At 60.4% G+C, this 57,671-nt stretch carries 46 protein-coding genes, 2 pseudogenes and 1 riboswitch (1 of these 49 running past the window's edge); of the genes and pseudogenes, 24 read left to right on the forward strand and 24 right to left on the reverse strand.

Annotated features, from left to right (window positions below):
• Window positions 1-595 precede the first annotated feature (595 nt).
• Complete coding sequence (locus AC07OJ_RS15045) at window positions 596-919, reverse strand: antibiotic biosynthesis monooxygenase family protein (RefSeq protein WP_120449611.1); 324 nt, start codon at window positions 917-919, stop codon at window positions 596-598.
• Window positions 916-1,623, reverse strand: coding sequence for a CTP synthase C-terminal region-related (seleno)protein (locus tag AC07OJ_RS15050; protein WP_201145753.1), 708 nt, complete (start codon window positions 1,621-1,623; stop codon window positions 916-918). Before AC07OJ_RS15050 ends, AC07OJ_RS15045 begins: the two co-directional genes overlap by 4 nt.
• A gap of 80 nt (window positions 1,624-1,703) precedes the next feature.
• On the opposite strand from AC07OJ_RS15050, the gene AC07OJ_RS15055 reads away from it, so the two are divergent.
• Window positions 1,704-2,597, forward strand: a complete 894-nt coding sequence (locus AC07OJ_RS15055; RefSeq protein ID WP_315415147.1) for a LysR substrate-binding domain-containing protein — start codon at window positions 1,704-1,706, stop codon at window positions 2,595-2,597.
• A 6-nt stretch (window positions 2,598-2,603) separates the two neighbouring features.
• On the opposite strand, the gene AC07OJ_RS15060 is transcribed toward AC07OJ_RS15055, so the two are convergent.
• The 5 genes and pseudogenes from AC07OJ_RS15060 to AC07OJ_RS15080 all read right to left on the reverse strand — a co-directional run bounded on the left by AC07OJ_RS15060 (window position 2,604) and on the right by AC07OJ_RS15080 (window position 6,659).
• Window positions 2,604-3,125 (reverse strand): DUF1003 domain-containing protein, encoded by a 522-nt coding sequence (locus AC07OJ_RS15060; protein WP_065909162.1) that lies wholly within the window; start codon window positions 3,123-3,125, stop codon window positions 2,604-2,606.
• A 76-nt stretch (window positions 3,126-3,201) separates the two neighbouring features.
• Window positions 3,202-3,681 carry a methyl-accepting chemotaxis protein gene (locus AC07OJ_RS15065; protein ID WP_495006971.1) on the reverse strand — a complete coding sequence of 160 codons (480 nt, stop codon included), beginning with the start codon at window positions 3,679-3,681 and terminating at the stop codon, window positions 3,202-3,204.
• A gap of 69 nt (window positions 3,682-3,750) precedes the next feature.
• Window positions 3,751-4,521 (reverse strand): annotated as a pseudogene (locus AC07OJ_RS15070) (PAS domain-containing protein); the annotation flags it as partial.
• Window positions 4,522-4,785: 264 nt separating this feature from the next.
• Window positions 4,786-5,844, reverse strand: coding sequence for a diguanylate cyclase (locus tag AC07OJ_RS15075; protein WP_106802822.1), 1,059 nt, complete (start codon window positions 5,842-5,844; stop codon window positions 4,786-4,788).
• Between the two features lie 188 nt (window positions 5,845-6,032).
• Entirely contained in the window at window positions 6,033-6,659 is a 627-nt protein-coding gene (locus AC07OJ_RS15080) for a TetR/AcrR family transcriptional regulator (protein ID WP_106802823.1), read from the reverse strand.
• Window positions 6,660-6,783: 124 nt separating this feature from the next.
• Here AC07OJ_RS15080 and AC07OJ_RS15085 point away from each other — a divergent pair, with 124 nt between their 5' ends.
• The 3 genes from AC07OJ_RS15085 to AC07OJ_RS15095 all read left to right on the forward strand — a co-directional run bounded on the left by AC07OJ_RS15085 (window position 6,784) and on the right by AC07OJ_RS15095 (window position 10,320).
• Window positions 6,784-7,842, forward strand: a complete 1,059-nt coding sequence (locus tag AC07OJ_RS15085) for an MBL fold metallo-hydrolase (RefSeq protein ID WP_495094740.1) — start codon at window positions 6,784-6,786, stop codon at window positions 7,840-7,842.
• Between the two features lie 156 nt (window positions 7,843-7,998).
• Window positions 7,999-8,691, forward strand: a complete 693-nt coding sequence (locus AC07OJ_RS15090; RefSeq protein ID WP_495094741.1) for a hypothetical protein — start codon at window positions 7,999-8,001, stop codon at window positions 8,689-8,691.
• Window positions 8,692-8,817: 126 nt separating this feature from the next.
• Entirely contained in the window at window positions 8,818-10,320 is a 1,503-nt protein-coding gene (locus AC07OJ_RS15095; protein ID WP_495094742.1) for an amidase family protein, read from the forward strand.
• A 48-nt stretch (window positions 10,321-10,368) separates the two neighbouring features.
• Here AC07OJ_RS15095 and AC07OJ_RS15100 read toward each other — a convergent pair whose 3' ends face one another.
• The 7 genes from AC07OJ_RS15100 to argH all read right to left on the reverse strand — a co-directional run bounded on the left by AC07OJ_RS15100 (window position 10,369) and on the right by argH (window position 17,236).
• Entirely contained in the window at window positions 10,369-10,749 is a 381-nt protein-coding gene (locus AC07OJ_RS15100) for a helix-turn-helix domain-containing protein (RefSeq protein ID WP_495094743.1), read from the reverse strand.
• Between the two features lie 105 nt (window positions 10,750-10,854).
• The gene (locus AC07OJ_RS15105; RefSeq protein WP_106802828.1) at window positions 10,855-11,802 is read right to left on the reverse strand and encodes a hypothetical protein; all 948 of its coding nucleotides are present in this window, start codon (window positions 11,800-11,802) and stop codon (window positions 10,855-10,857) included.
• A 54-nt stretch (window positions 11,803-11,856) separates the two neighbouring features.
• The gene (locus tag AC07OJ_RS15110) at window positions 11,857-13,026 is read right to left on the reverse strand and encodes an MFS transporter (RefSeq protein WP_201145746.1); all 1,170 of its coding nucleotides are present in this window, start codon (window positions 13,024-13,026) and stop codon (window positions 11,857-11,859) included.
• Between the two features lie 161 nt (window positions 13,027-13,187).
• Window positions 13,188-14,009, reverse strand: coding sequence for an ABC transporter substrate-binding protein (locus AC07OJ_RS15115; protein WP_495006964.1), 822 nt, complete (start codon window positions 14,007-14,009; stop codon window positions 13,188-13,190).
• A gap of 25 nt (window positions 14,010-14,034) precedes the next feature.
• On the reverse strand, window positions 14,035-14,799 hold the full coding sequence (locus AC07OJ_RS15120) for an amino acid ABC transporter ATP-binding protein (RefSeq protein WP_016974699.1): 765 nt from the start codon (window positions 14,797-14,799) through the stop codon (window positions 14,035-14,037).
• A gap of 24 nt (window positions 14,800-14,823) precedes the next feature.
• Entirely contained in the window at window positions 14,824-15,702 is an 879-nt protein-coding gene (locus AC07OJ_RS15125; RefSeq protein ID WP_017134649.1) for an amino acid ABC transporter permease, read from the reverse strand.
• Window positions 15,703-15,808: 106 nt separating this feature from the next.
• Complete coding sequence (gene argH / locus AC07OJ_RS15130) at window positions 15,809-17,236, reverse strand: argininosuccinate lyase (protein WP_106802830.1); 1,428 nt, start codon at window positions 17,234-17,236, stop codon at window positions 15,809-15,811.
• 193 nt (window positions 17,237-17,429) lie between these two features.
• On the opposite strand from argH, the gene AC07OJ_RS15135 reads away from it, so the two are divergent.
• Window positions 17,430-18,389 (forward strand): LysR family transcriptional regulator, encoded by a 960-nt coding sequence (locus AC07OJ_RS15135; protein WP_213554507.1) that lies wholly within the window; start codon window positions 17,430-17,432, stop codon window positions 18,387-18,389.
• A gap of 114 nt (window positions 18,390-18,503) precedes the next feature.
• Here the strand turns inward: AC07OJ_RS15135 and AC07OJ_RS15140 are convergent, their stop codons facing one another.
• The 3 genes and pseudogenes from AC07OJ_RS15140 to AC07OJ_RS15150 form a co-directional block, all read right to left on the reverse strand.
• Window positions 18,504-19,148 carry an HAD-IB family hydrolase gene (locus tag AC07OJ_RS15140; protein WP_065909191.1) on the reverse strand — a complete coding sequence of 215 codons (645 nt, stop codon included), beginning with the start codon at window positions 19,146-19,148 and terminating at the stop codon, window positions 18,504-18,506.
• Between the two features lie 72 nt (window positions 19,149-19,220).
• Window positions 19,221-19,934, reverse strand: coding sequence for an HNH endonuclease (locus AC07OJ_RS15145; RefSeq protein WP_495094744.1), 714 nt, complete (start codon window positions 19,932-19,934; stop codon window positions 19,221-19,223).
• 99 nt (window positions 19,935-20,033) lie between these two features.
• Window positions 20,034-20,483 (reverse strand): annotated as a pseudogene (locus AC07OJ_RS15150) (BRO-N domain-containing protein).
• A 595-nt stretch (window positions 20,484-21,078) separates the two neighbouring features.
• On the opposite strand from AC07OJ_RS15150, the gene AC07OJ_RS15155 reads away from it, so the two are divergent.
• Entirely contained in the window at window positions 21,079-22,575 is a 1,497-nt protein-coding gene (locus AC07OJ_RS15155) for a reverse transcriptase domain-containing protein (protein ID WP_495094745.1), read from the forward strand.
• Between the two features lie 50 nt (window positions 22,576-22,625).
• On the opposite strand, the gene AC07OJ_RS15160 is transcribed toward AC07OJ_RS15155, so the two are convergent.
• From AC07OJ_RS15160 to AC07OJ_RS15180, 5 genes are all read right to left on the reverse strand, one after another.
• A complete protein-coding gene (locus AC07OJ_RS15160; RefSeq protein ID WP_032879817.1) occupies window positions 22,626-23,876 on the reverse strand; it encodes a ribonucleotide-diphosphate reductase subunit beta in 1,251 nt (416 codons plus the stop codon).
• A gap of 604 nt (window positions 23,877-24,480) precedes the next feature.
• Window positions 24,481-25,764 carry an ABC transporter substrate-binding protein gene (locus AC07OJ_RS15165; RefSeq protein ID WP_065909193.1) on the reverse strand — a complete coding sequence of 428 codons (1,284 nt, stop codon included), beginning with the start codon at window positions 25,762-25,764 and terminating at the stop codon, window positions 24,481-24,483.
• 37 nt (window positions 25,765-25,801) lie between these two features.
• Window positions 25,802-27,070, reverse strand: a complete 1,269-nt coding sequence (locus tag AC07OJ_RS15170; RefSeq protein ID WP_495094746.1) for a DUF1479 domain-containing protein — start codon at window positions 27,068-27,070, stop codon at window positions 25,802-25,804.
• A gap of 131 nt (window positions 27,071-27,201) precedes the next feature.
• Entirely contained in the window at window positions 27,202-28,065 is an 864-nt protein-coding gene (locus AC07OJ_RS15175; RefSeq protein WP_065909199.1) for a helix-turn-helix domain-containing protein, read from the reverse strand.
• A 136-nt stretch (window positions 28,066-28,201) separates the two neighbouring features.
• Window positions 28,202-28,471, reverse strand: a complete 270-nt coding sequence (locus AC07OJ_RS15180; protein WP_027607759.1) for a DUF2790 domain-containing protein — start codon at window positions 28,469-28,471, stop codon at window positions 28,202-28,204.
• Window positions 28,472-28,869: 398 nt separating this feature from the next.
• Between AC07OJ_RS15180 and acs the strand changes: the two genes are divergently transcribed.
• From acs to argR, 7 genes are all read left to right on the forward strand, one after another.
• Entirely contained in the window at window positions 28,870-30,825 is a 1,956-nt protein-coding gene (gene acs, locus AC07OJ_RS15185; protein ID WP_120449584.1) for an acetate--CoA ligase, read from the forward strand.
• 773 nt (window positions 30,826-31,598) lie between these two features.
• Window positions 31,599-32,384 carry an ABC transporter substrate-binding protein gene (locus AC07OJ_RS15190; protein WP_065909201.1) on the forward strand — a complete coding sequence of 262 codons (786 nt, stop codon included), beginning with the start codon at window positions 31,599-31,601 and terminating at the stop codon, window positions 32,382-32,384.
• 91 nt (window positions 32,385-32,475) lie between these two features.
• Window positions 32,476-33,165 (forward strand): ABC transporter permease, encoded by a 690-nt coding sequence (locus AC07OJ_RS15195; protein ID WP_032886746.1) that lies wholly within the window; start codon window positions 32,476-32,478, stop codon window positions 33,163-33,165.
• Complete coding sequence (locus AC07OJ_RS15200) at window positions 33,162-33,860, forward strand: ABC transporter permease (RefSeq protein ID WP_065909203.1); 699 nt, start codon at window positions 33,162-33,164, stop codon at window positions 33,858-33,860. The genes AC07OJ_RS15195 and AC07OJ_RS15200 overlap by 4 nt, the downstream gene beginning before the upstream one ends.
• 1 nt (window position 33,861) lies before the next feature.
• Complete coding sequence (locus AC07OJ_RS15205) at window positions 33,862-34,974, forward strand: succinylglutamate desuccinylase/aspartoacylase family protein (protein ID WP_120449580.1); 1,113 nt, start codon at window positions 33,862-33,864, stop codon at window positions 34,972-34,974.
• 27 nt (window positions 34,975-35,001) lie between these two features.
• Window positions 35,002-35,766: an ABC transporter ATP-binding protein gene (locus AC07OJ_RS15210; RefSeq protein ID WP_010208310.1), complete on the forward strand. Its 765-nt coding sequence runs from the start codon at window positions 35,002-35,004 to the stop codon at window positions 35,764-35,766.
• Window positions 35,767-36,013: 247 nt separating this feature from the next.
• On the forward strand, window positions 36,014-36,994 hold the full coding sequence (gene argR, locus AC07OJ_RS15215) for a transcriptional regulator ArgR (protein WP_065909207.1): 981 nt from the start codon (window positions 36,014-36,016) through the stop codon (window positions 36,992-36,994).
• A 3-nt stretch (window positions 36,995-36,997) separates the two neighbouring features.
• Here argR and AC07OJ_RS15220 read toward each other — a convergent pair whose 3' ends face one another.
• On the reverse strand, window positions 36,998-42,931 hold the full coding sequence (locus AC07OJ_RS15220; RefSeq protein ID WP_495094747.1) for a dermonecrotic toxin domain-containing protein: 5,934 nt from the start codon (window positions 42,929-42,931) through the stop codon (window positions 36,998-37,000).
• 303 nt (window positions 42,932-43,234) lie between these two features.
• Between AC07OJ_RS15220 and AC07OJ_RS15225 the strand changes: the two genes are divergently transcribed.
• The 7 genes from AC07OJ_RS15225 (at window position 43,235) to astE (ending at window position 51,065) form a co-directional block, all read left to right on the forward strand.
• A complete protein-coding gene (locus AC07OJ_RS15225) occupies window positions 43,235-44,455 on the forward strand; it encodes an aspartate aminotransferase family protein (RefSeq protein WP_106802838.1) in 1,221 nt (406 codons plus the stop codon).
• A 181-nt stretch (window positions 44,456-44,636) separates the two neighbouring features.
• Entirely contained in the window at window positions 44,637-45,656 is a 1,020-nt protein-coding gene (gene aruF, locus AC07OJ_RS15230; protein WP_003175655.1) for an arginine/ornithine succinyltransferase subunit alpha, read from the forward strand.
• Between the two features lie 49 nt (window positions 45,657-45,705).
• Window positions 45,706-46,731 carry an arginine N-succinyltransferase gene (gene astA / locus AC07OJ_RS15235; protein ID WP_065909213.1) on the forward strand — a complete coding sequence of 342 codons (1,026 nt, stop codon included), beginning with the start codon at window positions 45,706-45,708 and terminating at the stop codon, window positions 46,729-46,731.
• On the forward strand, window positions 46,731-48,197 hold the full coding sequence (gene astD, locus AC07OJ_RS15240; protein ID WP_065909214.1) for a succinylglutamate-semialdehyde dehydrogenase: 1,467 nt from the start codon (window positions 46,731-46,733) through the stop codon (window positions 48,195-48,197). The genes astA and astD overlap by 1 nt, the downstream gene beginning before the upstream one ends.
• 176 nt (window positions 48,198-48,373) lie before the next feature.
• Window positions 48,374-49,720: an N-succinylarginine dihydrolase gene (gene astB, locus AC07OJ_RS15245; protein WP_495094748.1), complete on the forward strand. Its 1,347-nt coding sequence runs from the start codon at window positions 48,374-48,376 to the stop codon at window positions 49,718-49,720.
• Between the two features lie 38 nt (window positions 49,721-49,758).
• The gene (locus AC07OJ_RS15250) at window positions 49,759-50,049 is read left to right on the forward strand and encodes a hypothetical protein (RefSeq protein WP_003214319.1); all 291 of its coding nucleotides are present in this window, start codon (window positions 49,759-49,761) and stop codon (window positions 50,047-50,049) included.
• An 11-nt stretch (window positions 50,050-50,060) separates the two neighbouring features.
• The gene (astE, locus tag AC07OJ_RS15255) at window positions 50,061-51,065 is read left to right on the forward strand and encodes a succinylglutamate desuccinylase (protein WP_282396686.1); all 1,005 of its coding nucleotides are present in this window, start codon (window positions 50,061-50,063) and stop codon (window positions 51,063-51,065) included.
• A gap of 162 nt (window positions 51,066-51,227) precedes the next feature.
• On the opposite strand, the gene AC07OJ_RS15260 is transcribed toward astE, so the two are convergent.
• Window positions 51,228-51,737, reverse strand: coding sequence for a 6,7-dimethyl-8-ribityllumazine synthase (locus AC07OJ_RS15260; RefSeq protein WP_003233516.1), 510 nt, complete (start codon window positions 51,735-51,737; stop codon window positions 51,228-51,230).
• A 113-nt stretch (window positions 51,738-51,850) separates the two neighbouring features.
• Window positions 51,851-52,020: riboswitch (FMN riboswitch) on the reverse strand.
• Window positions 52,021-52,211: 191 nt separating this feature from the next.
• Between AC07OJ_RS15260 and ltaE the strand changes: the two genes are divergently transcribed.
• The 4 genes from ltaE to csrA all read left to right on the forward strand — a co-directional run.
• A complete protein-coding gene (gene ltaE, locus AC07OJ_RS15265) occupies window positions 52,212-53,216 on the forward strand; it encodes a low-specificity L-threonine aldolase (RefSeq protein ID WP_106802841.1) in 1,005 nt (334 codons plus the stop codon).
• A 146-nt stretch (window positions 53,217-53,362) separates the two neighbouring features.
• Window positions 53,363-55,981: an alanine--tRNA ligase gene (gene alaS, locus AC07OJ_RS15270; protein ID WP_495094749.1), complete on the forward strand. Its 2,619-nt coding sequence runs from the start codon at window positions 53,363-53,365 to the stop codon at window positions 55,979-55,981.
• 95 nt (window positions 55,982-56,076) lie between these two features.
• Window positions 56,077-57,318, forward strand: a complete 1,242-nt coding sequence (locus AC07OJ_RS15275; RefSeq protein WP_065909223.1) for an aspartate kinase — start codon at window positions 56,077-56,079, stop codon at window positions 57,316-57,318.
• 174 nt (window positions 57,319-57,492) lie between these two features.
• On the forward strand, window positions 57,493-57,671 hold the 5' portion of the coding sequence (csrA, locus tag AC07OJ_RS15280) for a carbon storage regulator CsrA (RefSeq protein ID WP_003175645.1). The gene runs 10 nt beyond the window's last position; the window shows 179 of its 189 coding nt (coding positions 1-179); the start codon lies at window positions 57,493-57,495; its stop codon lies off the right edge, out of view.

Raw genomic sequence — 57,671 nt, forward strand, 5'->3', positions numbered from 1 at the left:
TGATAAATGTGGGAGCTGGCTTGCCTGCGAAGGCGGTGGGTCAGCTGGCTTAGCTTTTACTGATACACCGCTTTCGCGGGCAAGCCCGCTCCCACATTGGAGCGGTGTCGGGCTCGGGATTCAGGGTTGGCACAAACAAGATTGGGAGCTGTGTTGGGCACAGGATTCAGGCCAGGCACAAATAAGATTGGGAGCTGTGTCGGGCTCGGGATTCAGGCCTGGCACCAATAAGATTGGGAGCTGTGCCTGGCACAGGATCAAGGCCTACCACATGATAAATGTGGGAGCTGGCTTGCCTGCGAAGGCGGTGGGTCAGCTGGCTTAGCTTTTACTGATACACCGCTTTCGCGAGCAAGCCCGCTCCCACATTGGAGCTGTGTTGGGCTCGGGATTCAGGCCAGGCACAAATAAGATTGGGAGCTGTGTCGGGCTCGGGATTCAGGGCTGGCCCAAACAAGATTGGGAGCTGTGCCTGGCACAGGATCAAGGCCTACCACTGATAAATGTGGGAGCTGGCTTGCCTGCGAAGGCGGTGGTTCAGCCACTGCATGAATTGGCTGAAAAAATGCCATCGCAGGCAAGCCAGCCCCCACCGTCACACCGCTCCAAAGGCGTAGGCCCGCTCCACCTTGCACACCCGCGTCTGAAACGCCGAGTACCAGGTGGAGCGCCCTTGCTCACGTACCGAGCGATGTTCTGCCTGCTGCTTCCACGCCAGGATCGCCGCCTCGCTGCTCCAGTACGAGACGGTAATCCCCAGGCCATTTTCACGCGCCGATTCCACGCCGAGAAACCCTGGCTGTTCGCGTGCCAGTTCCAGCATGCGGTTGGCGGCCTCGCCGTAGCCGTGATCACCTTCGGTGCGCAGTGAGCTGAAAATCACTGCGTAATACGGCGGGGTCGGTGTGGTGGCGATCATGCCACTGTCTCCTGGCATGCCTTGAGCAGGGCGATCGCCAACGGTGGCGTGATCCCCCTGAGGGCGGCGCGTTCTGGCTGAAACAACGTAGCGACAAAGAACGGATGGTCGAGCAACTCCACGGCGCGCAGGTCGCCCGCCGAGTCGTGCCCGCTGGGAATCAACTCGCGTTCCAGCAACGCCTGGGCAAATTCGGGGTTCATGCCGTAGCGGCAGCGATAGCCTTCCTCGATGTCGAGGGTGCCATAAGAGTCGGCGATGCGCGTGTAGGGGGTCAAACGCACGGTGTCAGTGGCCTCTACCAGCGAGCAGCTCAGCGGTGCGATCACCGCGCGTTGGGCCTGTGGCGCCAGTTCACCATGTTCCGCGTCGGCCCAGCCCAGCACGTTGCGGGCATATTCCAGCACCGCATGTTGAAAGCCGCCGCAGGTGCCGAGGAAAGGTCGCCGTTGTTCGCGGGCAAACCGGATGGCGCGCAAGGCGCCGTCAGTGTCGCGGTAAGGGCTGGCAGGCACGCACCAGAAACCGTCGAAACCGTGCAATGGGGTGGCGGGCGTGAGCGTGTCGGTGTCGATCCATTGCAGGTGAACCTTCAGCCCAAGGCTGTCGGCGGCCAGCTGCAACGCGACGGGAATGGCCTGGTGCGCGGGGACATCGGGGTTGTAGTCGCCGATCAGGGCGAGGTGCAGAGCAGTAGCTTTCATCGTGTGCGTCCCATGGCTTGTGGTGTCCTGGTGCGCACTATAGATTGGCGTTCACGCAATCAATATTGGCGTTTATCCACATGCTCATTGCAGCCACGCACTATCAAATTGACTACGCCGACTTGTCATTGATCCTCGCCCTGGTGCGCGGCGGCAGTCTGGCCCGGGCGGCGGCGTTGTTGCGGGTGGATGTGTCCACAGTATTTCGCGCGGTGCGCCGGCTGGAGGCCGCGTTAGGCCAGACGCTGTTTGAAAAGAGCCGCGCCGGTTACCTGCCCACCAGCTTGGCGAGCAACCTGGCGCAACAGGCCGAGCGCGCCGAGCAAGCGCTGGAGGCAGCGCGGGTTGGCGTGGAGCAGGGCGGTGAAGTGATCAGTGGCACGGTGCGCCTCACCTGCACCGACTCGGTGCTGCAAGGCCTGTTGCTGCCGGCGCTGGCGCAGTTCATGCCGCAGTTCCCGGCGCTGACCCTGGAGCTGAGCACCTCGAATGACTTTGCCAACCTCAGTCGCCGCGATGCCGACATCGCCCTGCGCCTGACAAGGACGCCACCTGAGCATCTGGTCGGTCGATGCCTGGGCACCGTGGCTTATCAGGTGTGCGCCAGCGCAGCCTACGCGCGCCAGCATCAAGGCCGGGCGCTGGCCGACCTGGCATGGATCGCCCCGGATGATTTCCTGCCCGACCATCCCACCGTGGTCTGGCGTCGCGAACATTTGCCGGGTGTACGCCCCAGTTATCGCTGCAACAGCATGTTGGCGGTCACCGAGCTGGTACGGGCGGGGCTGGGTGTGGCGGCGTTGCCGGATTTCCTCCTGGATGATGCCCTGCACCCGCTGGGCCCGGCATTGGCAGGGCACGACACGGCGCTATGGCTGCTGACACGTCCCGATTGCCGCGCCTTGCGCTCAGTGGTGACGCTGTTTGATGAGTTGGGACGACATGTGCAGGTCAAGCCGTCCCACACTGCATAGGCGCGGTTACTTGGGTTTTCGCACAAACTGCTCATGCATTTCGCACGTGAGTGTTTCGATTCGCTCAGTCAGCTGTTTGGTCATTTCTGTCAGCCGGGTGTTCTGCTCAAGTAGTTCCAGCAACTGCTTGGTGGTCTGCGCGGCCTGGGCCTGGCGTTCGGTATTGGCCACGGCCAGCGCTTCACGGTGCTGCGCATCGGCGTCCGACTGGGCTTTGTCGCGGGCGGCCTGGCGTGTCTGGGCCAGCAGGATCAACGGCGCGGCGTAGGCAGACTGCAAGCTGAAAGCCAGGTTGAGCAGGATGAACGGGTACACGTCAAAGTGGGTGATGCCGGTGATGTTCAGCACCACCCACAGGATCACGATCGCGGTTTGTGCGCCGAGAAAGGTCGGCGTACCGAAGAAGCGCGCAAACGCCTCGGCCTTGAGCGCGAAGGTGTCGTTGCCGAAGGTCGGCGCCAGGTGGGCGTGGACACGGTGGAAACGGAGGTGGTCGACGGGGGCGGTTGCAGGCTTGTCTGGGGTCATGGCGGGCTCGAATCTTCTGCTTGGAGACAATCAAGCACTATAGACCGAGCCCTCGGCCGCACACATGAAGATCGGGTCAGCCGTTGCCACGCTCATTGGCAAACGCACTGACAGCCTGCACCGCCTCGCTGGTGCCTTCACGAATCTGCAGGATCACCGTGCCGGCCTGGTTGGCCAATTCCACGCCCTGCGCGGCGCGGTCGCGGGTGGCGTCCATGCTGTCGATGGCCAGGCGGGTTTCTGCCTGAATCATCGCGATCATGCTGGATATTTCCGTGGTCGAGCCGCTGGTGCGCGCCGCCAACTGGCGCACTTCATCGGCCACCACGGCAAACCCCCGGCCCTGTTCGCCGGCGCGCGCGGCTTCGATGGCGGCGTTGAGGGCGAGCAGGTTGGTCTGGTCGGCGATGCCACGGATGGTGTTGACGATGGTGGTGATCTGCTGCGAGCGCTCGCCGAGCTTGGCGATCAGTTGCGACGAATCGTCGATATCTGCAGAAATATCACGCATGCCAGCGGCAGTTTTCTGAATCACTTCAGCGCCTTTTTCTGCCATGTCCTGGGTATGCAGGGACAGGTGATAGGCCTGGGCTGCACTCTGTGCATCGGCAGCATGTTGCTGCACGCGTGCGGTGACATCCGAAGCGAACTTCACCACTTTGCACAGGCGCCCGCTGGCGTCGTACACCGGGTTGTAGTTGGCTTCAAGCCAGACGGGCTGGCCATTTTTATCCACGCGCTCGAACTGGCCGCTGAACATTTCACCCTGGTTCAGGCGTCGCCAGAAATCACTGTATTGCGAGCTGGCTGCGGTCTGGGGCGTGCAAAACAGGCGGTGATGCTTGCCCTGGATCTGCGCCAGGCTGTAGCCCATGCGCTGCAGGAAATTGGTATTGGCGGTGAGGATGGTGCCGTCGAGGTTGAACTCGATCACGGCCATCGCCCGGCCGATGGCGTCCAGCTTGGCATTGGCTTCACTTTCGGCCTGCAGGCGCGGCGTGACGTCCATGGCGTACTTGACCACGCGAACCACTTGGCCGGCGTCATCGCGCACGGGGTTGTAGCTGGCCTCCAGCCACACCGACTGACCGTTGCCGGCTACTCGTTCGAAGGTGCCGGACTGGAATTGACCACTGCGCAGGTTCGACCACCACTGGCCATACTCGGCGCTGCGGGCGAAGTCGGGGGTGCAGAACATGCGGTGGGGCTGGCCCTCGACCTGCTCGGCGCGGTAGCCCATGGTCTTGAGGAAATTGTCATTGGCACGCAGCACGTTGCCGTGCAGGTCGAATTCGATCACGGCCATGGAGCGCTCGATGGCGTCCAGCAGGCTGGCCTGGTGGGTGACGGTGTGCTGCAGGGCACTGATGGTTTTCTTGTGGGCGTTGAATAGCATGTTCGGGGGCTCGGGCAAGCAAGCTGCAGGGAGTATCCATGTATATGCGCCTGCCCCCGTAAGGCCTATGCCGTACGGTTGACGTGCTCATTGTCAGCCTCCTTGTGCTGACAGCGGGGGTGGAACAACGGGTTAAGAGTGACCAGCCTGACAAGAAGTTCGCCCGATGGGCAGGACCTTTCTTGGGTAGTCGACGAGTGGTGGCATTATGATTTCATTTGCGCTGTTACGCGGAAGATTCAGACGAGGTGTCGTAGGACAACTTCAGGCGGAATGGGCGATCTTTTCCTCGCTGATGTTGACCCGATTGCGCCCGGTGTCCTTGGCGGCGTACAGCGCGCGGTCCGCGGCATTCAGCCACATGGCTGCATCGGTGAAGTACGGCTGGAAATCCGCCAGGCCGATACTCAGGCTCACCCGCAGTTCGGGGATTTGCGGGTTGCGGTAATTACTGAAGGTTTCGCGCATGCGTTCCATCAGTTGCGCGGCTTGTTCCAAGGGCATTTGCGGAAGAATCACACAGAACTCATCGCCCCCGTAACGTCCGGCCAGGTCGTTTTCCCGCAGGTTACGCCGCAGCTCGACGCTCAGTTGGCGCAATACTGCATCGCCGATGATATGGCCGTGGCTGTCGTTGATCTGCTTGAAGTGGTCGATATCGATCAAGGCGATGGTGGCGTGGCTTTGTTGTTGCTGGCACTTGTGAAACTTGAGGTGGAGCAGGTCTTTCCAGGAACCGTGATTGAGCAGGCCGGTGAGACTGTCGGTGCGGCTCAGGGCACTGAGGGCGCGTTTGTGTTCCGACAGCTTGATTGCCAACTGGTAGCAGACCATGCCGATGGCCATCGGGTAGAGGGTCAGCATCGGCAGGCAGGTATAGACCTGCAGCAGGCTGACGTCAGGATTGAACTGGAAGCCGAACAGCGTGCCTGCCACGCCGATCCCGAGGGCTTGTGCGAGCAGGCCGCGCAGGAACAGGCGCTTGCCGCCGGCGGCGACGTTGTTCATGGTCATCATCGACAGGATGGTCACGGCCGTCAGCGGGGTGAACTGCGTGGCGGCGGCCCAGAAACCGCCGAACAACGAGTCGTACAGCAGGTTGCGCTGCTCGGCCTTGTAGGGATACTGCGAGCGAGTCGACAGCTGATACGCCACGTGCGCCCAGGCGAACCCATTGAACAACAGCAAGGCCCAGACCCAGCCGGGCATCGCGAGCGGGTAGAGCGCACCGATGACACTGATGCAGCCAATGCCCAGGCCGATGATCCTTGGCTTGTAGATACGTTTGGCAAATGAAAGCCCTTTGCCTTGTCTGTTTTCCATAAATTCCCGGATCAACTCTGTTGCAGATACGACGACACACGTTCGCAGGATTAACCGTTGATCGGATAATGCCTGTGAATATTGTCAGTTATTCCCGTGGGAATAATCAGTGTCCTTCCAGGCCATTTGCGCAAAACAGAGGGCTAATACGTCAAAAACGACCTGGAATGTCGCACACGCAACAGGTTTTACGGCTGGCGGGGCGCAGTGACTTCATAGCCGGCCAGGAACAGATCAATGGCGGACTCGATGACGCTGGCCTGGTTGGCCGCATCCAGGGTGGGTTGGCCAAGGGTGATCTGTGGCCAGAAGGCGAAGGCCTTGAGCAGGCTCTGGATCTGGTGGGCGGCAAAGGCCGGGTCACTGCAATTGAGCCGTCCGTCTTCCTGCGCGGCGCGTACCCACTGGGTGAAGCCTTCTTCACGCTTGCTCAGACGGTTGACCATGTCTTGCGCGCGTTCCGGCGAATGAATGGTGGCGGCGATCGCCACGCGGGCCAGGTCGAGGAAGTTGGCGTCCGACATCATTTTCATCTTCGCCTCCAGCAACCCACGCAATTGTTCGCGCAATGGGCGGTCACTGGTATAGCTGACGTCGAGTTGGGCGACGCTGCTGGCCCAGAGTTGGTGGAGAATTTCGGCGAACAGCTCTTCCTTGCTGGGGAAGTGGTTGTACACCGTGCGCTTGGATACGCCGGCGGTGGCGGCGATCTTGTCCATGCTGGTGACCTCGAAACCGTTGGCGCGAAACTCGGCAATAGCCGCAGCCACGATGGCTTCGCGTTTACGGTCAGTGAGGCGTAGAGGGGCAGTCATGGGCGGCGCTCGGCTCGTCAGGGTAAATTACACTCAGTAGTTTACTTGCTCGGGGTTTTGTTGCAATCTAGAAACTACACTGTGCAGTGTAATTTTATGCGCGATCGGTAGGAGTCACTCAGTTATGGCCACGATTTCAAGCCGTCTCAAGCCTTCGCCTGCGGCGCCCAAGCCTGCCGAGCAGGACCAGGGGCATTTCAGCAACGACGCCCCGGTGCAGCACGGCGGCTTTGGCAAAACCTTGCGTATCTTTTGGAACATGCTGTTCAACAAACCGCGCAGCACGCGGCCGGTGGGGCAGATCCCGGTACAGCCGTTGACCCGCGAGCAGTTGCTGGCGGCTCCGGATCACAGTGTGTACCGCCTGGGGCATTCCACGGTGCTGCTGAAAATGCGCGGCAAATTCTGGCTGACCGACCCGGTGTTCGCCGAGCGTGCCTCGCCGTTCAGTTGGGCCGGCCCCAAGCGTTTTCATCAGCCGCCCATCAGCCTTGAAGAGTTGCCGCCGCTTGAGGCAGTGATTCTTTCCCACAACCACTACGACCACCTTGACCACAAGGCTGTCATCCAATTGGCCGACAAGACCCGGCACTTTCTTGCGCCGCTGGGCGTGGGCGATCTGCTGACCAAGTGGGGCGTGGATGCCAGCAAGGTGCGGCAACTGGATTGGTGGCAAGGCACAGAGGTGGATGGCCTGCGTTTTGTCGCCACGCCGGCGCAGCACTTTTCCGGACGCGGCCTGTTCGATGCCAACCAGACCTTGTGGTGTTCCTGGGTGATGATCGACGGCGCACGGCGGATCTTTTTCAGCGGTGACACCGGCTACTTCGATGGCTTCAAGCGCATCGGCGAACAGTACGGTCCGTTTGACCTGACGTTGATGGAAACCGGCGCTTACAACGTCGACTGGCCGCACGTGCATATGCAGCCGGAGCAAACCCTGCAAGCGCATATCGATCTCAAGGGCCGTTGGTTGCTGCCGATCCACAACGGCACTTTCGACCTGGCATTCCATGCTTGGCACGAACCGTTTGATCGCATCATGGCCCTGGCCTGGGAACGCAATGTCTCGATTACAACGCCGGCGATGGGGCAGGCGTTCAGTTTGAACCAGCCGGAACGTGGCAACGCGTGGTGGCTGGACGTGGAAACCCAAGGTGCCCAGGAGCGCCTGTTGAGCTGAGCTGTGGGAAAAGGAGTTTTCAAGCTGTTTCAGGGCTGCGACAGACGCCAGCCAAGGGTGCGATGATCCCCGGAAGTCGGTTTTTCGGGGGTACTTCTTATGGAAGGCAAAGGTAGGACATCTTGGCATGGGGGCACGTGCCCGACCGGGCACGCGGTGTCAGCGCTACTCGAGTCGGCAGTCTCGGCGCCCCTCCTCAAACAGTTGCTTAACGAACCGGCGAGTGCGCACGGTATCGCTTTTGGCAGCGACCCGCAGTCTCATGCCCACCCTGAAGGTCGCATTCCGATCCCTGGCTACACCTCTCCGGCTCTTCCGCTGAAACCGGTGCGTGATCCGTCGTTATCGTTGATTGCCTTGAGCGGCGTTGACCCTTCGGGGCCGGTCATGGTGGAGGTGCCCCTGGTGCAGAACAACAACGTCTTGGCGGTCAGCCAGGCATTGGCGGGCAGGCGCATCGGCTTCGCCGAGCGGTTTGTGCAGGGCGAGCCGCTGGAGCACACCGCCGCCTTCCTGAACGCGCTGGACGTGCTTCGCCGGGCCGGGGCGCAACTGGTGCCAGTGCTTGCACAGCGTAGCGATGACAGCCTGCTGTTCGACCTGCAGACCCGCAACGAAATCGACGCGCATGTGAGTGAAAATCGACTGGATGCGTTGGTGTCGGACAGCCGCAGCGCGGCGTTTCATGCGGCCTGCTGGACCGGCTACCCGGTGCATGGCGAGCCGCTCGAAGAGGGCGCGACGGTGTGGTTCTACGGTGCGCGTTGGTCGAAGGATGCGCTGCAGGCGCTGGTTCAGGAATACCGCAGCGCGCAAGGCCTGATGCCGGCACCGGTGCAATTACAGTGACCGGTTGTGTTGACTAATCCTACGCCGTGAACGCCTTGGGTCGGGCTGCCTGGGGCGCGAGGCCTTCTTAGACTGGTGATGGATCAACGTCGATCCCTCGTCATTTCTTAATCCTGAAGAGGTCTTATGATTGGTCTTGCATACGGTGTAGGGGCTGTCGTTCGGCAAGTCGCGCAGTCCTGGGTTGCCGACCCTGTGCCCGCAGTTTCAAAATCCGTAGCCCCAGGTACCGAGTACCTCAGTGTCAGCGAGCTCGGCGCGCACATGGCCAGGCCCGGCGGACTCACATCGGTGAGCCTGGTCAACTACCTGCAACAGCGCATTCTCAAGCTCGACCCGCAATTGAACGCCGTGATTGAGCTCAATCCGGATGCGCTGCGCACTGCTCGCGAGTTGGATCAGGAGCGCGCCAGTGGCAAGGTGCGCGGGCCGCTGCATGGTATTCCCATCCTGCTCAAGGACACCCTCGAAACCACCGCCATGCAAACCAGTGCGGGAGCATTCGGCTTGGTGGGTGCGGCCGTCGGCAAGAACGCCACGCTGGTCGATAACCTGATCAAGCAGGGCGCGGTGATCCTGGGGAAAACCAATATGACAGAGCTGGCCGGCTTTCGTGGCGCGCCCGATGGCTGGAGCAGCCGGGGCGGGCAAACACTTAACCCGCATCAGGCAGATGCTGACGTGGGGGGCTCCAGTTCCGGTTCGGCGGCCGCGGTCGCCGCCGGGCTGGCCCCCTTGGCCGTCGGGGCGGAGACGAATGGTTCGATCATCGTACCGGCGGCACTCAACGGCGTGGTCGGGCTCAAGCCCAGTGTCGGTTTGCTGGACCGTAACGGCATCATTCCGGCCAGCCGGCGACAGGACACGCCGGGCCCGATGGCACGCTCGGTGTATGACGTGGCGCTGATGCTCAATGCCATGTCAGGCCGCGACCCTGATGACCCGCATAGCGTGGGCGCTCCCGAAGGCGTGGACTACACGCGGTTGCTGGTACCCGGCGCGTTGACGGGCAAGCGTATTGGTTATCCGACGACGTTCAGTGCAAACGGCGAAATCCTGCCTGTGGTCAACAGTGCGTCATTCACGCGGACACTTGAGGTGCTGCGTGATCAAGGCGCGGTCCTTGTGCCCGTCGACATGCGCCTGGCCGACGCATCACGCTATGAGGAGTTGCTGCTCTCGGATGTGAAGGAGGAAATGAATGCTTACCTGGCCAAACGCCGCGGATTGCCAGTCAAGTCGTTGACGGAGCTGATCAAGTTCAATGAAGACCGCGACGGCACCGAGACCGATCACCAGCCGATGCTCAAGGAAATCGCTGCCTCCACTTTGACGCCGGATCAACGAGAGCCGCTGTGGAATGAGCTGATCGAGGATTTTCGCAGCACCGTGGATGATCCGATCAAGGCAGAAAACCTTGATGCCATGGTGACCGACTTCGAGACCAACGCTTATTTCGGCGTGGCCGCGGCGGGCTACCCGGGGATCACGGTGCCTTCCGGAACGAACGAGGACGGCCTGCCCACCAGTGCTTACTTTTTCGGCACCCGCTGGGCTGAACCGACCTTGCTGGCGGTGGCCCATGGGTATGAGCAGGCGGCCCAGGCGATGGTCAACCCCAGGCTCTGAAGCTACACACCACCGCGCGCGGCCGGGTTGTGGTGGTCCGGCTGGACCCTACGCGCCATTCGGTTGGGGCGTGGCTGAGTCAATGGATGTCGCAGTTGAGCCCATCAGCCGCGAAAGGATGGTGGGTGCTGCGGGCTCGGTCGGGTGGGTATCGAACCTGCGCACGCTCATGCCCCACCCCGGCGCAAACCCCGGGAAAAACACCAACCCTTCGGCCTCCAGGCGGAACGCCACGGCCAGGCGGGTTTCATCACCCACGTCGCCCAGGCTTTCGAATTGTTGGATGGCCTCCACCGTCACATCGGCCTGGCGCGCCAGGTCTTCGCGGCTCCAGCCCAGCATCGCGCGGGCCTGTACGCTGTGTTTGGCGGTGAATTGATGCAGGACGATCTGCTGATCGACGAAAGAGCGCATTGCCAGAGAGGACATGGAATTTCTCCAGGGTTCGACGGGGAGGACAAACTATACTGTGTTTTTGTACAGTTGTTTTGACCGCTCATCAACTGGATTTTTTTGATGGCTTTCAGCCCCCGGTTATTCCAGCCCCGGCGCCTCGCGAATAAGCAGGTGATCGAGGTTTTCGATATTCGCGCTGAACACCCCGAAGGTCTGCTCGGGGTTTTTCTTGCTCGGTACCTGTTTCAGCTCCGGCGTCACGCCGTAGAAGAAGCAGTACAACGCCCGGTCACTGTCTGCCGCCGCCCTGATCTGCTCCAGGAATACTGAGCGTTTGCGGTAGTTCTCGATGAGCTTTTTGCTCAGGTAGACGTTGACTGAATAGGGCTTCTTGTCGAGCCACACCTTCTTGTCGAAGTCGATGCGAAAGCTGCTGGTGTAGTCCTTGATCGCCTTGATCTTGCCCCAGTAGATCAGGCCCTTGTTGTCCTGCAGGTATTCGATCTTCTTGAAGAACGTCGAGTAGGTCGCGGTGTGGTCGCCGATCTTCAGCGGCATGCTTTTGAGCTTGTCCTTGTCGTCGATATTCGACACGAAGCATTCCACCGGGTGGGCAAACACGCTGGTTTTGTCCGGGGTGGTGTCGTGGGAACTGCCGGACGGGCTGGTGCGGCTTGACGGCGTTTTCTCAGGACCCTGTGGGAGTTGTCCTTGAGGGCTGGTAACCGGGGTTTTAGCCGCGTACGTACGCCGTGTCAGGACAAATTCCGATGGGAAGTTTTCCTCGCGCTCGTCGTCATTTTCGCCGGTCGCGGTCTTGTGGGTACTGGCGTAACGGCAGCCGTCGATATGCCGGGTGCTCGGGGTGTTCTTGAAGTGCGGGGTGCGCAGGTAGTTGACGTTCTTTGCGTTGAACGTGCTCAACACATTGCCTGCCTCGAAGGCTGCACGGCAGTCATCGTTGGGGCAGAGGAAACTGTCCTGGTCGGAATCGAAGGCGACGGTTTCGTCGAAATTCAGGTCACGTACGTCGTAGATCGACAGCTTGTCATCGAGACTCAGGCTGTAGGCCGTGTCGAATTTCATGGGGCTCGGGTCCGTGAGAAGTTTCTCTATTAATAGCCGGATCCCGCGTAAATATCAGCAAGAAACTGCGACCCGCCGCCCGCTCAAGAAGCACAGCGTGCCGCCGATGGCCGTCAGTGCACCCAGCGCATAAAACATGCTGGTCGGCGCGGCATTGATCAGCAGGTAGCCGCAAATCACCGGGCTCATCGCGCCGCCAAATGCCGCCAGGTTCTGCGCGCCGTAGTAACTGCCGCGCAGTGCATCCGGGGCGATGGTGTCGATGAACAGGAACTCCGACGGGTAGATGATCATCTCGCCCAGGGTGAACACAAACATCGCCAGGCACCAGGTGAGCAGGCTGTTGGCCAGGCTGAAACCGATCAACCCGAGGATGAACAGCAAGGTGCCGAGCACGATCCAGTAGCGCAATTGTTCACGCTTGAGAAAACGCCCGATCTGGTACTGCATCAAAATCACGGTAATGGCGTTGCAGGCCAGCACCGCCGACAAAATCTTCAGCGCCTCGGCAGGTTTGTAGGCAACCAGCAGAAATTGCGACAGATAAAGCGTATAGCGCCCGTGGACAATGGTGCTCAGCAGGCTGCCGCTGGTAAACAGGATCAACGTGCGATCACTGCGCAAGGTGCGCAGGGTGCTGAGGAAACTCAGGGGTTTGTTGCTGTCGTCGCGCTGGGTCGGCGGGATGCCGATCATCAGGAATACGCTGCCAAACGCGATGGCGCTGGCGATCAGGAACGGCGCCAGCTGCATGTGTCCGGCGATCACCACGCCGACCATCGGGCCGGTGGCGTAGCCGACGTTGGTCAGGGTGTAGCGCAGGGAAAACACCTTGGCGCGGTCGCCCACCGGCAGGTTCTCGCTGATGATCGCCTTGGAGCCGATCAGGAACAGCGCCGACGCGGCTTCGGTGATCACCAGGGTCAAGGTGGTGAGGTAGAGGTTGCTGGCAAAGGTCAGCAACAGAAAACCGATGGCGCTGGAGAGCATGGCCAGGATCAGCAGCTTGCGCTTTTCCAGGCGGTCGATGATGTAGCCGCCATACAGGCCCAGCAGGGTCGCGATGAAGACGGCAATCCCCATCAGCAGGCCGATGTCCTGTTGGTTGAGGCCCAGGCGGGTGCTCAGCAACAGGGCCAGCAAAGGGCTGGTCATGGCGCGGCTGACCACGATGGTCACCGAGCAGATCATCAGGCGGCGGATTACCAGGGAGTAGGTGGCCACGGTGGGGCGGATGTCCTTATTCTTGAGGCAGGTTACGATCTTTCATACACAACAGATCCCTTGTGGGAGCGGGCTTGCTCGCGAATGCGGCGGGTCAGTCGGTACATTCGTCGCTGACACACTGCATTCGCGAGCAAGCCCGCTCCCACATTTGGATCGAGTTACTGGCCGGAATTGATGGTGATCTTCTCGACCGCACCTTGCTCCAGATCCCACTTCTTGAGGATCTTGCCGTAGGTCCCATCTTCGACCATGCCCTGCAACGCCTCACTGATCGCGCTGACCAGCTCGGTATTGCTCTTCTCGATCCCCAACCCGGTGAACTGCTTGGAAATCGCCAGGCCTACCGGCTTGTACTTGCCCTTGTCCAACGACATCAAATAAGGAATCGTCTCGCTGCCCTGCATCGCCGCATCCAAACGGTTTTGCTGCAACTGGGCACGCGCGTCCGCCGAGCCTTCAGTGCCGATCACCACGATCGCTGGCTTACCTGCTGCTTCGCAGTTTTCCTTGCTCCACGCGGCAATTTCCGACGGCCAGGTCGTACGGCGGCTGGTGCCGACTTTTTTACCGCACAGGTCAGTCAATTCCTTGAGGTCTTCGCGCTTGGCCAGGGTGTACAGCTGTGGGCCACTGGTGAAGTAGTCGATAAACGTCACGGCTTTCTGGCGCTCGGCGGTGTCGCTCATGCCGGACAGCACGATGTCGACGCGCTTGGTGGTCAGCCCGCTGAGCATCTGCTCGAAGCCGGTTTCCTGCCATTTGATCTTCACGCCCAGGCGCTCGGCGAGGGCGTTGCCCAGGTCGAAGTCCAGGCCCGTGAGCTTGTTGGTGGCGGTGTCCTTGAAGTCCATCGGCGGGTAGTTCGGCACGATGGCCGCGCTGATCTCACCCTTGTCCTTGATTGCCGCCGGCAATGCCGCGAATACACACGAGGAGGCCATCAGGCCTGCGAGCAACGTTGGGATAAACAATGTTTTCATGGGGGCGTTCTCGTTAGTTTTCTAGTTAAGTGCGAACGGCAGAAATAAAGCTTTGGGTACGCGGGTTTTGTGGGCTTATTAGAATTTCTTCCGGGCTGCCGGCTTCCACAATCTGGCCGGCGTCCATAAACACCATGCGGTTGGAGACCTCGCGGGCGAAGCCCAACTCATGGGTGACCACGATCATGGTCATGCCGGTGGTGGCCAAATCGCGCATCACCGACAGCACTTCTCCTACCAGCTCCGGGTCGAGGGCTGACGTGGGTTCGTCAAACAACATCAGCTTGGGGCGCATCGCCAGCGCGCGGGCAATTGCCACACGCTGTTGCTGGCCACCGGACAATTCCACCGGGTAGGCATTGCGCTTGTCCGCCAGGCCGACGCGGGCCAGCAATTCCAGCGCGTCCTCGGTGGCTTCCTTGGGCGAACGCTTGAGCACCTGGCACGGGCCTTCGATGATGTTCTGCAGCACGGTCATGTGCGGGAACAAATTGAAGCGCTGGAACACCATGCCGGTGGCCAGGCGCTGGCGCGCGATCTGCGATTCATTCATTTCGTGCAACTTGTTGCCGACGACGCGGTAACCCACCAGTTCGCCGTCGACCCAGAGGCCACCCTTGTCGATTTTTTCCAGCTGGTTGACGCAGCGCAGCAGCGTGCTTTTACCCGAGCCGGACGGACCGATGATGCACATGACTTCGCCTTGCTCGACCTCGATATTGATGTCGCGCAGCGCGTGATACTGGTCGTAATACTTGTTCAGGTTGACGGCCTTGACGATGCTTCTCATGGGGCAAATCTCCTCAACCCAGACTTACGAACGCTTGCCGGCGCCGCGGGCAAAACGACGCTCGAGGCGGCTTTGACCAAATGAAAGAACAGTCACCACCGCCAGGTACCAGATGCCGGCAACAATCAGCAGCTCCATGACCCGCGCGTTGGCGTAGTAGATGTTTTGCGCGTTGTGCAGCAGCTCCGAGTACTGGATCACGCTGGCCAGGCTGGTCATTTTCACCATGCTGATGAACTCGTTGCCTACAGGCGGAATGATCACTCGCATCGCCTGCGGCAGAATTACCCTACGCAGCGCTTGCAGGCTCGGCATGCCGATGGACTTGGCGGCTTCGTACTGGCCGGTGTCCACCGACAGCAGGCCGGCGCGCACCACTTCAGCGGTGTAGGCGCCCTGGTTGATACTCAGGCCGAGCAGGGCAGCCACGAATGGCGTCATCAGGTCGACGGTGTCGATGCTGAACAGGCCGGGGATCGCGATCACCGGGAAAATCAGCGCCAGGTTGAACCACAGCAGCAGCTGCAAAATCAGCGGCGTGCCGCGAAACAGCCAGGTATAGGTGATGGCCACGTAACGCAGGATCGGGTTGGCCGACATGCGCATGATCGCCGTGATGACCCCGATCACCACCCCCAGCGCCATTGCCAGGATCGACATGACGATGGTGTTGACCAGGCCCCAGAGGATGGCCTCAGACGTGAGGAACTGACCGATGTATGACCATTCGATCTGGCCATTGGCGAAGGCGCGCAACAGCGCGGCCAGTGCGATCACGATCAACGTGGCAAAAAACATCCGTCCGTAATAACGACGCGGCACGTGCTCGTACTGCGTGATATCGAACTGGTTCTCGGACAACTTGCGCTCGGCTTCCAAGCGCTCCGCCGGGGTTTGGTTCATGGTGCTACTCCACTGCTGTACTCGATCCAACGGTTAAAACACGGTCCAAATGTGGGAGCTGGCTTGCCTGCGAAAGCGCCAGCAAACTCACCACAAAGGCCCAGGTTTAAATCCGAAACCCCTGATAACTTTCAGCCCACTGCTGCTGAGCCGCCAACGCCACCTTCAACCGCCCAATCTGCTCCCGAACCCGCTCCGGCGCCGTCCCGCCCCAGCCACTGCGCGCCGCAATCGCCGCCTCCAGGGTCAAGCAGTCGCGCACTTCCGGCAGCAACCGAGCATCCACCTCTGCCAACATCGCCGGCGAGGCTTCCCACAATTCAATCTCATGCTTCTCACAGGCCTGCACCAAGGCGCCGGTAATCTCATGCGCCTCCTTGAACGGCACACCGCGCGTTGCCAACCAATCCGCCACCTCAGTCGCCAGGGTGAAACCCATCGGCGCCTGACGCCGCAGCTCTTGCACCTGCACTTTCATGGTCGCAACCATCCCGGCCATCGCCGGCAGCACCAGCAGCAAAGTGTCCACGCTGTCCAGCACGCTGTGCTTGTCTTCACTCAAATCGCGGTTGTACGACAGCGGCAGCGACTTGAGCGTCGACATCAACCCGGTCAAGTTGCCGATCAAGCGCCCAGCCTTGCCCCGGGCCAATTCGGCAATGTCCGGGTTCTTCTTCTGCGGCATGATCGAGCTGCCGGTAGCGTAGGCATCGTCCAGTACCACCCAGCGAAATTGGCGCGAAGACCACAGGCAAAACTCTTCCGACAGGCGCGAAATATTCACCCCAAGCATGCCGGCCACGAACAGGAATTCCGCCACATGGTCACGGCTGGCGACCGCATCAATGGAGTTTTCGCACGGTCCGGTGTAGCCCATTTCCTTGGCCGAATGCTCCGGCTGGCGCGCAATCGCCGACCCGGCCATGGCGGCCGCGCCCAACGGCGACAACGCCGTACGCGCATCCCAATCGACCAGACGCTGCACATCGCGCAGCATCGACTGCGCATGCGCCAACAGGTGATGGGCAAACACAATCGGTTGCGCCTGCTGCAAGTGGGTAAAGCCCGGGCAGATGCTCTCCACATGCTGCTCAGCCTGCTCCACCAACGCCTGCTGCAACGCGAGTACCTCGGTGGTGATGGTGCGTGCGTGGTCGCGTAGGAAAAGGCGCAGGTCGTTGGCCGTCTGGTCATTACGCGAACGCCCGGCGCGCAACTTGCCGCCCAGGGCGCCCAGGCGCTCGGTCAATACGCGTTCGATGAAGGTGTGCACATCCTCATCATCCAGCGTCGGATGCAGGCGGCCGGCGGCGAAGTCCTCGCCGATCCGGTCCAGGGCCTCCAGGGTGCGCAGGGTCTCCGACTCATCCAGCAAACCGGCGCGCTGCAACTCACGGGCATGGGCACGGGAGCCGGCCAGGTCGTAGGGCGTCAGGCGGAAATAGCGCTCAGGGCAACGGGACAACGCGGCCAATGCTGCAGACGGACCGGTCTTGAAACGAGCGCCCCAAAGGCGGTCGGTGGGCTGGGACATGGGTATTCCTCACGCTTGTTTTTAGAAGAGTCGGAGGCAGTAAAAATAAGTTTTCAACTAGACTGAATCAGCGTCTGACGCGCCGTATTCAAGGTTGCCAAGGGCGGATGTTTATGTTCATTATCGCCGCCTGGCTGTGTTCAAGGATTGGGTCAAAGCCTGTTGAATATGGCACTTGAGGTCAACGCGTATTATGGAAACTCCACTTTCCACTTCTGGAAACCTGCCACCCAAACCCGGCACAAGACCGCCCCTGCAATTGAGCGGACTGGACTTCAAATTGCTCCGGGTATTTATGGCTGTGGTCGAGGCTGGCGGCTTCAGCGCTGCACAAAACGAGCTGAACGTGGGCCTGGCAGCGATCAGCAAGCAGATCTCCGACCTGGAAATCCGCATCGGTATGCGCCTGTGTACGCGGGGCCGGGAGGGCTTTGGGCTGACCGAAGAAGGCAAGTTGGTGTATCAGGCGTCCATCGAGTTATTTACCTCGGTCGACAGTTTTCGCGACAAGCTTAGTTCGGCGCAAAATGAACTGATCGGCGACCTTAGTGTGGGCGTTATTGATACTACCGTCTCCGATATCAACTCGCCGCTTATTGACGCGTTGAGGAAATTGCACAGCGAATCGCCAAAAATAAGATTGCGCCTACAGGCCTCGCAACTTGACGAAGTTGAGCGTGGCGTCGTGGAAGGGCGGCTGATTGTCGGCATCGTGCCGGTGTACCAGCGCCGTGAGGAATTCGACTATTTCCCGCTGTATGAAGAAAAAGCCCACGCTTACTGCGCCGTAGGACATCCACTGTTCAATGCGAGCGACATCACTCCTGAAGTGTTGCGCCAATACGAAGTGGTCAACCACCGGTACGCGATCCACCGCGACAAGGCCAACTTCGTCACCTACGACAGCCAGTCCGCCTCGGCCTCACAAGTGGAAGCCGTCGCCATCCTGATCCTGACCGGCCGCTTCCTGGGCTTCCTGCCAGAACACTACGCTGCGCCGCTGGTAAGGGAAGGGCGCCTACGCGCACTGTGCCCGGACCACGTGCACCTGAGCACCGCCGTCAACCTGATCCTGCGCCACAACGCCCCGCGCAGCCCCATGGTAAAAGCCTTCGCCACCGCCCTGGGCGTAGACCTCAAGGCCGCAACATAACGCTAACGCCAAGCGCCGATCCCGACACGACATCAATCAACTGTGGGAGTTGTCGAGCCCCAGCGAGGCTACGAAGGGATCACCTCGGTCACCCGCCGACCCCACCCACCCGCATCACCGCTGCAACTTGCCCTGCTTCTTCTTCGAATGAAAATGCCGGAAATGCGCATCCTGCGCCGCCGCCAGCAACTCCCGATCCCCGCGCGTATCGCCCCAGGCCCGCAGCCGATACTCCCCCAGGTCCCCATACACCGCTTCAAGGCGCAGCACCTTATTCTCACAGCGGCAGTTATTCCCGGTGAGCTTGCCGGTCAACACCCCATCCACCACTTCAAGCTCAGTCCCAATCAATTTGATCCCGAGCCGGTCAGCAAACGGCTGCAACACCAACGCCGGCGACGCCGAACACAACGTCACCACCGCCCCCGAGCCCAACTCCTGCTCCACTGACAGCACGCCCGCCGGGCGCATCAACCGCGCCCAATTGCGCTGGCAATACTCCTCGGCCTTCTGCTGCACCCACGACTTCTCGACCCCGGTCATAAAGGTGCGAATCAACTGCGCCTTCAACTCATCCCGGCTGATCAGCCGCAGCAAAAAGCGCAGCCCAGGCACCGCCAGCTTGACCATCCGGCCATAGAACTCGCCAGGGCCAAAGGCAAACTTGAGGAACGGCACAAAACTGTCGTGATGGGTCAGGGTGCCGTCGAAGTCAAAGACGGAAAGTACTTTGGCATCCACAGGGCCGGCTTCGAGCATGTCTGGGTTCACGGGTTGGCCTCGGTCCTATCTAGTGTTTTTTGAGTGTGCATCAGGTGTGACAGCAGGAGTTTACTCCCGTGCCAATCTTCCAACTTTGCTGTAAAGCGCTGCAGTGAAAGCGTTCCGATCACTCGACCGGTGACAACGCTGATGGCAATTGGGGCACAAGGCTACAGCATTGGTGATGCGATCCGAACCCTTCTGGGCGAGGTGCTTGACGTGATGTACTTCAAGAAATGGCAAACCATCGACCTCGAACGGTGCGTTTGAATCGCAGCCTTCGCAGATGCCCTTGGCTTCTTTTAGTACCCAGGCGCGGACCTTTGGGTCGCGAACGAAGGCGGTACTGACGGTAGAAACTTTCTGCGGTTTCGCAATGCCGTCCGGTAGTTTTGGGAAAGGCTGCTGCTGCAGTTTGGACGCGCGGCGAATAAGCGTTTGCTCATCTGCTGTTTGGGCAGCGTCTTCGGATTCGAATACACCCTGTGCGGCGAGGGCTTGGCGGATGCGTTGTTCTACGCCTGTGCCCACGTTCTTCGCAGGCTTATAGCCTTCGATGCGGTCCCAACCCATACGGACGAGCACGGTGGAGATGTTTTGCATGCGGAATTCGATGGAGCCCTTTGCGCGGCCTGCCACCGGGCCTTCGCGCAGGAGGCGGTTTTCGAGGGCCTTGTTGAACGTTTGGCCGTTCTTTTCCCAGGCCAACATCTTCAGGTACGCCTCGACCGCAGCTGCCAGCTCCGCGTCGCTCCAGTCCGTTTTGTCTTTCGTAATATCCATACAGCCGCCGAGGGTAGAAAACCCTCGGACGATACTGAGTAGCCATTATGGCGTCTACGAAATTTCCTACGACTTGATAGGATTTGGCGGTCGTCTTCGTTAGTAAATTCGCTGCTTCATTCGGAAAGGTTGAGTGACCTTGCGCCACCACGGATTCCTTGCTGACTCTTTCCAATAGGTTCGATTGACCAACAGATACGGCATATCCCGAAGTCGTCCCCAGCCTTCATCTTGCTAATGCAACAGGTTTAACGAAATCTCTGGCCATCGCAACGTGCTCAACTGCGGGCGATCTACTGTCTTTGGCTGACGCGCGTCCCGAAGCGTTGGACTCACGGATCATCAGCATTTCTTGCGGCTGACCGTGAAACAGCAGATTTATGGTTTTTCGTTGGTGTTCATCGAGCTTGGTGTCGTTCGCTCATCCAAATACCAGCCCATCAAATGCCCAAGATTGCGAGCGCAGAACTACGGTTGGTTTTCCAGAAGAAGGGCGTGCAACAGGAGGTATTGACGTGTAGAGACAGTAGAGGAAAAGGGGGCGCGCATGACGCATCACCTCTATCAGAGGTGCTTAAAGAGCAGTTCTTACGCAGTGGATAGCCTTTCGCGAGGACAGTGAAAATTCTAGGCATTTCAATTACCTTTGTATGATGTCAGCTTTCTAAGGGCTAGGCGCCGGGAGTTAAGAAGCCCCACACAGAGGGCTGGACATATTCCACTTTCGGGCCTTGTATTAGCCCACTCCCGGCATAACAGAGATTTTCTAAGCTCACGTGGAAACCGCAGGAACAAAAAAGCCGCTACTGTCGGGTGCGATCAGTTCGCTGCGTGAGGTGTTTCTTAGGCACCGCTGTGAAGATTTAAGGGAGCTTGCTAAACGCGTCAATACACGCCTGAAGGCAAATGGATGTTTCTTTTCTTTAAAATCTCCTATCGGAGGATCGACGCCAATATTTTTCGGTGATATCGTTCGGCCACTCTCCTCGGGAGGGAACGGAACTGCCAGATAGGGCTTAGCCCTTATGGCCGCAGAGTTTATCCACGGCTCTGTGGAAGAGGTTGGATAATTATTTTTACTAGGTCGGCTCCGTGGAAAACCCAGGCGAAAGCTTGGGTTTTTTGTTATAGGAAGGGGGATAAAATGGATTTAGAGTTTCGTATAAAAGAGGCTATCGAGGCGGAAGCCAAAAAACTCATCGATCGCTATCAGCAATATCAAAATACTCTTCATTTAGAATACTCTCGGAAAAAAAGTCGTTTAAAAAATGTTGCCCCTAAAGTCGTTAAAACACCAGAAGCCTGGGGGCAAGGTCGGTTGCATAATCCATTTTATGTTCACCGAAAATCCGCAAGTATCGCCAAATCGATAGCAAAGAAAATTCGAGATAATTGTTATTGTCCCAATCCACCTTTTATGCATAATGTAGTAAAGCCAGGTGGAGGAGTACGTAGTATTTCTGTATATCAAGTCCCAGATGCTGCAATTTCTCGGCTATTTTACTCAGGGCTGTTACAGAAAAATAAGCATCGATTCAGTTCTTATTCATATGCTTATCGAGATGATCGGAATGTGCATTTTGCAATTCAAGATGTCGCTGTCGATTTGGATTCTTTGTCACGTGTCTTTGTTGCAGAATTTGATTTTTCCGATTTTTTTGGATCTATAAGTCACTCCTATCTGTTGGCTCAGCTTGAATTAAATGGGTTTATGGTGAGCAGTGATGATCTCCAAATTATTAAAGCGTTTTTGGTGTCTCATGGCCAGGTAGGAATTCCGCAAGGCACTTCCATTTCTTTGTTTCTAGCTAATCTGGTTTGTTGGGCTCTTGACAAAAAGCTAGAGCGCTGCGGCGTTAAATTTGCTAGATATGCTGATGATACAATTGTCTGGTCTCAAGATTATGCAAAAATTTGCGAAGCATTTGAATGCTTTGATGAATTCTCTCGAGTTGCGGATATTAAAATCAACACAGTTAAGTCGGCAGGAATAAATCTGTTGAAAAGAAAAGGATTGCCGGCTGAGATGTCATCAAAAGAAAAAATTGATTTTCTTGGCTATTCACTTTCGCTCGGAAGCGTGTCGATAAAAAACAACGCTGTATCTAAGATTAAAGATCAAATTGCTTATATATTATCAAAGCATCTTTTGCAGCCTTTAAATTCAACGCCGCTGCGTGCATTGATAATTCCTGCAAATGGTAAAGATAAAGCGCTTTTAAGTGCCATGGCTGAAATTCGTCGCTACCTTTATGGGGGGTTGACGGCACAGCAGATTTTAAATTATTTAAATGGAAGGACGAGGCGTATCTATTTTAAAGGTCTGATGAGCTATTATCCTTTAGTTTCTGATCTCGAACAATTGAAAATGCTCGATGGGTGGTTGGTTTCTGCAGTTCATCGCGCTGTTAGAGCTAGAAATAAGCTTTTGCTTCGTCATGGTTTTGCTCGCGGTCATTCTTTTCCCTTTAACGTTTCTCGGGGTACTCTGGTTCGTAGATACAGGGAGCAACACGTTTCCGGTAAAGTAACCTACGATGTTCCAAGTCTTTCACTACTTCATCGAGCCTTAACACAGGCTATGACGGAAGCAGGTATTGAAAAGGTAATGAATATAAGGTCGTTGTCCTATATGTATTGAAAGCTTATTTATAAAAAAATCCGCTAAAAGCGGATTTTTTTATTTTCCTATCAATCCCAGCTCAACGCACCGCCAGTCTGGTACTCGATCACACGGGTCTCGAAGAAGTTCTTCTCTTTCTTCAAGTCCATGATCTCGCTCATCCACGGGAACGGGTTAGTCGTGCCTGGATACTCTTCCTTCAAGCCAATCTGCGACAGGCGACGGTTAGCGATGAACTTCAGATAGTCCTCCATCATCGCCGCGTTCATGCCCAACACGCCGCGCGGCATGGTGTCACGCGCGTATTCGATTTCCAGCTGAGTCCCTTGCAGGATCATCTGGGTCGCTTCTTCCTTCATCTCGGCATCCCACAAGTGTGGGTTTTCGATTTTGATCTGGTTGATCACATCGATACCGAAGTTCAGGTGCATCGACTCGTCACGCAGGATGTACTGGAACTGCTCGGCGACGCCGGTCATTTTGTTGCGACGGCCCATCGACAGGATCTGGGTGAAGCCGCAGTAGAAGAAGATGCCTTCCAGGACGCAGTAGTAGGCGACCAGGTTGCGCAGCAGCTCTTTGTCGGTCTCGACGGTGCCGGTTTCGAACTTCGGATCGGAGATCGAACGGGTGTATTTCAGGCCCCAGGCGGCTTTTTTCGCGACCGATGGGATCTCGTGGTACATGTTGAAGATTTCGCCTTCATCCATGGCCAGCGATTCGATGCAGTACTGATAGGCGTGGGTGTGGATCGCTTCCTCGAAGGCCTGGCGCAGGATGTACTGGCGGCACTCCGGGTTGGTGATCAGGCGGTACACGGCCAGGACCAGGTTGTTGGCAACCAGCGAGTCGGCGGTGGAGAAGAAGCCGAGGTTGCGCATGACGATGCGACGTTCGTCGTCGGTCAGGCCTTCGGGGTTTTTCCACAGGGCGATGTCGGCGGTCATGTTGACCTCTTGCGGCATCCAGTGGTTGGCGCAGCCGTCGAGGTACTTCTGCCAGGCCCAGTCGTACTTGAAGGGCACGAGTTGGTTGAGGTCGGCGCGGCAGTTGATCATGCGCTTTTCGTCAACGGCGACGCGGGCGGCGGAGCCTTCCAGCTCGGCGAGGCCTTCGGCGACGTCGAGTTTGTCGAGGGCGGCCTTGGCGCGCACGATGGCGGCGGAGTCACTGGCGGTGACGGCGCGCGCTTCGATGGCGGCAGCGGCGCCGGCACCGTCGAGGCGGTCCATGTTGGCTTCGGTGGCGTGGCCGGCGTTGGCGCCTTTAGCGGCTACTTCGCCTTCTTCTTCTTTGTCGAATTCGTCCCAGCTCAGCATGACGTGTCGTCTCCTGCGTGAGGGCGCAAAGGGGCCCGTGTGAAACCGGATGGTTGGGTGTTCACACGGCCCTGAGGCCGCGGTGGATCTTAAGGAATCGTTTGTTGCAGCTAGCGCACGCATTAAACGGAATAGGCTAACGGGTGCTCTGCGTGAGGCTTGAGGGGCGGAGCGACAGGTACATGCTCCAGCGCAGGCTCAAGGTCTGGCTCTTCATCCCGGTGTAAAGGGATATTGCAGGCCCGATTTACCCGCGCATTATAGGGAAAAATTCGGCTTTGTGTTGCGGCGGATGGCCTCAGCGGTCGGCCAAAATGCGTGGGGTTACGGCCAGAGTGTTGGTTTGTAAGGGTTTGCTGCTTGAGGATTTTTTTAGCGGCGAGTGGTGGTGTCCAATCGTCGGGAAATCGCCTTGTGGCTTGTATGCGGCTGTTGTGGCGAGCGGGCTTGCCCCGGGTTGGGCAGCGAAGCGGCCCCAGTCAAGGCGCTGAGGTTTTCCTGAGAGAACTCAGCGCCTGATTTTGGGGCCGCTTCGCTGCCCGACGCGGCAAGCCCGCTCGCCACAGGGGAGTGTGGCGGCCTTGACGGTTGTTTAGATCGCGGATTACTGGGCCGCCGCTTTAATGCTGGCAAACATCTGCTTACCCGCCTTGGCCGGGTCCGCATCTTTATTGCTCATGAAGTTGCTCACCACATCAAACACCGCGCCCTGCACGGCTTGGGACGTTGACATGTTGAACGCCATGCTCGGCGCCAGCGTGCCGGCCTTTTCCGCCTCGGCGAAATCCTTGGCGGAAGCTTGGGCGCAGCTGTCGAATGGGCTCATGTCGAGGCCCTTGATGACCGGGATCGAGCCTTTGTTCTGGTTGAACACAGTTTGGAATTGCGGCTCCAGGGCGATCTTGGCCAGGTCGTCGCGGGCGGCGTTGTTACCGGGCGTGTCGTTTTTGCTCGACAGCTTGAACATCGCCAGTGAGTCGATGGTGTAGCTATAGATGCCTTGAGTGCCGGGGAAGGGCGCGCATTCATAGTCGACTCCGGCCTTTTTGCCGACGGCGCTCCATTCGCTCTTGGCCCAGTCGCCCATGAGTTGCATGCCAGCCTGGCCGTTGATGACCTTGGCGGTTTCCATGTTCCAGTCCTGGCCGGCGCCGTTGGGGTCCATGTAGGTCTTCAGTTTGCGCAGGGCGACGAACACTTCGGTCATTTTCGGACCGGTGAAGGTGGCTTCGTCGTTGTCGATAAAGGCCTTTTTGAAGCCATCGGCGCCGAGGATGCTCAGTACCAGGCCTTCGAATACGGTGGTGTCCTGCCATGGCTGGCCGCCGTGGGCGATCGCGATAAAACCGGCGGCCTTGAGCTTGTCGCCGGCGGCGTAGAGTTCTTCCAGAGTGGTCGGGGCATGGGCGACCCCGGCTTTGCGCAGCACGTCGGGGTTGGTCCAGAGCCAGTTGATGCGGTGGATATTCAGCGGCACGGCAACGTAGTGGCCGTCGAATTTCATCAGCTCGGCAATGCTCGGCGGCAGCAGGGTGTCCCAGTGGTTGGCCTGGGCGACGTTGTCGATGCTGGTCAGCAGGCCCAGCTTGCCCCATTCCTGGATGTCCGGCCCTTTGATTTGCGCGGCGGAGGGTGGGTTGCCGGACACTGCGCGAGTCTTGAGCACGGTCATGGCCGCCGCGCCACCGCCACCGGCGACGGCGCTGTTTTGCCAGGTGAAGCCGTCTTTTTCGATCAGTTGCTTGAGCACGTCGGCTGATTTGGCTTCGCCGCCCGACGTCCAGTAGTGGACGACTTCGACACTGCCTTTACTCTCAGCCGCCTGGGCGGTGAGCGTACAGAGGCTGGCGAAAGAGACTGCAAGGGCAAGGCGATTGACGAGGTTCATAGGGGATACCTTTTTTTGTTGTTATGGACAGCGGTGTTTATTCCAATCCCAGGCCTTTGCGGCCCAGGCTGTTGAGTTGTCGAGGGGTGAAGCGGTCTTGCCACTGTTGCTCGTAGTCTTCCCGGGGGAAGTCGTCCGGCGAGACACCTTGCTCGAATGCCCTGAACACGTCCTTGGCGTAACGCAGATTTTTCGGACACATGGGCGCGGCGGGGACGTACATCACATTGCCCCAGCCCTGCTGGTTTTCCACCGGGGCGACGCTGTGGATTACGTCGCAGTGCCACCACACCGAGTCGCCGGCGTGCACGTCCGGAATGGGTGTCATGCCCTGTACCAGCAACGGGTGCCATTTCTCTGAGATGGGCAGCACTTTGCCGGGCGCCACGCCGCACAATTCATCCTCGGGCACGTCATCCAGCAGCGGGCGCAGCAGCATATAAGCCATGGCCTTGGGGATCGGCAGCGTATGCAGCACACCCTGGTCGGCACGCATATCGCACAGTGCCGTCCAGCCCTGGAAGGTGCGGAAGGCCGAGCATTTCACCGTGTCCTTGTAGGCATATTCGTCGACCTCGGTGCGATGCGCGGCATCCCATGGGTCGTACGCCGGGAAGTCATTGCGGTAGATCTTGTCGAAGACCTTCAGGTAGGCCGGATGCAGCCAGCGTTCCAGCGCCCCGGAGTCGGTATGCGGGCCAAGGCCTTTGGATGTGGTGCCCGGTGGGCGCCGGCGGACGCGGTCCGGGTACAGCGCGTTGATGTCCGGGTCGAACCATTGCTGGCCTTGGGAATGGGTGGTCCACAACCGGTTGAGGAAGGATTGCGCAGCGCCCATGCGCGGGTGCTGACGCACTTGCATCTGGGCGTCTGACCAGTAGATCGGAAATATCTCCGGGCGGGAGGCGTCGAGGTTGCCGAAAAAGCTGTCAGCCGGGCCGCGATACACCGTGTCGAAATGGTTGTTGTCGAGGTAGTCCAGCAGGCTCTTGTCCCACCCCAGCACTTGCTCACGCGCGAAGTGATTGCGGATCACCAGGCAGCCCCTGCGCTTGATCAGGGCGCGTTGCGCGTCCGTCACCTGGCCGTTGGCGATCGTGTCGAAATCCAGTTCCGGCCAAGCCGAACCGCTCAGCGCCTGCTGGGCTTTGATCGAGGCGATTTCATCGGCAATGAACGCGCTGACCTCAGCAAACAAAGCGTTCACATCGCCGATCTGCGCGCGCAGGGTTTTCTTCATGTTGACGATGTTGCGCCGGTAGTCGTCCGGCAGCTCGGCACTTTCGAAGGCGTGATAATTACTCATGGGGTGACCTGTATTGTTGTTATGCATACAGGTATGGAATCACCGGGGCTGCCTGGGCAGCAGTCCGGTTAGACGCGTTGAGCAGTACGATTGTGGCGTTTGTTGCATCGAGAATGGAAGAATCGGCTTGGTTACTGGAAGTGATGCCCGTGCTGCGCGCGAAATTGCGAAGGCGTGAGGCCTTTTAGCGCTTTGAACTGGCGATTGAACAACGCCTGGGAGACATAGCCGACCTGCTCGGCGATGGCACTGACCGCCAGGTTGCCCTGCATCAGCAGTGCACAGGCATGTCCGATGCGCAGGCGCACGATGTAGTCCAACGCCGTGCAGCGTGTGTGTTTGCGAAACATGCGATGGAGGGCCGACACGCTGACGCATGCCATCTGCGCCAATTGCGGAATGCCCACGGGCTGGGCGTAGTGGGCATGCAGATAATCCAGCACGCGACGTATGCGCGGGTCTTCGATTACCTGAGGCGCGGCGTTTTCCACCGCAATACGCTGCGCGGCGACGTCTCGCGACAACAGGTTGAGCACGGTCAGCAAAGAGATCAGCCGCTGCGATGCATCCTGCTCGACCATGGCTTCGATCACTGGGCGCAGGACCCTTGAGGTGCTGTCACTGAAACTCAGCGCCTGCTGGGCTGCGGCCAGCAACGCGCGGGTCGGGGCCATTTCGGGAAACAGGCGCACCAGCGATTCCGCCCAGGCTTCGGAAAACCAGATGACCAGGGCGACGTGTGGTTGGGTCGGGTCAATGCGTTCGGCGGACGACCAGCTGTGTGGCACGTTCGGACCCACCAGAACCAGATCGCCGTCGTCGTAGAGCGCCACATCGTTGCTGATATAGCGATGCCCGCGGCTATTGAGGGTGAGGGTCAGTTCGTATTCGGGATGGTGATGCCACTCAAACGGGATCGCCTCCGGCAGCCTGCGGTTCAGCAGGGTCCAGGAGGTATTGGCCTCGGTGGGGATCTTCTCGAAACTGGCTCGCATGAATGCATCCTGCCGTACAGGGAAGGCGGCGACGCCACAATCGTAGCATTCGATTCAAGCGAGGGGAGGGGGCCTCGCCGCAAGAACGATTTCTTGCGGCAAATAAGATCACGCGCAGATAACACTAACTAAGTTGTTATCCGTTCGAACAGCCATTGCCCATTACATGGTAGTTAAGAATATGACGCTGACCTTGTGAGTCTTCATATTCCATCTTGACCGGCACAACTTCGCAAACTTCCGGGATTGTGCTCATGGACAATACTTTGGCCACATCCAGCTTGGTGCTATAGGTGTAGTCTTCGACAATCGGGGCGTTCTGGCCGGCCAGCTCGGTCGGGGCCTCATCGGCCAGGGCGGCGGTGGCGCACAAGCTGCTGAGGGCCATAACTACGAGAGCTTTCATTACTGTATTTACCTTCTTTAGGTCGAATGGGGTCACGGGGCCCTTGTGAGGCCACGTGTGTAACTTAAGAGTTGGGAAGTTCGGATTAACGTTGCCTTCGTGGGGGCTGTTACGGTGTTAATCACAGTGCCGTGTTGGCGGAGTTGATTTTAGGCCTGCGCGTTATATTCATATACCCGTACTTTTGATAAACACTATTGGCGGTTTTTGTAACAATCGTGTGGTAAAGGTTTTTTCATACAGCTGCAAAGCCCCGCAGGCCACGGGCCAGAGCGGCAAACGGGGATAGCAGGGCAATTTGTAGGGGCTTGTTACTACCATCGTCGAATGGTTCTATGGGGCAGCCCCGGCTACAACAGGGGCCATACAACAACAACTATGTCACCGAGGTAAGAAAGATGAGTGCGGCTTCCCTGTACCCCGTTCGCCCCGAAGTAGCAGCCAACACGCTGACCGACGAGGCGACCTACAAGGCCATGTACCAGCAGTCGGTGGTCAACCCCGATGGCTTCTGGCGCGAGCAAGCCAAGCGCCTCGACTGGATCAAGCCTTTCACCACGGTGAAGCAGACCTCGTTCGACGATCATCATGTCGACATCAAGTGGTTCGCCGATGGCACCCTGAACGTTTCCTACAACTGCCTGGACCGTCACCTCGCCGAGCGCGGTGACCAGGCGGCGATCATCTGGGAGGGCGATGACCCTGCCGAGAGCCGCACCATCACCTACCGCGAGCTGCATGAACAAGTCTGCAAGTTCGCCAACGCCCTGCGTGGCCAGGACGTACACCGCGGCGACGTGGTGACTATCTATATGCCGATGATCCCCGAAGCCGTGGTCGCCATGCTGGCGTGTACCCGCATCGGCGCGATTCACTCGGTGGTGTTTGGCGGTTTTTCCCCGGAAGCCCTGGCCGGTCGCATCATCGACTGTAAGTCGAAGGTAGTGATCACTGCCGACGAAGGCATCCGCGCCGGTAAGAAAATTCCGTTGAAGGCCAACGTCGACGACGCCCTGACCAACCCGGAAACCAGCAGCATCCAGAAAGTCATTGTGTGCAAGCGCACCAATGGCAACATCAAGTGGAACCAGCATCGCGACATCTGGTACGAAGACCTGATGAAAGTGGCGGGCACCGTGTGTGCGCCAAAAGAGATGGGCGCCGAAGAAGCGCTGTTTATCCTCTACACCTCCGGTTCCACCGGCAAGCCCAAGGGCGTGCAGCACACCACCGGCGGCTACCTGTTGTACGCGGCCCTGACCCATGAGCGCGTGTTCGACTACCGCCCGGGTGAAATCTACTGGTGCACCGCCGACGTCGGCTGGGTCACCGGCCACACCTATATCGTCTATGGCCCGCTGGCCAACGGCGCCACCACCTTGCTGTTCGAAGGCGTGCCGAACTACCCGGACATCACGCGGGTGGCGAAGATCGTCGACAAGCACAAGGTCAATATCCTCTACACCGCACCGACCGCGATCCGCGCGATGATGGCCTCGGGCACCGCCGCCTGCGAAGGTGCCGATGGCAGCAGCCTGCGCCTGCTCGGTTCGGTGGGCGAGCCGATCAACCCGGAAGCCTGGGATTGGTACTACAAGAACGTCGGCCAATCGCGTTGCCCGATTGTCGACACCTGGTGGCAGACCGAAACCGGCGGCAACATGATGAGCCCGCTGCCGGGTGCCCATGCGCTCAAGCCGGGTTCGGCGGCACGCCCGTTCTTTGGCGTGGTGCCGGCGCTGGTGGATAACCTCGGCAACCTGATCGAGGGGGCTGCCGAAGGCAACCTGGTGATCCTCGATTCGTGGCCGGGCCAGGCGCGCACGCTGTATGGCGACCATGACCGTTTCGTCGACACCTACTTCAAGACCTTCCGGGGCATGTACTTCACCGGTGACGGTGCGCGTCGTGACGAGGACGGCTACTACTGGATCACCGGCCGCGTGGACGACGTGTTGAACGTGTCCGGCCACCGCATGGGCACCGCCGAGATTGAAAGCGCCATGGTCGCCCACCCGAAAGTCGCCGAAGCGGCGGTGGTCGGTGTGCCGCATGACATCAAGGGCCAGGGCATCTATGTCTACGTGACACTGAAGAACGGCGAGGAGCCGAACGAAGCGCTGCGCCTGGAACTGAAAAACTGGGTGCGCAAGGAGATCGGGCCGATCGCCTCGCCGGACGTGATCCAGTGGGCGCCAGGCTTGCCGAAGACACGCTCGGGCAAGATCATGCGGCGTATTCTGCGCAAGATTGCCACGGCTGAGTATGACGGGCTGGGCGATATCTCCACCCTGGCGGACCCGGGTGTGGTGGCGCATTTGATTGAGACGCACAAGACCATGAACGTCGCGTAAGGCGGGGTAGGTGGGACAGGGCCCCATTTGGCGTGAGCTGGATGGGGCTTTTTTGTTGACTGGCTATTACTGGCGAAACCGGATCACTGTGGGAGCTGGCTTGCCTGCGATGAGGGTGTGTCATGACAGGCCGCTATCGCAGGCAAGCCAGCTCCCACATTTGGAATGTATTTCATGCCGGGAGTGCTGATCGTTCCCACGCTCCGCGTGGGAATGCCGCCCTGGACGCTCCGCGTCTGCTCTTGAGGCGTGACGCAGAGCGTCACAGGGTGTATTCCCACGCAGAGCGTGGGAACGATCTATGCGCAGGCCAATAAATATCGACTTCGTGCGTAGGACGTTTCTGAATGTTACCGAGAGCCCTAAATGTGTAACCCATCGCCCAAACCTGAGGCAAAGTGCTACAACATTGCCCCGAAAAAGCGCGTTTTAGACACCCCGAGAAATAAGATTAAACGCCAGACTTGCCGTGCTAGAAGGGTTTGCGAATAATAGGCCCGCAATTTGCAGCATCAACAGGTTTAATATCTTTTGTCTCTGCATAAAATTCAGAGGCTGTCAATGTGCTGGAACGGCTTTCTCGGTGCTTCTGTAAATTGTTGTCGCATTGAGGAAATATCGGCTTCCGGCCTGTCGTTAGAATGCCGATCACTCGCTCGTCGTCGCAGGTCGTCACCTGCGTAGGACGCAGCACCGCAATTCGGTTTCCCTTAAGTCGCATCGTGGGCCATGGCTCATACTGCTGTTTTGCCCTATACCGATGGAGTCCCAAGATGAAGAAACTCGTGCTGTTGGGCGCCCTGGCGCTGTCCGTGCTGTCCATGCAGGCTTTCGCTGAAGGCAAGCCACTGAAGATTGGCATCGAAGCGGCTTACCCTCCGTTTGCCTCCAAAGCTCCCGATGGCAGCATCGTCGGTTTTGACTACGACATCGGCAACGCCCTGTGCAAGCAGATGGACGTCAAGTGCACGTGGGTCGAGCAGGAATTCGATGGCCTGATCCCTGCGCTCAAAGTGCGCAAGATCGACGCGATCCTGTCGTCGATGTCCATCACTGAAGACCGCAAGAAGTCCGTGGACTTCACCAACCGTTACTACCTGAGCCCAGCGCAGCTGGTGATGAAGGAAGGCACCAAGGTCAGCGACAGCCTGGATGAATTGAAAGGCAAGAAAATCGGCGTGCAGCGCGGTTCGATCCACGATCGCTTCGCCAAGGAAGTCCTGGCCCCTAAAGGCGCCACGGTTGTGCCTTACAGCTCGCAGAACGAAATCTACCTGGACGTGGAAGCCGGTCGCCTCGATGGCACCGTGGCTGACGCTACCCTGCTGCAGGACGGTTTCCTGAAGACTCCAGCCGGTAAAGGCTACGCGTTCGTCGGCCCACAGTTCACCGACGCCAAATACTTCGGCGACGGCATCGGCATTGCCGTCCGTAAAGGCGACAAGGAAAACCTGGACCGCATCAACGCTGCCATTGCCGCGATCCGTGCCAACGGCGAGTACAAGAAAATCCAGGACAAGTACTTCGACTTCGATATTTACGGCGCTGACCCTAAGTAACTCGTCGCAGCTGTCTGTCCAGAATGGCGCAAGCAACAGAATTCCTGAGGTTTGCGCCATTTTTTCATCCCCCTTTTCGAGGACCTGAATCATGTTGAAAGGCTACGGGGCCGTCATCCTCGATGGCGCATGGTTGACGCTTCAGCTCGCCTTGTCGTCCATGGCCTTGGCCATTGTTCTGGGTCTGATCGGGGTCGCGTTACGCCTGTCGCCGGTGCGCTGGTTGGCCTGGCTGGGTGACTTGTACTCCACGGTGATCCGCGGGATCCCCGACCTGGTGCTGATCCTGCTGATTTTCTACGGCGGCCAGGACCTGCTGAACCGCGTCGCGCCGATGCTCGGCTATGACGACTATATCGACTTGAACCCCTTGGCCGCCGGTATTGGCACCCTGGGTTTCATCTTTGGCGCCTATCTCTCGGAGACATTCCGGGGCGCCTTCATGGCCATTCCCAAGGGCCAGGCCGAAGCCGGCCTTGCGTATGGCATGAGCAGTTTCCAAGTGTTCTTCCGGGTGATGGTGCCGCAGATGATTCGGCTGGCGATCCCCGGGTTCACCAACAACTGGCTGGTACTGACCAAGGCCACCGCGCTGATTTCGGTGGTGGGCCTGCAAGACATGATGTTCAAGGCCAAGCAGGCGGCAGATGCCACCCGCGAGCCTTTTACCTTCTTCCTCGCAGTGGCGGCGATGTACCTGGTGATCACCAGCGTATCGTTGCTGGCCTTGCGTTATCTTGAGAAGCGCTACTCGGTAGGCGTAAGGGCGGCTGATCTATGATCTTCGACTACAACGTCATCTGGGATGCCATGCCGCTGTACCTCGGCGGCTTGGTGACCACCTTGAAACTGCTGGCCTTTTCGCTGTTCTTCGGCCTGCTTGCCGCCTTGCCCCTGGGCTTGATGCGCGTGTCCAAGCAGCCGATCGTCAATGGCGCAGCCTGGCTCTACACCTACGTGATCCGTGGCACGCCGATGCTGGTGCAGCTGTTCCTGATCTACTACGGCCTGGCCCAGTTCGATGCGGTGCGCGAGAGCTTCCTGTGGCCGCTGCTGTCCAGCGCCACGTTCTGTGCGTGCCTGGCCTTTGCGATCAACACCAGTGCCTACACCGCTGAAATCATTGCCGGCAGCCTCAAGGCTACCCCCAATGGCGAGATCGAAGCGGCCAAGGCCATGGGCATGTCGCGCTACAAGCTGTATCGCCGCATCCTGCTGCCGTCGGCCCTGCGCCGCGCGCTGCCGCAGTACAGCAACGAAGTGATCATGATGCTGCAGACCACCAGCCTGGCGTCCATTGTCACGCTGATCGACATCACCGGTGCCGCACGCACAGTGAACGCCCAGTTCTACCTGCCGTTTGAAGCCTATATCACCGCCGGCGCGTTCTACCTGTGCCTGACCTTCATCCTGGTGCGCCTGTTCAAGTTGGCCGAGCGCCGCTGGCTGAGCTACCTGGCTCCACGGAAGCACTGATATGGAACGTATTGATCACCGGCTGCCCTGGGGTCACCTGGGGTGCGAGCGGCAGTTGAGCGTGTTCCGATTCGGCAAAGGCGAGCGCAAGGCCTATATCCAGGCCAGCCTGCACGCCGACGAATTGCCCGGCATGCGCGCCGCCTGGGAGCTGAAGAAACGCCTCGCCGAGCTGGAACAGCAAGGCGCGCTCAATGGTGTGATCGAGCTGGTGCCGGTGGCCAACCCGATGGGCCTGGGCCAACTGCTGCAAGGCAGTCACCAGGGGCGATTCGAAATCGGCAGCGGCAAGAACTTCAACCGCGATTTCGTCGAGTTGAGCGCGCCGGTGGCCGAGTTGCTCCAGGGCAAGTTGGGTGATGATCCTCACGCCAACGTGCGCATGATCCGCCAGGCCATGACCGATACGCTGAACGCACTGCCGGCGCCGAGCAGCCAGTTGCAAGGCATGCAGCGCCTGTTGCTGAGCCATGCCTGCACTGCCGACATCGTCCTCGACCTGCATTGCGATGCCGAGGCCGCGTTGCATATGTACGCGCTGCCCCAGCACTGGCCGCAGTGGCGCTCATTGTCGGCGCACTTGAATGTGAAAGTCGGCCTGCTGGCGGAAGACTCCGGCGGCAGCTCGTTCGATGAAGCCTGTTCATTGCCATGGTTGCGCTTGTCCCAGGCGTTCCCCGAGGCCCAGGTGCCGCTGGCATGCCTGGCGACCACCCTGGAGCTGGGCGGCCAGGCCGACACCGGCCGCGACGAGGCGATCTTCCATGCCGAAGGTATCCTCGCGTTTCTGGCCGAGCAGGGCCTGATCAAGGGCGAATGGCCGGCGCCGCAGTACGAGCCGTGTGAAGGCCTGCCTTTTGAAGGCACCGAATTGCTCTTCGCGCCCCACGCCGGGGTGATCAGTTACCTGCGTAAGGCCGGTGACTGGGTCGAGAAGGGCGAACCGATTTTTGAAGTGATTGACCCTCTGGAAGACCGCGTGAGCACGCTTTGCGCGGGCACCTCGGGGGTGCTGTTTGCCGTTGAACGGCTACGTTATGCCCAAGCGGGTTTCTGGCTGGCCAAGGTGGCGGGGCGCGAAGCGCTGCGTCACGGGCGCTTGCTCAACGACTGACCACCTGTTTTTGTGAGAACCGACCGCATGTACAAACTTGAAGTCCAAGACCTGCATAAACGCTATGGCAGTCATGAAGTGCTCAAAGGTGTGTCCCTGGCCGCCGCGGCCGGTGATGTGATCAGCATCATCGGCTCCAGTGGTTCGGGCAAAAGCACCTTCTTGCGCTGCATCAACCTGCTCGAGCAACCCCACGCCGGCAAGATTCTGCTCAACAACGAAGAGCTGAAACTGGTGGCCAACAAGGACGGCGCCATGAAGGCCGCCGACCCTAAACAGCTGCAGCGCATGCGCTCGCGCCTGTCGATGGTGTTCCAGCATTTCAACCTGTGGTCGCACATGACCGCGATTGAAAACGTAATGGAAGCGCCGGTGCATGTGCTGGGCGTGTCGAAGAAAGAAGCGCGTGAAAAGGCCGAGCACTACCTGGCCAAGGTCGGCGTGGGCCATCGCAAGGATGCGTTCCCCGGCCATATGTCCGGTGGCGAGCAGCAGCGCGTGGCGATTGCCCGGGCCCTGGCGATGGAGCCTGAGGTGATGCTGTTCGACGAGCCGACCTCGGCGCTGGACCCGGAGCTGGTCGGCGAAGTGCTCAAGGTCATGCAGGACCTGGCGCAGGAAGGCCGCACCATGGTGGTGGTAACCCACGAAATGGGCTTTGCCCGTGAAGTGTCGAACCAGTTGGTGTTCTTGCACAAAGGCATTGTCGAAGAACGCGGCAACCCGCGCGAAGTGCTGGTGAACCCGCAGTCCGAGCGTTTGCAGCAGTTCCTCTCCGGTAGCTTGAAATAGTCAAGACTGCTTTTGTGCACCGGTTTAGTGCATGCTTCGCAGTCTTAAGTGAGTCCCCATCTAGTGTGGGAGCGGGCTTGCTCGCGAAAGCGGTGGGTCAGTGAGTAGATGTGTATCTGACCCACCGCATTCGCGAGCAAGCCCGCTCCCACATTTAGATCTTCACCCGCTTTTGAGATTTGTGTTGGTTTCCGGGCTAGCATTGGCCCTTGTCTTCATTACTGTTACTCGCTTCGGATAGCCCTCCATGACCGCCCATCGAATTGGTTTCCTGATTTGGCCCAGCACGAAAGCACTGACGCTTGCGCTGGCTGAGGAGGCCTTGCGCGTTGCTCAGCGGGTGCATCCGGATGTGGTGTATGAGCTGTCGTTCCTGCTCGCCGAGCCTGCGACCGATGGCGCCTGGCAGCTGCCGGGCGAGCCGTGGGCGGGCAAGCTCGAAGGCTTCCAGAAGCTGTTCCTGCTGGCGGACGAGCCGCCGACCGTGATCGCCTCCCAACTGAGCACCGCGCTCAAGCAACTGGTGCGCGCCGGGTGTGTGATCGGTGGCCTGTCGGCGGGCGTTTACCCGTTGGCCCAGCTCGGCTTGCTCGACGGCTACCGCGCCGCCGTGCACTGGCGCTGGCAGGACGATTTTGCCGAGCGCTTCCCCAAGGTCATCGCTACCAGCCACCTGTTCGACTGGGACCGTGATCGCCTGACCGCCTGCGGTGGGATGTCGGTGCTCGACCTGCTGCTGGCGGTACTGGCCCGTGACCACGGCGCCGAACTGGCCGGTGCAGTCTCCGAGGAACTGGTGGTGGAGCGCATCCGCGAAGGCGGCGAGCGCCAGCGTATTCCGCTGCAGAACCGCCTGGGTTCCAGCCATCCGAAGCTGACCCAGGCGGTGTTGCTGATGGAGGCCAACATCGAAGAGCCGTTGACCACCGACGAAATCGCCCAGCACGTGTGCGTGTCGCGACGACAGCTCGAAAGGATCTTCAAGCAATACCTCAACCGCGTTCCCAGCCAGTACTACCTGGAGCTGCGCCTGAACAAGGCGCGCCAGATGCTCATGCAAACCAGCAAGTCGATCATCCAGATCGGCCTGTCCTGCGGCTTCTCCTCGGGGCCGCACTTCTCCAGCGCCTACCGCAACTTCTTTGGTGCCACCCCGCGCGAAGACCGCAACCAGCGGCGCAGCAGCAGCCCGTTCGAGCTGTCGTCGGTACCGTCCGAACGCGGCTGAGGGTTACTCCTCCATGTCTACCGGGGTGTCAGGTGGCGCCAGCGGGAACCCCTGTTCGTCCTCCATGGCTTCTTCCACGCCCAGTTCGTAGCCCGTCTGTTGATAATAGCGGCGCAACAACGCAAGGCTCTGCGCCGACAGCGGGTTGTCACTCAGGTCGGAGTCGTCGTTGAGTGGCAGGGGCATTTCCAGCAAGTCACTGGGCAGGTGCTGGATCAGGTTGCTGCTCAGGTCGAGCGCTTGCAGGCGCCCCAGCCCGAAAACGCTCTCGGGCACTTCACTCAGCCCGCAGTTGTGCAGGTAGAGCGCCTTCAAGCGCGACAGGTTGCGCACATCTGGCGTCATGCCGAGCATGTTATCGCTCATGTCCAGATGCTCCAGTCCCCCCATGCCCGCCAGTAGCGCCTTGCTGCGAGGGGTCAGTTGTATGCGGTTGTCGGAGAGCGAAAGTTGGCGCAGGTGCTGCAGGCTGAAGATGGGCTCGGGAATATCCCCCAGGGCATAACGCTCGACGGTCAGGTGCGTGAGGTTGGGCAGGCACCTCAGCAGCTCGTCAATGCTCTGGTTGGACCGCTCGCCGATCAGCTCCAGCAGTGTAACGTGAGGCAGCTGCGCATTCAGTTGCGGCAGATCCCCCAGCAACTGGGCATGAAAAACCAGCTTGTAGCTGTGTCGGGGCGGAAGCTCGCCGCCTTCGTCCAGCTCGGTTTCCCGGCGCCAGCAACGTTCCAGCAGGTCCTTGAAGTGGGCGCGTCGCAACTGCTCCTCGGCGCGGGTGCCCATGTCCAGCACGGTATCCAGAATCGGGTCACGCTCGGGGACATTGAGCACCCATTCCTGAAGCCGGGTGCTCATCTGGTGGTATTCGGCCTTCAGTCGTGCCATGGCCGGTAGCGCCGCGTCGATATCGCCTGGCAGTTGAAAGAAGATGCGCCCCAGCTCGGTATCCGTGAGGCTGGGGTAAAGCGTCTTGAGCTGACGCAATACGGTGTAGGGCGGGCTGATTTTCCAGGCGTTATCGGTGCTCTGGAAGTGGATTTTGACCTGTTGCAGGGTTTGGGCTGACAACGGGTTATTGGACAGGTCGAAGGCGGCCGACAGGTCGGCGCGCAAGGTGAACAGCTGCGCCGGCACTTGGGTGATCTGGTTGTGGCTCAAGTCGATAGCCGTCCTCGGCGTGGCGGGCGATAGCAGGCTAGCCGGGATGTGGGTCAACCCCGTGTTGCTCAACGACACCTGGCCGAGCCTGTTCAAGCGGCGCACATCCGGCACCTCGCCGAGTGGGTTGTGGCTCAAGTCGAGGGATTCCAGCTGGCTCATCGCAGCCAGTGCATTGGCGGTGGTGGGTGACAGGCGGAGGCCATTGCGGCGCAGGCGCAGGTAGGTGAGCTGGCGCAGTGACGCGATGCCGAGGGGAAACTCTGCCAGCGCATAACGATCGAGGGTCAAGCGTTTCAGGCCGGGAAATGCCTGCAGGAATGACCCCGGTTGCAGGGGCGCGCCACTGCCCTCCAGCACCAGCGCCGTCACATGTGGAAGTGTGATGCGCAGCGTTGCAAGTGTGCCGCTGACGGGCATGGCGAGGGTCAATGCATAACCGGGGGCAATCCCGTGATGCTGGGGATCCAGCGGCACTTCCCGACGCCACCCCGCTTCAATGGCCTCGATGAAGCGCGCGCGGTTGATGCGTTCTGCATGACTGGCCAGGGGGTCGTTTGCCCAGGGCGTCATATCGGTGCGAATGGCCTGGTACTCGATTTGGAAGCGCATCAAGGCGAGCCTGCCGGCCTCCAGGTCACCTGGCAGGGCAAACACGAAATGATTGATTTCGTCGTTGCTGAAGCTTGGGTAGAGCTGTTTAGCCAGCGCGAGGTCGGCCAGGGGCGCGTCGATTTCCCAGCGTTTGCCAGTGCGATGGTAATAGGCTTTGACGCGCTCCATCGATGCCTGTGTCAGCGGATTCGCAGACAGGTCGAATTTATCGCTGCTGGCGGCCGGCAGGTTGAACAGCGCGTCTGGCAGTTCGCGCAGCTGATTCTGCGAGAGCAGGGCCAGCTCCAGGCTCGGACGGTTGAGGAGGCCGCGCGGCAGTGCGCTGATGCCGGTCATGCTCAGGTCCAGGTAGCGCAGATCCGGCATGCGCTCGACGCTGGGGACCTGATTCAAGGGGTTTTTGTACAGGTCCAGCGTAACCAGGCGGCTCATGGCGCTGAGTGCCGTCTGCTGTTCGGCGGTCAGGGTCAGCTGGCAGTCGCTGAGGATCAGCTCGTTCAAGTGGGGCATCGAAAACACGGGGGCGGGAAGCTGCTCAAGCCCGACGTGGCGGATCGTCAAGTGACGCAGCCTGGGGAACAAACGCAGAAAACCTTCGACCTGCTGCGTGCTGTGGTTGCCTTGCAACTCCAGCAGAGAAACATGGCTGAAACGCGCGCGCAGCTGCGGCAGCGGGCCCTGCAGCGGGACCGGCAGGCTAAGCCGATGGCCATTGCGCGCGGGCGTTTCGAAGTGATCGTCGATCTCGGTTTCGCGGCGCCAGGCCCGCTGGATTTCGTGGGCCCACAGACGGCGATCACGTCGTGCGTAGTCGTACTCCTCGGCACTCAGCGGGGCGCCGGTCTGTGGGTGCAGACGAGGTGTACTTCCTACCCAGCGCGCCAGGTCGTGGGCCATCCTCAGGTATTCGGTTTGCAGCGAAAGCAGGGTGGCCAACGCGCCACCGGGTTGGCTTTCGAGGCTTTGCACCAGCTCGCGGATCTGCGCGGTGGACAGCGCCGGCAGCAGGTCATGGGCAAGCTCTTCAGCGGACACCGCGCGGTTTTCGTCCAGCCCCAGAGGGGCGACCGCGCGGTAACCCGCATCGCCGCCACGCAGGCGCATGAACTTTGGGTCGTATTCAGGTTTTTGCGCGGGGTCGGTGTCGAGTAGTCGACGCAGGGCGTCGCGCCCCAATGCATGTTCGGCGAGTGTCTGTTTGAGCCGCTCGCCTTGGCCGATATGGAGGTTCAGTGCAGTGCGCCGGCTGTCTGGCAGGGCCTGGAGAATCGCGGTGTAAACGTCGCTTTGGCCAAACAGTTCGGTCTGGTCCGCATACGGGATGTATTGGCCGTCCGCCGTGGCGACCAAGGTCCGGCTGATTTGCGCGTCAGGCGGGCCGATGGCGTCCAGCAAGGCGCCATCGATCCGGTATTGGCGTACTTCAAGGCGCGTGCCCGGCTGCCATCCCGGTAGATTTTCCAGTGAGTGCAGGGCCAGCGTGGCGGTGTCCGGGCTTTCGACGGTCTCCAGGTACAAACCTTCATACGCGCGGGTGGTCCTGACTTCCTGTTGGCCCCAATGCGCCAGGTCGCGCAGGCGCTTGGGGAGTGTTCCGGCATCGATTGCCCGCAGTTCCTCGCCACTGGCACTGGCAAGGATTTCTTCGCCGACGCTGGTAGGCAGCCCGGCCTCGGGCGCCGCGTCGAGGATCTTTTGCACGCGGGCATGGCGGGCGCGGTCTTCACCGCGATAGCGCGAATCGAACAGCGAGAAGCGCTTTTCGTAAGCCAGGCGCGCGAGCTTTTTGCGTAACACCTTTGCCCGGGTTTGCGCCGAGGCGGGCGGTGTGCCGAAAGGCTCTTCCAGCAGGGTCTTGCGCTCCTGTTCATCCAGGCTTTCCAGAAGGATCTGCAGCAGGTCGCCGTTTTTCATCTGGGCCTGGTGGACTTGCACCACGCTGGCCCCGTCGGCCCTGGCGAATTCCCAAAGTGTGTGGCCCTGGGCGTCGAGGAAACGCAGGGTTTTGGTCTGCGGCCATAACCCATAGCTGACCAGCAGTTGCAACTGGGTTTGCGCGTCGGCCTGGTGAGAAATGGCCGGGTCGTCGCTGTTCATCTGCGTAATGAAATCCTGCAAGTCCTGGTCGATCCTGAAACGCTTGAGGGTGTCGGCCAGCAGCGGGGGCGCCGGCTGCTGGTTGAGGTGCAGGTGGCGCAAGCCGTTGTCGTGGGTGTCGCTGACCCGACGCGCCTGTTGCAGGCGGCTGTCGCTGAGGCCTTCGGTCCGGTAGCCGAGGCGGCGCATCAGGGTGGGGCTGTCCCAGCTCAATGGGCGTTCAAGCTCCGTTACCCAGGCGCCTTCGCCGTTGGTCATGACCTGTGGGCGGTAGGCGCTGGCGCGCTCGGGGTGCTTGAGGGTGTAGCGGGCAGATTCGGCCTCATGGTGCACTGCATAGTGCTCCTCGCCCAGGCGCAGGATCGATTCGCCGTGGTGCTGATACAGCCCCTGCTCATCGGGCCGCGCGCCCTTGGGCAGTTTTATTGCCCTGCGATAGGGGGCAAGATCCGGCTGCCACAGGCGCGCTGAGCCATCGGGCCGCGTCACGGGTTTCAGGCGCTCGAAGAATCTGCTCAGCTCGGCAGGTAGCGCGGCGCGCAGCAGGTCCTGGGCAATGGGTATGCCGATGGCAAACATCCCCAGTTGCACCAGTTGCTCAACCAGCGCCAGGGTATGCCCCAGGGCTTCGCGCTGCAGGCCTTCGACCCAGTCGAAGGCACCTTCGAAGGCATCGTCCAGCACCTGGTAGGCGGTGTAGCCGAGCATCAGCGCGCCCAGTGGCGGCACGAACGGCACGGCGATAAAGGCGATGATCTGCAACAGCGTGCTGCCGACTTTTTCAATCAAGGCCCAGCGTTCCCAGCGGGCTTTGCGGTCGGTGCTGGCGGTGGAGACGGCGCGGCTGCGGGCGTCATCGAGCAGTTTGCTGAGTTTCATCTGGTAGAGGTGTTCAAACAGGTCGCGCTCGATCTTTGCCGCGCGAAATTGCAGGTTGGGTCCGGCTACCGGGGTCTGGCGCCAGCTGGGCAGCGGGTCGCCGGGGGTATGGGCGTGCCAGGTCACCTGGGTGAGGCGCTGATTGAGGTCGGCGAAAAACAGGCTCAGGTCTGCGGCGCCGATAAAACGACTGAAGAAGCGCTGGTAGTCGGGCGTGCGCAGCTTTTCGCAGAGGGCGAGCATCAAGGCGCGGGTGCTGGGGTACTGCTTGATCGGGTGTTCGGGGTCGTCCGGGATCCAGGCGATGACCGGCACCACCTGCCTGCTGGCGTCCAGGTCTTCGGCAAACAGCACGATGCCGGTGAGGCGCGTCGACATGATCACCAACTCGTAACACAGCAGGGGCTTGCAGCCGTTGGCACTGCTCGGCTGGCCCTGCAGCAGGCCCATGAGTGTGTCGTGGCTGGCCTGGGGCAGGTCTTGTTTAAGCACGGCCATGTACAGCGCCAGTTCGAGGCTCGCCAGGTGGCTGCGCTTGATCGTGTGCTGCAGGCTGGCCTGGGCTACCGGGTTGTCCAGCCCGAGGTAGTCGCTGAGATAGCGCTGGTAGCGCTCGCCGATGTCCAATGTCCTGCAGAGAGTGGTGAACTGCGCAATCGAGAGTTTCGCGCCGATGGCCGGCAGTGGCTGGAACTGCCCGCCAGCGCCAGGACGCGTGGTGAAGCCGGAGTTGGCGTCATAGCCGTCGACCGCGGTTTCGGACTCTTCGAAGTTATGCAGGGCGGCATCCAGCAGCGACACGCTCCAGGTGCGCGCGGCCCCGGGTTTGAGCGTAAACCCGGCGAGCGTCAGGGGAATGTAGAGCTGCAGGTAGGTGTTGCGCACGTCTGGCTCAATGCCGTACTGATCCTTGAGTGCCGTTTGCAGGATTTCGGCGGCAAAAACCTCGGGGCTTTTGAGGCGCTCCATGGCCTGGTCCACACGGTTTTGTGCGCTCCAGGCCTGGCCGTTGAGGCGTTTAAGTGCCTGGTGCTGTTGCTCACTGGCATTTTTTAAGCCGTCGGCGAGGATCAACGCCGGCTGGGCCAGGGCATTGCGTTTAAGGGCCGAGGCGGCGCCCAGCCAGTCGGGCAGGGCATGTTTGAGGATTTCGTAATGCGGTACGGTGCTGCTGGGCTGTTCGGCCATGGGTCGTTCCTTGACGATCGCTGGGAGGTTGCAGCAAAACAGCTGGCAGGGTGGGCAGGGTGGTAGACAGTTAGCGCCGCAGGGATTTGCACGCATCCACCGATCAGCCTGCCCACGGAGGGCGTGCACGGTTTAAACTGCGCCATTGCGACGCTATTTGTCGCATTGGCGTAAACCCGCGTAAAACCGGGGTTGGCGCTATAAGAAGTTGTCGCTTGGCGACAAGGTCGCGCTGAAAACTGTCCTTACAATCCCTGCATCGCCCGCCAGTTCCAGGCAGGCGTTCCTCTTCAGGAGACTCCGATGTCCGTTGAGCAAGCCCCGGTGCAACGTGCCGATTTCGACCAGGTCATGGTTCCCAACTATGCACCTGCTGCCTTTATTCCCGTGCGTGGCGAAGGCTCCCGCGTCTGGGACCAGGCGGGTCGCGAGCTGATCGATTTTGCCGGCGGCATCGCGGTCAACGTATTGGGCCACGCCCACCCGGCGCTGGTCGGTGCACTGACCGAGCAGGCCAGCAAGTTGTGGCATGTCTCCAACGTTTTCACCAACGAGCCGGCCCTGCGCCTGGCCCACAAGCTGATCGACGCCACCTTTGCCGAGCGCGTGTTCTTCTGCAACTCCGGCGCTGAAGCCAACGAGGCCGCCTTCAAGCTGGCCCGTCGCGTCGCGTTCGACCGTTTCGGCACTGAGAAGTACGAGATCATCGCCGCACTGAACAGCTTCCACGGCCGTACCCTGTTTACCGTCAACGTCGGTGGCCAGTCGAAGTATTCCGATGGGTTCGGTCCGAAAATCACCGGCATCACCCACGTACCTTACAACGACCTGGACGCGCTGAAAGCCGCTGTCTCGGACAAGACCTGCGCCGTGGTGCTGGAACCGATCCAGGGCGAAGGCGGCGTACTGCCGGCCGAACTGGCCTACCTGCAAGGCGCCCGCGAGTTGTGCGACGCCAACAACGCGCTGCTGGTGTTCGACGAGGTGCAAACCGGCATGGGCCGCAGCGGCCACCTGTTCGCCTACCAGCACTACGGTGTGGTGCCGGACATCCTCACCAGCGCCAAGAGCCTGGGCGGCGGCTTCCCGATTGCGGCGATGCTCACCCGTGAAGACCTCGCCAAGCACCTGGTGGTCGGCACCCACGGCACCACCTACGGCGGCAACCCGCTGGCCTGCGCGGTCGCCGAGGCGGTGATCGATGTGATCAACACGCCCGAGGTGCTGGCCGGTGTCAACGCCAAGCACGACCTGTTCAAGGCGCGCCTGGAGCAGATCGGCAAGCAGTACGGCATCTTCACCGAAGTGCGCGGCATGGGCCTGCTGATCGGTTGTGTGCTGAGCGATGCCTTCAAAGGCAAGGCCAAGGACGTGTTCAACGCCGCCGAGAAAGAAAACCTGATGATCCTGCAAGCCGGCCCCGACGTGGTGCGTTTCGCCCCGAGCCTGGTGGTGGAAGACGCGGACATCCAGGAAGGCCTGGACCGTTTTGAACGTGCCGTGAAGACGCTGACACACGCTTGATGGACCGTTCGGTGCCCAAACGATTGGGCATCGAACCTAAATTTTGTGCCGGGCCTCTTAATTGGAGCGGTGTAGATCCAATGTGGGAGCGGGCAAGCCCGCTCCCACACTTGACCTCACTGGTTTCAAGGCCGTGCCTGGCATTTTTTCCTGTGAGTTTTTCGAGTTAAGGAGTGACACCATGCTGGTGATGCGCCCCGCGCAAATGGCTGATCTGGGCGAGGTACAGCGTCTGGCTGCGGACAGCCCGATTGGTGTCACCTCCTTGCCGGATGATGTCGAACGCCTCAGCGACAAGATCGCCGCCAGCGAAGCGTCCTTCGCTGCCGAGGTGAGTTTCAACGGTGAAGAAAGCTATTTCTTCGTGCTCGAAGACACCGAGACCGGCAAGCTCGCCGGCTGCTCGGCCATCGTCGCCTCGGCCGGTTACTCGGAGCCGTTCTACAGCTTCCGTAACGAAACCTTCGTGCACGCTTCCCGCGAGTTGAAGATCCACAACAAGATCCACGTGCTTTCCCAATGCCACGACCTCACTGGCAACAGCCTGCTCACCAGTTTCTACGTGGTGCCGGAACTGGTCGGTTCGCCGTGGTCGGAACTCAATTCCCGTGGCCGCCTGTTGTTCGTCGCCAGCCACCCCGAGCGCTTTGCCGATTCGGTGGTGACCGAGATTGTCGGCTACAGCGACGAGAACGGTGATTCGCCGTTCTGGGACGCCATCGGCCGCAACTTCTTCGACCTCAACTACGCCGCCGCCGAGCGCCTGTGCGGGCTGAAAAGCCGCACCTTCCTCGCCGAGCTGATGCCGCATTACCCGATCTATGTGCCGCTGTTGCCGGACGAAGCCCAGGAAGCCATGGGCCAGGTCCATCCGCGAGCGCAGATCACCTTCGACATCCTGATGCGCGAAGGCTTCGAGACGGACCACTACATCGACATCTTCGACGGCGGCCCGACGCTGCACGCGCGGGTGTCGGGGATTCGCTCGATTGCCCAGAGCCGCGTGGTGCCGGTGAAGATCGGTGAGATGGTCAAGGGCGTCGGTCGCCAGTACCTGGTGAGCAACGCGCAATTGCAGGATTACCGCGCGGTGATGCTGGAGCTGGACTACGCGCCCGGCAAACCGGTGACCCTGGACCTGGCAGCGGCCGAAGCCCTGGGCGTCGGCGAAGGCGCGAGTGTGCGCCTGGTAGCGGTTTAAATAGAGTTTCGCGGGTGGCTGACAACAGCGGCCCGTTCGAGGAGATAGCATGATCGTTCGTCCCGTACGCAGCAGCGATTTACCGGCCCTGATTGATCTGGCGCGCAGCACCGGCACCGGCCTCACCACCTTGCCGGCCAACGAAGAGCGCCTGACCCACCGGGTTGGCTGGGCGGAAAAAACCTTTCGCGGCGACGCCGGGCGCGGCGATGCCGACTACCTGTTCGTGCTCGAAAACGACGAAGGCCGCGTGGTGGGTATTTCCGCCATCGCCGGCGCAGTCGGCCTGCGCGAGCCCTGGTACAACTTCCGGGTCGGCCTGACCGTCAGTGCATCCCAGGAACTGAATATCTACCGTGAGATTCCGACGCTGTTTCTGGCCAACGACCTCACCGGCAACTCCGAGCTGTGCTCGTTGTTCCTGCACGCGGATTACCGCAACGGCCTCAACGGCCGCATGCTGGCCAAGGCGCGCCTGCTGTTTATCGCCGAATTCCCACAGCTGTTCGGCAACAAGATTATTGCCGAGATGCGCGGCGTGTCCAACGATGCCGGGCGTTCGCCGTTCTGGGAGAGCCTGGGCCGGCACTTCTTCAAGATGGAATTCAGCCAGGCCGACTACCTTACCGGCGTGGGCAACAAGGCCTTTATCGCCGAGCTGATGCCGAAATTTCCGCTGTACAGCTGCTTCCTTTCCGAGGACGCACGCAACGTGATCGGTAAGGTTCACCCCGATACCGAACCGGCGTTGAGCATGCTCAAGAGCGAGGGTTTCAGCTACCAGGGCTATGTCGATATCTTCGACGCCGGCCCGGCGGTGGAGTGTGAGACCACCAAGATCCGTGCCGTGCGCGACAGCCAGTCGCTGGTGTTGGCCATCGGCACGCCGGGTGACGACGCCACGCCGTTCCTGATTCATAACCGCAAGCGCGAGGAGTGCCGCATCACCGCCGCTCCGGCCCGTCTGGCGGCAGGTACGCTGGTGGTCGATCCGCAGACCGCCAAGCGCCTGCAACTGGTGGTGGGTGATCAAGTACGTGCTGTTCCGTTGTCTGCTGCCCGGGAGTCCAAGTAATGAATTCGCTGTATATCGCAGGTAGCTGGCTGGCCGGCCAGGGTGAACTGTTTGAATCGCGGAACCCGGTGACCCAGCAAGTGCTGTGGGCCGGCAATGGCGCTACCGCCGAGCAGGTCGAGTCTGCCGTGCAGGCTGCGCGCCAGGCATTTCCGGGCTGGGCCCGGCGTCCGCTGGAAGAACGCATCAGCGTGCTCGAGGCCTTCGCCGCGACCCTGAAAAGCCGCGCCGACGAAATCGCCCGCTGTATCGGTGAGGAAACCGGCAAGCCGTTGTGGGAATCGGCCACTGAAGTCACCAGCATGGCCAACAAGATCGCGATCTCGGTGCAAAGCTACCGCGAGCGTACCGGCGAGAAGAGCGGCCCGCTGGGCGACGCCACCGCTGTGCTGCGACACAAGCCGCATGGCGTGGTGGCGGTGTTCGGCCCCTACAACTTCCCGGGGCACTTGCCGAACGGGCATATCGTCCCGGCGCTGCTGGCGGGCAATACCGTGCTGTTCAAGCCGAGCGAGCTGACCCCGAAAGTCGCCGAGCTGACGGTGCAGTGCTGGATCGACGCCGGCCTGCCGGCAGGCGTGTTGAACCTGCTGCAGGGCGCACGCGAAACCGGGATCGCCCTGGCGGCCAACCCGGGGATCGACGGCCTGTTCTTTACCGGTTCCAGCCGCACCGGCAATCACCTGCACCAGCAGTTCTCCGGGCGCCCGGACAAGATCCTGGCGCTGGAAATGGGCGGCAACAACCCGCTGGTGGTCGACGAAGTGGCCGACGTCGATGCGGCGGTCTACACCATTATCCAGTCGGCGTTCATCTCGGCCGGCCAGCGCTGCACCTGTGCGCGTCGCCTGCTGGTGCCGGAAGGTGCCTGGGGCGATGCCCTGTTGGCGCGGTTGGTGGCCGTCAGCTCGACGATTGCCGTCGGCGCGTTCGATCAGCAGCCGGCGCCGTTCATGGGCTCGGTCATCTCCCTGGGCGCAGCGAAAGCCTTGATGGACGCCCAGGAACTGATGTTGGCTAATGGCGCCGTGGCGCTGCTGGAAATGACTCAGCCCCAGGATCAGGCTGCACTGCTGACGCCGGGCATCATCGACGTGACAGGCGTGACCGAACGCGAGGATGAAGAACTGTTCGGCCCGCTGTTGCAGGTGATCCGCTACGCTGATTTTGCTGGCGCGATTGCCGAGGCCAACAACACCCAGTACGGCCTGGCCGCTGGTCTGTTGTCGGATTCCGAAGCGCGCTACCAGCAGTTCTGGCTGGAAAGCCGCGCCGGTATCGTCAACTGGAACAAACAGCTGACCGGCGCCGCCAGCACCGCGCCGTTCGGCGGGGTAGGGGCGTCGGGCAACCACCGCGCCAGTGCGTATTACGCGGCAGACTATTGCGCGTACCCGGTGGCCTCCCTTGAGACCCCGAGCCTGGTGTTGCCTGCGTCGCTGACCCCAGGCGTAACGCTTAAGTGAAAGTGACACCGATCTAATGTGGGAGCTGGCTTGCCTGCGAAGGCATCACCTCGGTGTATCTGCATGACCGAGTTGCCCGCATCGCAGGCAAGCCAGCTCCGACACTTGATCGGGTTAACAGATACAGATCTGCACTTGATGCCTATAAAAATACAGATGTTCGTGGAGCCTCGCCGATGAAATCCTATGAAGTCAATTTTGACGGTCTAGTGGGGCCGACCCATAACTACGGCGGTTTGTCCTACGGCAACGTCGCGTCCCAGAGCAACAGCCAGCAGTCTTCGAACCCGAAGGAAGCGGCGTTGCAGGGCCTGCAGAAAATGAAGGCCCTGATGGACATGGGCTTTGTGCAAGGGGTGCTGGCGCCGCAGGAACGTCCTGACGTGGCCGCCTTGCGCAACCTGGGGTTCAGCGGCACCGACGCCCAGGTTATCCAGCAGGCCGCCAAGCACGCGATGCCGCTGCTGGTCGCCAGTTGCTCGGCGTCGAGCATGTGGGTGGCCAACGCCGCCACCGTCAGCCCGAGCGCCGACACGGCGGATGGCCGCGTGCATTTCACCGCCGCCAACCTCAACTGCAAGTACCACCGCAGCATCGAACACCCGACCACCAGCCGCGTGCTGGGGGCGATGTTTGCCGATGCGCAACACTTCGCCCATCACGCCGCGCTGCCGGCGGTGGCGCAGTTCGGCGACGAAGGCGCGGCCAACCACACGCGTTTCTGCCGTGAGTATGGCGAAGCCGGCGTGGAGTTTTTCGTGTTCGGCCGCAGTGCGTTCGACACCCGTTACCCGGCCCCGCAGAAGTACCCGGCGCGCCAGACCCTCGAAGCCTCCCAGGCGGTTGCACGCCTGCACGGCCTGAAGGATGAAGGCGTGGTCTACGCCCAGCAGAACCCGGCGGTGATCGATGCCGGCGTGTTCCACAACGACGTGATCGCGGTGGGTAACGGCGAGGTGCTGTTCTATCACGAGGATGCCTTCCTCAATACCGAGCAGATGCTTGGCGAACTGCAAGGCAAGTTGGGCAAGTTGGGCGGCAACTTCCAGTCGGTCTGCGTGCCGCGCGCCCAGGTCAGCGTCGAGGACGCGGTGCGTTCCTACCTGTTCAACAGCCAGTTGCTGACCCGCGGCGACGGTTCGATGCTGCTGATCGTGCCGGAAGAGTGCCGTGCCAACGAACGCGTGTGGCAGTACCTGCAAAACCTCACGGCGTCAGGTGGGCTGATCCGCGAAGTGAAGGTCTTCGACCTCAAGCAGAGCATGCAGAACGGCGGTGGCCCGGCCTGCCTGCGCTTGCGCGTGGCGTTGAATGAAACCGAGCTGGCGGCGGTGAACCCAGGCGTTATCATGACCGCGCCGTTGTACGACACCCTGACCCAATGGGTGAACAAGCACTACCGCGACAGCCTGCGCGAAACCGACCTGGCTGACCCGCAATTGTTGCTGGAGTGCCGGACGGCATTGGATGAACTGACGCAAATCCTTAAACTGGGCGCGGTTTATCCTTTCCAGATCAATTAACGCCACCTTCTTTTACGCCCAATGCCGAGAGCTACTTTATGACCACCGACACCCTGAAACTGATTCTTGAAGACACCGACGGCACCCAGCTGGAAACCTCCTGCACCCGCGTCGCCGTGGTCTGGCAGGGCAAGGAAATCTGGATCCAGCACGACGGCCGTGGCCAACTGCTGATCGGTGTGGACGTGGAAGAAGGCGACGCAGAGTACGCCAACCTGCTGATGCGTCCGCTGGCCACCAACCTGATGAGCCTGCAACTGGAAATGGAACCGGCCGACGTTGAAGGTGATGACGACGATCACGTCCACGGCCCTGGCTGCAACCACTAAGGAAGCTGCGTATGCTCGCCCTCGGCAAACTGCTTGAACTGACCCTCGCCGGTCGTGAACCGGCGCAAAAAATTCAACTGACTGTCGACGGCGTGCAGATGCGCTGGCTCAGCGAGGGCGCGCTCGAAGTGCGTCCACCGCAAGCGAAGGACAACGGCAGCGACTTGCTGCTGTCGTCGGGCATCCATGGCAACGAAACCGCGCCGATCGAACTGCTCGACCGCCTGTTGCATGGCATCGCCCGCGGGGAGATCAAGCCCCGCACCCGTATTCTGTTCCTCTTCGGCAACCCCGAGGCCATGCGTCGCGGTGAGCGTTACCTCGAACTGGACGTCAACCGGCTGTTCAACGGCCGCCATGAGCAAAACATCGGCCCGGAAGCCATGCGTGCTGCCGAGCTTGAGCAACTGGCCCGCAGCTTCTTCAACCAGCCCGGCCGTTCACGCCTGCATTACGACCTGCACACCGCCATTCGCGGCTCGAAGATCGAGCAGTTTGCCCTGTACCCGTGGAAGGACGGGCGCCAGCATTCACGTCATGAGCTGGCGCGCCTCAACGCTGCCGGCATGCAGGCGGTGCTGCTGCAGAACAAGACTTCGATCACTTTCACCGCATTTACCTACGAGCAACTGGACGCCGAAGCCTTCACCCTGGAATTGGGCAAGGCGCGGCCGTTCGGGCAGAACCAGGGCGTGGACGTGTCCCGCCTGGAGACACGCCTGAAGCAGATCATCGAGGGCAATGAGCCCGAGACCGACAGCCTCGACGGCCTGCAGCTGTTCGCGGTGTCGCGCGAAGTGATCAAGCACAGCGATGCCTTCCTGCTGCACTTGCCGGCGGACGTGGAGAACTTTTCGCCGTTGGCGAAGGGGTATCTGCTGGCCGAGGACGTGGCCAAGACTCGTTGGATCATCGAGGAGGAGGGCGCGCGTATCATCTTCCCCAATCCGAAGGTGAAGAATGGTTTGCGGGCAGGGATATTGATTGTGCCGACCACGGATGCGGGCCTGGCCTGAATCCCGAGGCTTGCCGGGATCCAAATGCAGGAGCTGGCTTGCCTGCGATCGGGTTAACTCGGTCCAACTGGCAGACCGAGTTGATCCTATCGCAGGCAAGCCAGCTCCCACACAAGCCAGCTCCCAGACAAGCCCAGCGCTGAGGCTGGGCTAGGGTGTGGCTTAGACGGCTACGGCACGCGGCTCGCTGCGGCGGATCGCGCGTACTTTGTGCAGGGTGTCGGCGCAGGTACGTGCGGCTTCCTGGCCCTTGTGCACGAAGTGCTCGTAGAAGAAGGTGTGGTGCTCGCTGCCCGCGTGGAAGTGGTGCGGGGTCAGGGAGACCGAGAACACCGGCACTTCGGTTTCCAGCTGCACTTGCATCAGGCCGCTGACCACTGACTGGGCGACGAACTCGTGACGGTAGATGCCGCCGTCCACCACCAGCGCAGCGGCAACGATACCGGCGTAGCGGCCGGTCTTGGCCAGCAGCTTGGCGTGCAGGGGCATTTCAAAGGCGCCGCCGACTTCGAAGAAATCGATATCCGATTCCTGGTAGCCCTGGGCGATCATTTCGGCGAGGAAGCCTTTGCGCGATTGGTCGACAATATCCTTGTGCCAGCAGGCCTGGATAAACGCGACGCGCTCGCCGTGATGGTTTTTGCTTTTGCTGTCGATAGCGGTGGGTTGCATGTTCTGACTCCTGTTTAAGAAAAAAACAGGGCGTTATGAATCGAATGGGATTTAAGGGTACGGACGGCTGCGGCATGCAGGCATGCGGTCAGCGTTCGGCCCTCAGGTGCCAATCCCGTTCTCTCTTCATCCGGACTATGACCGTCGGCCCCGGGATCACACCGGGTCTGCTGACCTTGTCGCCGTCCTGCGTGAGCAGTTCGAGGCGCCAAGCGCTCGCGGGCTATGCACATTGCGTGCAATTACCGCCGGTGGGGAATTGCACCCCGCCCTGAGAACGTTGCCGCCAGAACCCTGGCGGCGGAGAGTTTTTAACATGGTTTTTCAGAAACTGCACGATTGCCGTGTCGATAAGCTATATCGGTTTGTTTGGTTGGTATTCGATTGAAGACGCATGGGGCTTGATATTCCGCGGCTTTGCCCGCAGTAATCACCCACAAAAGGAACTTACTCAACCCTTGAGAGGCGTGCTTCATGTCTGTGATCGACCTGCGCAGCGACACCGTGACCCAACCCACCCCCGGCATGCTCGACGCGATGGCCCATGCCGTCAGTGGCGACGACGTCTACGGTGAAGACCCCAGCGTCAATCGCCTGGAAGCCGAACTGGCCAAGCGCCTGGGGTTTGCCGCGGCGTTGTTCGTGCCCACCGGCACCATGAGCAACCTGCTGGCGTTGATGGCCCACTGTGAACGCGGCGAGGAATACATCGTCGGTCAGCAGGCCCACACCTACAAATACGAAGGCGGTGGCGCCGCCGTGCTCGGTTCGATCCAGCCGCAGCCGCTGGAAGTGCAGGCGGACGGCTCGCTGGACCTTGCCCAGGTGCTGGAAGCGATCAAGCCCGACGATTTCCACTTCGCGCGCACCCGGCTGTTGGCCTTGGAAAACACCATGCAAGGCAAGGTGCTGCCGCTGGCGTACCTGGCGAAAGCGCGGGCGTTTACCCGCGAACACGGCCTGGCGCTGCATCTGGACGGCGCGCGCCTGTACAACGCGGCCGTCAAGCTTGGGGTGGATGCGCGCGAGATCGCCCAGCATTTCGATTCGGTGTCGGTGTGCCTGTCCAAGGGCCTTGGCGCGCCGATCGGCTCGGTGTTGTGCGGTTCCACGGCGCTGATCGCCAAGGCCCGGCGCCTGCGCAAGATGGTCGGCGGCGGCATGCGCCAGGCCGGCTCACTGGCGGCGGCAGGGCTGTATGCCCTGGATCACCAGGTAGAACGCCTGGCCGACGACCACGCCAATGCCCAGTGGCTGGGAGAGGCGTTGCGCAACGCCGGTTACGCAGTGGAGCCGGTGCAGACCAACATGGTCTACGTGCAGATCGGCGATCGCGCCCAGGCCTTGAAGGCGTTTGCCGCCGAGCGCGGGATCAAATTGAGCGCCGCACCGCGCTTGCGTATGGTCACGCACCTGGACGTCAGCCGGGCGCAGATCGAGCAAGTGCTGGAGACATTCGTCGAATTCTCACGCAAATGACCGTGCAGACCGTCTAATTGAGCCGCTCTATCGCATAAACACGCTGTACCACCGGCAAAGGGCCGATATAATGCGGCCCTTTGCCGTCGCTTCGTCTGATGATGTTGCGCACTGGCCTTTGGCCGCAGCCTCCGTGGAAGAACCTAATGAAAAGCGCAGAAATCCGTGAAGCCTTCCTTCGCTTCTTCGAAGAGCAAGGTCACACCCGTGTCGCCTCCAGCTCCTTGATCCCAGGCAATGACCCCACCCTGCTGTTCACTAACGCGGGGATGAACCAGTTCAAGGACTGCTTCCTGGGCCAGGAAAAGCGCGCCTACACCCGCGCCGTCAGCAGCCAGAAGTGCGTGCGCGCCGGTGGTAAGCACAACGACCTGGAAAACGTCGGCTACACCGCCCGTCACCACACCTTTTTCGAAATGCTCGGCAACTTCAGCTTTGGCGATTATTTCAAGCAAGACGCGATCAACTTCGCCTGGACCTTCCTCACCGGCGTGCTGAAACTGCCGAAGGAAAAGCTCTGGGTCACCGTCTACGCCAGCGATGACGAAGCCTACGACATCTGGACCAAGGAAGTCGGCGTACCGCCCGAGCGCATGGTGCGTATCGGCGACAACAAAGGCGCACCGTACGCCTCCGACAACTTCTGGACCATGGGCGATACCGGCCCGTGCGGCCCCTGCACCGAGATCTTCTACGACCACGGCGCCGACATCTGGGGTGGCCCACCGGGCTCGCCAGAAGAAGATGGCGACCGTTACATCGAGATATGGAACAACGTGTTCATGCAGTTCAACCGCACCGCCGACGGCGTGTTGCATCCGCTGCCAGCGCCGTCGGTAGACACCGGCATGGGCCTGGAGCGGATCAGTGCGGTGATGCAGCACGTTCATTCCAACTACGAAATCGACCTGTTCCAGAGCCTGCTGGCGGCCGCCGCCAAGGCAATCGGTTGCGCCAATGAAGAGCAGGCATCGCTCAAAGTGGTGGCTGACCATATCCGTTCCTGCGGCTTCCTGATTGCCGACGGCGTGCTGCCGTCCAACGAAGGCCGTGGCTACGTGCTGCGTCGCATCATTCGTCGCGCCTGCCGTCACGGCAACAAGTTGGGCGCCAGCGGCAGCTTCTTCTATCAGATCGTCGCGGCCCTGGTCGCCGAGATGGGCGATGCGTTCCCGGAACTCAAGCAGAACCAGGCGCACATCGAGCGCGTGCTCAAGGCCGAAGAAGAGCAATTCGCCAAGACCCTGGAGCAGGGCCTGAAAATCCTCGAGCAAGACCTCGCCAACCTGCAGGGCACCGTGGTGCCGGGCGACGTGGTGTTCAAGCTCTACGACACCTACGGTTTCCCGATGGACCTGACCGGCGACATCGCCCGTGAGCGCAACCTGACCCTCGACGAGGCAGGTTTCGAGCGCGAGATGGAAGCCCAGCGTGTGCGTGCACGTTCCGCCAGCTCGTTCGGCATGGACTACAACAGCCTGGTCAAGGTTGACGTGGCCACCGAATTCACCGGCTACAAGGCCACCAGTGGCGCGGCCAAAGTGGTTGCCCTCTATAAGGAAGGCCAGTCGGTCGACGTGTTGAATGAAGGTGACGAGGGCGTGGTCGTACTCGACCAGACGCCGTTCTACGCCGAATCCGGTGGCCAGATTGGCGACTGCGGTTTCCTCAACGCGGCGAACGGCCGTTTTGACGTGCGTGACACCACCAAGACTGGCGGTGCCTTCCTGCACCACGGTGTACTGGCCTCGGGCAACCTGACCGTCGGTGCGCCGGTGGAGACCCAGGTGGACGCCGACGTGCGCCACGCGACCTCGTTGAACCACTCGGCGACCCACCTGCTGCACGCCGCGCTGCGCCAGGTATTGGGCGAGCACGTTCAGCAGAAGGGTTCGCTGGTCGACAGTCAGCGCCTGCGCTTCGACTTCAGCCACTTTGAAGCGATCAAGCCTGAGCAGATCAAGGCCCTGGAAGACATCGTCAACGCCGAGATTCGCAAGAACAGCCCGGTGGAAACCGAAGAAACCGACATCGAGACCGCCAAGGCCAAGGGCGCCATGGCGCTGTTCGGCGAGAAGTACGGCGACAACGTGCGCGTGCTGAGTATGGGCGGCAGTTTCTCGGTGGAACTGTGTGGCGGTATCCACGCCAACCGTACCGGCGACATCGGCCTGCTGAAAATCATCAGCGAAGGCGGCGTGGCCTCGGGCGTGCGCCGCATCGAGGCGGTAACCGGTGCTGCGGCCCTGGCCTACCTCAATGCGGCTGAAGAACAACTCAAGGAAGCGGCCACCCTGGTCAAGGGCAGCCGCGACAACCTGATCGACAAGCTGTCCGCCGTGCTGGAGCGCAACCGTGCGCTGGAGAAACAGCTGGAGCAGTTGCAGGCCAAGGCCGCCAGTGCCGCGGGCGACGATCTGTCGGCCGCCGCCGTGGACGTCAAGGATGTGAAAGTGCTGGCCGCACGCCTGGACGGTCAGGACGGCAAGGCGCTGTTGGCGCTGGTCGATCAGTTGAAGAACAAGCTCGGCCGCGCAGTGATCCTGCTCGGCAGTGTCCATGAGGATAAGGTCGTTCTGGTTGCCGGTGTAACCAAGGACCTGACTGGCCAACTCAAGGCCGGTGATTTGATGAAGCAAGCCGCCGCGGCAGTGGGCGGGAAGGGCGGTGGTCGTCCGGACATGGCGCAAGGCGGTGGTGTAGACGCCGGTGCCCTGGGCGCGGCCCTGGCCCTGACCGTGCCGTTTGTCGAGGCAGGTATTTAAGGCGCTGTTAACCCGCCCGTGGTCTAGTCGCGGGCGGGTGCAGTGCGGATGGATTGGATAATAGGCGCCCCTTTACGGGCTGAGGCGGCTTGGAAATGGCTTTGATCGTACAGAAATTTGGAGGCACCTCGGTCGGCTCTGTCGAAAGAATCGAGCAGGTGGCCGACAAGGTTAAGAAATTCCGCGACGCCGGCGATGACCTGGTGGTGGTGCTGTCGGCCATGAGCGGCGAGACCAATCGCCTGATCGATCTGGCCAAGGCAATCAGCGGCGACCAGCAACCGCTGCCGCGTGAGCTGGATGTGATCGTGTCCACCGGCGAGCAGGTGACCATTGCCCTGTTGGCCATGGCGCTGAACAAGCGTGGCGTGCCAGCGGTGTCCTACACGGGCAGCCAGGTGCGCATCCTCACCGACAGCGCGCACACCAAGGCGCGCATCCTGCAGATTGACGATCAGAAAATCCGCAGTGATCTGAAAGCCGGCCGCGTGGTAGTTGTAGCGGGCTTCCAGGGTGTGGACGAGCAGGGCAACATCACCACCCTCGGGCGTGGCGGTTCGGACACTACCGGCGTGGCGCTGGCAGCGGCCCTGAAGGCCGATGAGTGCCAGATCTACACCGATGTGGATGGCGTCTATACCACCGACCCGCGTGTGGTGTCCGTGGCCCAGCGCCTGGACAAGATCACCTTCGAAGAGATGCTGGAAATGGCCAGCCTCGGTTCCAAGGTGCTGCAGATCCGTGCGGTGGAATTCGCCGGCAAGTACAACGTTCCGCTGCGCGTATTGCACAGCTTCAAAGAGGGTCCGGGCACCCTCATTACTATTGATGAAGAGGAATCCATGGAACAGCCGATCATTTCCGGCATCGCTTTCAACCGCGATGAAGCCAAGCTGACGATCCGTGGCGTGCCAGACACCCCGGGCGTGGCATTCAAGATCCTGGGCCCTATCAGCGGCGCGAACATTGAAGTCGACATGATCGTGCAGAACGTTTCGCACGATAACACCACCGATTTCACGTTCACCGTGCACCGCAACGAGTACGATGCGGCGGAGCGGATCCTGCAGAACACGGCCAAAGAGATTGGCGCTCGCGAAGTGGTTGGCGATACCAAGATTGCCAAGGTGTCGATCGTGGGCGTGGGCATGCGTTCCCATGCCGGCGTTGCCAGCCGCATGTTCGAGGCCCTGGCCAAGGAAAGCATCAACATCCAGATGATCTCCACCTCGGAAATCAAAGTCTCGGTGGTGATCGAAGAGAAGTATCTGGAACTGGCTGTACGCGCGCTGCACACCGCTTTTGAGCTGGATGCTCCGGCCCGACAGGGCGAGTGATGCAATGCCAGGAAGGCGCGGTTACCGCGCCTTTCATTTTTTTGTAGGGCGCATGGTCTTTTGTGTGCGCTCGACAATACTTAGGTCGTTAGGGCTATGGCTGTCAGGTCGTAGGTCGAACGCCTTTTTTTTGCAGACTGTTGTTCCTGAACTGAAATGCGTGAGGAGAAAGGTATGCTGATTCTGACTCGTCGGTGCGCAGAAAGCCTGATTATCGGTGATGGCGAAATCACCGTGACCGTGCTCGGCGTCAAAGGCAATCAAGTGCGTATCGGGGTTAACGCTCCGAAAGAGGTAGCGGTACACCGCGAGGAAATTTACCTGCGGATCAAGAAAGAGAAGGACGAAGAACC

This window comes from Pseudomonas sp. GW821-FHT09C08 (assembly GCF_059418125.1).

Excerpts from the sequence above, each read along its gene's own strand:
- AC07OJ_RS15140 (WP_065909191.1), bottom strand. The coding sequence starts at position 19,148 with ATGCTCGAAGCCGGCCCTGTGGATGCCAAAGTACTTTCCGTCTTTGAC.
- AC07OJ_RS15105 (WP_106802828.1), bottom strand. The coding sequence starts at position 11,802 with ATGAAATTCGACACGGCCTACAGCCTGAGTCTCGATGACAAGCTGTCG.
- AC07OJ_RS15160 (WP_032879817.1), bottom strand. The coding sequence starts at position 23,876 with ATGCTGAGCTGGGACGAATTCGACAAAGAAGAAGAAGGCGAAGTAGCC.
- AC07OJ_RS15125 (WP_017134649.1), bottom strand. The coding sequence starts at position 15,702 with ATGAACCAAACCCCGGCGGAGCGCTTGGAAGCCGAGCGCAAGTTGTCC.
- AC07OJ_RS15275 (WP_065909223.1), top strand. The coding sequence starts at position 56,077 with ATGGCTTTGATCGTACAGAAATTTGGAGGCACCTCGGTCGGCTCTGTC.
- AC07OJ_RS15100 (WP_495094743.1), bottom strand. The coding sequence starts at position 10,749 with ATGTCCTCTCTGGCAATGCGCTCTTTCGTCGATCAGCAGATCGTCCTG.
- AC07OJ_RS15175 (WP_065909199.1), bottom strand. The coding sequence starts at position 28,065 with ATGCGAGCCAGTTTCGAGAAGATCCCCACCGAGGCCAATACCTCCTGG.
- AC07OJ_RS15220 (WP_495094747.1), bottom strand. The coding sequence starts at position 42,931 with ATGGCCGAACAGCCCAGCAGCACCGTACCGCATTACGAAATCCTCAAA.
- AC07OJ_RS15195 (WP_032886746.1), top strand. The coding sequence starts at position 32,476 with ATGTTGAAAGGCTACGGGGCCGTCATCCTCGATGGCGCATGGTTGACG.
- astB (WP_495094748.1), top strand. The coding sequence starts at position 48,374 with ATGAAATCCTATGAAGTCAATTTTGACGGTCTAGTGGGGCCGACCCAT.
- argH (WP_106802830.1), bottom strand. The coding sequence starts at position 17,236 with ATGTCCCAGCCCACCGACCGCCTTTGGGGCGCTCGTTTCAAGACCGGT.
- aruF (WP_003175655.1), top strand. The coding sequence starts at position 44,637 with ATGCTGGTGATGCGCCCCGCGCAAATGGCTGATCTGGGCGAGGTACAG.
- AC07OJ_RS15250 (WP_003214319.1), top strand. The coding sequence starts at position 49,759 with ATGACCACCGACACCCTGAAACTGATTCTTGAAGACACCGACGGCACC.
- AC07OJ_RS15170 (WP_495094746.1), bottom strand. The coding sequence starts at position 27,070 with ATGAGTAATTATCACGCCTTCGAAAGTGCCGAGCTGCCGGACGACTAC.
- astE (WP_282396686.1), top strand. The coding sequence starts at position 50,061 with ATGCTCGCCCTCGGCAAACTGCTTGAACTGACCCTCGCCGGTCGTGAA.
- AC07OJ_RS15190 (WP_065909201.1), top strand. The coding sequence starts at position 31,599 with ATGAAGAAACTCGTGCTGTTGGGCGCCCTGGCGCTGTCCGTGCTGTCC.
- AC07OJ_RS15180 (WP_027607759.1), bottom strand. The coding sequence starts at position 28,471 with ATGAAAGCTCTCGTAGTTATGGCCCTCAGCAGCTTGTGCGCCACCGCC.
- AC07OJ_RS15225 (WP_106802838.1), top strand. The coding sequence starts at position 43,235 with ATGTCCGTTGAGCAAGCCCCGGTGCAACGTGCCGATTTCGACCAGGTC.
- AC07OJ_RS15260 (WP_003233516.1), bottom strand. The coding sequence starts at position 51,737 with ATGCAACCCACCGCTATCGACAGCAAAAGCAAAAACCATCACGGCGAG.
- astA (WP_065909213.1), top strand. The coding sequence starts at position 45,706 with ATGATCGTTCGTCCCGTACGCAGCAGCGATTTACCGGCCCTGATTGAT.
- AC07OJ_RS15075 (WP_106802822.1), bottom strand. The coding sequence starts at position 5,844 with ATGGAAAACAGACAAGGCAAAGGGCTTTCATTTGCCAAACGTATCTAC.
- AC07OJ_RS15095 (WP_495094742.1), top strand. The coding sequence starts at position 8,818 with ATGATTGGTCTTGCATACGGTGTAGGGGCTGTCGTTCGGCAAGTCGCG.
- ltaE (WP_106802841.1), top strand. The coding sequence starts at position 52,212 with ATGTCTGTGATCGACCTGCGCAGCGACACCGTGACCCAACCCACCCCC.
- acs (WP_120449584.1), top strand. The coding sequence starts at position 28,870 with ATGAGTGCGGCTTCCCTGTACCCCGTTCGCCCCGAAGTAGCAGCCAAC.
- AC07OJ_RS15085 (WP_495094740.1), top strand. The coding sequence starts at position 6,784 with ATGGCCACGATTTCAAGCCGTCTCAAGCCTTCGCCTGCGGCGCCCAAG.
- AC07OJ_RS15155 (WP_495094745.1), top strand. The coding sequence starts at position 21,079 with ATGGATTTAGAGTTTCGTATAAAAGAGGCTATCGAGGCGGAAGCCAAA.
- alaS (WP_495094749.1), top strand. The coding sequence starts at position 53,363 with ATGAAAAGCGCAGAAATCCGTGAAGCCTTCCTTCGCTTCTTCGAAGAG.
- AC07OJ_RS15210 (WP_010208310.1), top strand. The coding sequence starts at position 35,002 with ATGTACAAACTTGAAGTCCAAGACCTGCATAAACGCTATGGCAGTCAT.
- argR (WP_065909207.1), top strand. The coding sequence starts at position 36,014 with ATGACCGCCCATCGAATTGGTTTCCTGATTTGGCCCAGCACGAAAGCA.
- AC07OJ_RS15135 (WP_213554507.1), top strand. The coding sequence starts at position 17,430 with ATGGAAACTCCACTTTCCACTTCTGGAAACCTGCCACCCAAACCCGGC.
- AC07OJ_RS15045 (WP_120449611.1), bottom strand. The coding sequence starts at position 919 with ATGATCGCCACCACACCGACCCCGCCGTATTACGCAGTGATTTTCAGC.
- AC07OJ_RS15050 (WP_201145753.1), bottom strand. The coding sequence starts at position 1,623 with ATGAAAGCTACTGCTCTGCACCTCGCCCTGATCGGCGACTACAACCCC.
- astD (WP_065909214.1), top strand. The coding sequence starts at position 46,731 with ATGAATTCGCTGTATATCGCAGGTAGCTGGCTGGCCGGCCAGGGTGAA.
- AC07OJ_RS15055 (WP_315415147.1), top strand. The coding sequence starts at position 1,704 with ATGCTCATTGCAGCCACGCACTATCAAATTGACTACGCCGACTTGTCA.
- AC07OJ_RS15115 (WP_495006964.1), bottom strand. The coding sequence starts at position 14,009 with ATGAAAACATTGTTTATCCCAACGTTGCTCGCAGGCCTGATGGCCTCC.
- AC07OJ_RS15080 (WP_106802823.1), bottom strand. The coding sequence starts at position 6,659 with ATGACTGCCCCTCTACGCCTCACTGACCGTAAACGCGAAGCCATCGTG.
- AC07OJ_RS15145 (WP_495094744.1), bottom strand. The coding sequence starts at position 19,934 with ATGGATATTACGAAAGACAAAACGGACTGGAGCGACGCGGAGCTGGCA.
- AC07OJ_RS15120 (WP_016974699.1), bottom strand. The coding sequence starts at position 14,799 with ATGAGAAGCATCGTCAAGGCCGTCAACCTGAACAAGTATTACGACCAG.
- AC07OJ_RS15165 (WP_065909193.1), bottom strand. The coding sequence starts at position 25,764 with ATGAACCTCGTCAATCGCCTTGCCCTTGCAGTCTCTTTCGCCAGCCTC.
- AC07OJ_RS15200 (WP_065909203.1), top strand. The coding sequence starts at position 33,162 with ATGATCTTCGACTACAACGTCATCTGGGATGCCATGCCGCTGTACCTC.
- AC07OJ_RS15060 (WP_065909162.1), bottom strand. The coding sequence starts at position 3,125 with ATGACCCCAGACAAGCCTGCAACCGCCCCCGTCGACCACCTCCGTTTC.
- AC07OJ_RS15205 (WP_120449580.1), top strand. The coding sequence starts at position 33,862 with ATGGAACGTATTGATCACCGGCTGCCCTGGGGTCACCTGGGGTGCGAG.
- AC07OJ_RS15065 (WP_495006971.1), bottom strand. The coding sequence starts at position 3,681 with ATGGCAGAAAAAGGCGCTGAAGTGATTCAGAAAACTGCCGCTGGCATG.